General features: G+C 71.6%; 48 protein-coding genes (2 of these 48 cut by a window edge). 34 read left to right on the forward strand and 14 right to left on the reverse strand.

Going from position 1 to position 57,671, the window contains the following annotated elements; genetic code table 11:
- Together ACIRPU_RS35665 and ACIRPU_RS35670 are read right to left on the reverse strand one after the other, a co-directional pair.
- Window positions 1–1,419, reverse strand: the beginning of a protein-coding gene (locus ACIRPU_RS35665) for an amino acid adenylation domain-containing protein (RefSeq protein ID WP_403874837.1). Its footprint begins 4,728 nt before the window's first position; only the first 1,419 of its 6,147 coding nucleotides appear in the window; the start codon lies at window positions 1,417–1,419; its stop codon lies off the left edge, out of view.
- A complete protein-coding gene (locus tag ACIRPU_RS35670; protein ID WP_403874839.1) occupies window positions 1,416–7,865 on the reverse strand; it encodes an amino acid adenylation domain-containing protein in 6,450 nt (2,149 codons plus the stop codon). The genes ACIRPU_RS35665 and ACIRPU_RS35670 overlap by 4 nt, the downstream gene beginning before the upstream one ends.
- 558 nt (window positions 7,866–8,423) lie before the next feature.
- On the opposite strand from ACIRPU_RS35670, the gene ACIRPU_RS35675 reads away from it, so the two are divergent.
- The 7 genes from ACIRPU_RS35675 to ACIRPU_RS35705 all read left to right on the forward strand — a co-directional run bounded on the left by ACIRPU_RS35675 (window position 8,424) and on the right by ACIRPU_RS35705 (window position 14,709).
- Window positions 8,424–10,007: an ATP-binding protein gene (locus ACIRPU_RS35675; protein WP_403874841.1), complete on the forward strand. Its 1,584-nt coding sequence runs from the start codon at window positions 8,424–8,426 to the stop codon at window positions 10,005–10,007.
- Window positions 10,004–10,411, forward strand: a complete 408-nt coding sequence (locus ACIRPU_RS35680; protein WP_020126464.1) for a roadblock/LC7 domain-containing protein — start codon at window positions 10,004–10,006, stop codon at window positions 10,409–10,411. Before ACIRPU_RS35675 ends, ACIRPU_RS35680 begins: the two co-directional genes overlap by 4 nt.
- Window positions 10,408–10,755, forward strand: coding sequence for a DUF742 domain-containing protein (locus tag ACIRPU_RS35685; protein ID WP_314225445.1), 348 nt, complete (start codon window positions 10,408–10,410; stop codon window positions 10,753–10,755). The genes ACIRPU_RS35680 and ACIRPU_RS35685 overlap by 4 nt, the downstream gene beginning before the upstream one ends.
- On the forward strand, window positions 10,736–11,362 hold the full coding sequence (locus tag ACIRPU_RS35690; RefSeq protein WP_403874844.1) for a GTP-binding protein: 627 nt from the start codon (window positions 10,736–10,738) through the stop codon (window positions 11,360–11,362). The genes ACIRPU_RS35685 and ACIRPU_RS35690 overlap by 20 nt, the downstream gene beginning before the upstream one ends.
- Window positions 11,359–12,576: a cytochrome P450 gene (locus tag ACIRPU_RS35695; protein ID WP_403874846.1), complete on the forward strand. Its 1,218-nt coding sequence runs from the start codon at window positions 11,359–11,361 to the stop codon at window positions 12,574–12,576. The genes ACIRPU_RS35690 and ACIRPU_RS35695 overlap by 4 nt, the downstream gene beginning before the upstream one ends.
- A 2-nt stretch (window positions 12,577–12,578) precedes the next feature.
- On the forward strand, window positions 12,579–13,814 hold the full coding sequence (locus ACIRPU_RS35700; RefSeq protein ID WP_403874848.1) for a cytochrome P450: 1,236 nt from the start codon (window positions 12,579–12,581) through the stop codon (window positions 13,812–13,814).
- A 346-nt stretch (window positions 13,815–14,160) separates the two neighbouring features.
- The gene (locus tag ACIRPU_RS35705; RefSeq protein ID WP_403874850.1) at window positions 14,161–14,709 is read left to right on the forward strand and encodes a DUF1062 domain-containing protein; all 549 of its coding nucleotides are present in this window, start codon (window positions 14,161–14,163) and stop codon (window positions 14,707–14,709) included.
- Window positions 14,710–14,851: 142 nt separating this feature from the next.
- Here the strand turns inward: ACIRPU_RS35705 and ACIRPU_RS35710 are convergent, their stop codons facing one another.
- Window positions 14,852–15,346, reverse strand: a complete 495-nt coding sequence (locus ACIRPU_RS35710) for a lamin tail domain-containing protein (protein WP_403874852.1) — start codon at window positions 15,344–15,346, stop codon at window positions 14,852–14,854.
- 268 nt (window positions 15,347–15,614) lie between these two features.
- On the opposite strand from ACIRPU_RS35710, the gene ACIRPU_RS35715 reads away from it, so the two are divergent.
- A complete protein-coding gene (locus tag ACIRPU_RS35715) occupies window positions 15,615–16,193 on the forward strand; it encodes a dihydrofolate reductase family protein (protein ID WP_403874854.1) in 579 nt (192 codons plus the stop codon).
- A gap of 229 nt (window positions 16,194–16,422) precedes the next feature.
- Window positions 16,423–16,944, forward strand: a complete 522-nt coding sequence (locus ACIRPU_RS35720) for an ATP-binding protein (protein ID WP_403874856.1) — start codon at window positions 16,423–16,425, stop codon at window positions 16,942–16,944.
- A gap of 114 nt (window positions 16,945–17,058) precedes the next feature.
- Here the strand turns inward: ACIRPU_RS35720 and ACIRPU_RS35725 are convergent, their stop codons facing one another.
- The 4 genes from ACIRPU_RS35725 to ACIRPU_RS35740 form a co-directional block, all read right to left on the reverse strand.
- Window positions 17,059–18,339, reverse strand: a complete 1,281-nt coding sequence (locus ACIRPU_RS35725; protein ID WP_403874858.1) for a DUF3533 domain-containing protein — start codon at window positions 18,337–18,339, stop codon at window positions 17,059–17,061.
- Window positions 18,340–18,800: 461 nt separating this feature from the next.
- Entirely contained in the window at window positions 18,801–19,718 is a 918-nt protein-coding gene (locus ACIRPU_RS35730) for a TIGR03564 family F420-dependent LLM class oxidoreductase (RefSeq protein ID WP_403874860.1), read from the reverse strand.
- Window positions 19,719–19,866: 148 nt separating this feature from the next.
- The gene (locus ACIRPU_RS35735; RefSeq protein WP_355704318.1) at window positions 19,867–20,118 is read right to left on the reverse strand and encodes an acyl carrier protein; all 252 of its coding nucleotides are present in this window, start codon (window positions 20,116–20,118) and stop codon (window positions 19,867–19,869) included.
- A gap of 579 nt (window positions 20,119–20,697) precedes the next feature.
- Complete coding sequence (locus tag ACIRPU_RS35740) at window positions 20,698–21,828, reverse strand: BtrH N-terminal domain-containing protein (RefSeq protein ID WP_403874862.1); 1,131 nt, start codon at window positions 21,826–21,828, stop codon at window positions 20,698–20,700.
- Between the two features lie 213 nt (window positions 21,829–22,041).
- Between ACIRPU_RS35740 and ACIRPU_RS35745 the strand changes: the two genes are divergently transcribed.
- Window positions 22,042–22,422, forward strand: coding sequence for an S-adenosylmethionine decarboxylase (locus ACIRPU_RS35745; RefSeq protein WP_355704316.1), 381 nt, complete (start codon window positions 22,042–22,044; stop codon window positions 22,420–22,422).
- Between the two features lie 10 nt (window positions 22,423–22,432).
- Here ACIRPU_RS35745 and ACIRPU_RS35750 read toward each other — a convergent pair whose 3' ends face one another.
- Together ACIRPU_RS35750 and ACIRPU_RS35755 are read right to left on the reverse strand one after the other, a co-directional pair.
- Window positions 22,433–23,128: an alpha/beta fold hydrolase gene (locus ACIRPU_RS35750; protein ID WP_403874865.1), complete on the reverse strand. Its 696-nt coding sequence runs from the start codon at window positions 23,126–23,128 to the stop codon at window positions 22,433–22,435.
- A gap of 13 nt (window positions 23,129–23,141) precedes the next feature.
- Complete coding sequence (locus ACIRPU_RS35755) at window positions 23,142–24,218, reverse strand: PIG-L deacetylase family protein (protein WP_403874867.1); 1,077 nt, start codon at window positions 24,216–24,218, stop codon at window positions 23,142–23,144.
- A gap of 119 nt (window positions 24,219–24,337) precedes the next feature.
- On the opposite strand from ACIRPU_RS35755, the gene ACIRPU_RS35760 reads away from it, so the two are divergent.
- Genes ACIRPU_RS35760 through ACIRPU_RS35775 form a run of 4 tightly spaced genes read left to right on the forward strand, consistent with a single transcriptional unit; the run spans window position 24,338 to window position 28,467 of the window.
- Window positions 24,338–24,982 (forward strand): hypothetical protein, encoded by a 645-nt coding sequence (locus tag ACIRPU_RS35760; protein ID WP_403874869.1) that lies wholly within the window; start codon window positions 24,338–24,340, stop codon window positions 24,980–24,982.
- The gene (locus ACIRPU_RS35765) at window positions 24,979–25,725 is read left to right on the forward strand and encodes a 4'-phosphopantetheinyl transferase family protein (RefSeq protein WP_403874871.1); all 747 of its coding nucleotides are present in this window, start codon (window positions 24,979–24,981) and stop codon (window positions 25,723–25,725) included. Before ACIRPU_RS35760 ends, ACIRPU_RS35765 begins: the two co-directional genes overlap by 4 nt.
- A 55-nt stretch (window positions 25,726–25,780) precedes the next feature.
- Window positions 25,781–27,523, forward strand: a complete 1,743-nt coding sequence (locus ACIRPU_RS35770; RefSeq protein WP_403874873.1) for a B12-binding domain-containing radical SAM protein — start codon at window positions 25,781–25,783, stop codon at window positions 27,521–27,523.
- Window positions 27,520–28,467: a Gfo/Idh/MocA family protein gene (locus ACIRPU_RS35775; RefSeq protein ID WP_403874875.1), complete on the forward strand. Its 948-nt coding sequence runs from the start codon at window positions 27,520–27,522 to the stop codon at window positions 28,465–28,467. The genes ACIRPU_RS35770 and ACIRPU_RS35775 overlap by 4 nt, the downstream gene beginning before the upstream one ends.
- On the opposite strand, the gene ACIRPU_RS35780 is transcribed toward ACIRPU_RS35775, so the two are convergent.
- Window positions 28,449–29,546 (reverse strand): radical SAM protein, encoded by a 1,098-nt coding sequence (locus ACIRPU_RS35780; protein WP_355704309.1) that lies wholly within the window; start codon window positions 29,544–29,546, stop codon window positions 28,449–28,451. The two genes, ACIRPU_RS35775 and ACIRPU_RS35780, sit on opposite strands and share 19 nt — an antisense overlap.
- A gap of 305 nt (window positions 29,547–29,851) precedes the next feature.
- On the opposite strand from ACIRPU_RS35780, the gene ACIRPU_RS35785 reads away from it, so the two are divergent.
- The 16 genes from ACIRPU_RS35785 (at window position 29,852) to ACIRPU_RS35860 (ending at window position 47,517) form a co-directional block, all read left to right on the forward strand.
- Window positions 29,852–30,898, forward strand: a complete 1,047-nt coding sequence (locus tag ACIRPU_RS35785) for a 3-dehydroquinate synthase family protein (RefSeq protein WP_403874878.1) — start codon at window positions 29,852–29,854, stop codon at window positions 30,896–30,898.
- A gap of 8 nt (window positions 30,899–30,906) precedes the next feature.
- Complete coding sequence (locus tag ACIRPU_RS35790; RefSeq protein ID WP_403874880.1) at window positions 30,907–31,815, forward strand: shikimate dehydrogenase family protein; 909 nt, start codon at window positions 30,907–30,909, stop codon at window positions 31,813–31,815.
- A complete protein-coding gene (locus tag ACIRPU_RS35795; RefSeq protein WP_403874882.1) occupies window positions 31,812–32,963 on the forward strand; it encodes an aromatic ring-hydroxylating dioxygenase subunit alpha in 1,152 nt (383 codons plus the stop codon). The genes ACIRPU_RS35790 and ACIRPU_RS35795 overlap by 4 nt, the downstream gene beginning before the upstream one ends.
- A 94-nt stretch (window positions 32,964–33,057) precedes the next feature.
- On the forward strand, window positions 33,058–33,309 hold the full coding sequence (locus ACIRPU_RS35800) for a phosphopantetheine-binding protein (RefSeq protein WP_020129798.1): 252 nt from the start codon (window positions 33,058–33,060) through the stop codon (window positions 33,307–33,309).
- A gap of 61 nt (window positions 33,310–33,370) precedes the next feature.
- Complete coding sequence (locus ACIRPU_RS35805; RefSeq protein ID WP_403874885.1) at window positions 33,371–34,075, forward strand: FkbM family methyltransferase; 705 nt, start codon at window positions 33,371–33,373, stop codon at window positions 34,073–34,075.
- 40 nt (window positions 34,076–34,115) lie between these two features.
- The gene (locus ACIRPU_RS35810) at window positions 34,116–35,843 is read left to right on the forward strand and encodes a carbamoyltransferase (protein ID WP_403874887.1); all 1,728 of its coding nucleotides are present in this window, start codon (window positions 34,116–34,118) and stop codon (window positions 35,841–35,843) included.
- A gap of 22 nt (window positions 35,844–35,865) precedes the next feature.
- Window positions 35,866–37,074, forward strand: coding sequence for a DegT/DnrJ/EryC1/StrS family aminotransferase (locus ACIRPU_RS35815; protein ID WP_403874889.1), 1,209 nt, complete (start codon window positions 35,866–35,868; stop codon window positions 37,072–37,074).
- Window positions 37,074–38,144: a Gfo/Idh/MocA family protein gene (locus ACIRPU_RS35820; protein WP_403874891.1), complete on the forward strand. Its 1,071-nt coding sequence runs from the start codon at window positions 37,074–37,076 to the stop codon at window positions 38,142–38,144. The genes ACIRPU_RS35815 and ACIRPU_RS35820 overlap by 1 nt, the downstream gene beginning before the upstream one ends.
- Window positions 38,141–39,361, forward strand: coding sequence for a DegT/DnrJ/EryC1/StrS family aminotransferase (locus ACIRPU_RS35825; protein WP_384114131.1), 1,221 nt, complete (start codon window positions 38,141–38,143; stop codon window positions 39,359–39,361). Before ACIRPU_RS35820 ends, ACIRPU_RS35825 begins: the two co-directional genes overlap by 4 nt.
- Window positions 39,354–40,013, forward strand: coding sequence for an HAD-IA family hydrolase (locus tag ACIRPU_RS35830; protein ID WP_403874893.1), 660 nt, complete (start codon window positions 39,354–39,356; stop codon window positions 40,011–40,013). Before ACIRPU_RS35825 ends, ACIRPU_RS35830 begins: the two co-directional genes overlap by 8 nt.
- On the forward strand, window positions 40,010–40,483 hold the full coding sequence (locus ACIRPU_RS35835) for a type II 3-dehydroquinate dehydratase (protein ID WP_403874895.1): 474 nt from the start codon (window positions 40,010–40,012) through the stop codon (window positions 40,481–40,483). Before ACIRPU_RS35830 ends, ACIRPU_RS35835 begins: the two co-directional genes overlap by 4 nt.
- Window positions 40,480–42,627, forward strand: a complete 2,148-nt coding sequence (locus tag ACIRPU_RS35840) for a class I adenylate-forming enzyme family protein (protein ID WP_403874897.1) — start codon at window positions 40,480–40,482, stop codon at window positions 42,625–42,627. The genes ACIRPU_RS35835 and ACIRPU_RS35840 overlap by 4 nt, the downstream gene beginning before the upstream one ends.
- Window positions 42,624–43,589 carry an ROK family protein gene (locus ACIRPU_RS35845; RefSeq protein WP_403874899.1) on the forward strand — a complete coding sequence of 322 codons (966 nt, stop codon included), beginning with the start codon at window positions 42,624–42,626 and terminating at the stop codon, window positions 43,587–43,589. The genes ACIRPU_RS35840 and ACIRPU_RS35845 overlap by 4 nt, the downstream gene beginning before the upstream one ends.
- Window positions 43,586–44,458, forward strand: coding sequence for a glycosyltransferase family 2 protein (locus tag ACIRPU_RS35850; RefSeq protein ID WP_403874901.1), 873 nt, complete (start codon window positions 43,586–43,588; stop codon window positions 44,456–44,458). The genes ACIRPU_RS35845 and ACIRPU_RS35850 overlap by 4 nt, the downstream gene beginning before the upstream one ends.
- Window positions 44,455–45,858: a condensation domain-containing protein gene (locus tag ACIRPU_RS35855; protein ID WP_403874903.1), complete on the forward strand. Its 1,404-nt coding sequence runs from the start codon at window positions 44,455–44,457 to the stop codon at window positions 45,856–45,858. Before ACIRPU_RS35850 ends, ACIRPU_RS35855 begins: the two co-directional genes overlap by 4 nt.
- Before the next feature lie 354 nt (window positions 45,859–46,212).
- Window positions 46,213–47,517, forward strand: a complete 1,305-nt coding sequence (locus ACIRPU_RS35860) for a condensation domain-containing protein (protein ID WP_403874905.1) — start codon at window positions 46,213–46,215, stop codon at window positions 47,515–47,517.
- Between the two features lie 27 nt (window positions 47,518–47,544).
- Here the strand turns inward: ACIRPU_RS35860 and ACIRPU_RS35865 are convergent, their stop codons facing one another.
- Window positions 47,545–47,850, reverse strand: coding sequence for a phosphopantetheine-binding protein (locus ACIRPU_RS35865; RefSeq protein WP_403874907.1), 306 nt, complete (start codon window positions 47,848–47,850; stop codon window positions 47,545–47,547).
- Between the two features lie 135 nt (window positions 47,851–47,985).
- On the opposite strand from ACIRPU_RS35865, the gene ACIRPU_RS35870 reads away from it, so the two are divergent.
- The 3 genes from ACIRPU_RS35870 (at window position 47,986) to ACIRPU_RS35880 (ending at window position 54,289) form a co-directional block, all read left to right on the forward strand.
- Window positions 47,986–49,392 (forward strand): condensation domain-containing protein, encoded by a 1,407-nt coding sequence (locus tag ACIRPU_RS35870; RefSeq protein ID WP_403874909.1) that lies wholly within the window; start codon window positions 47,986–47,988, stop codon window positions 49,390–49,392.
- 310 nt (window positions 49,393–49,702) lie between these two features.
- Window positions 49,703–50,995, forward strand: a complete 1,293-nt coding sequence (locus ACIRPU_RS35875) for an MFS transporter (protein WP_355704291.1) — start codon at window positions 49,703–49,705, stop codon at window positions 50,993–50,995.
- Window positions 50,996–51,145: 150 nt separating this feature from the next.
- Window positions 51,146–54,289, forward strand: coding sequence for an AMP-binding protein (locus ACIRPU_RS35880; protein ID WP_403874911.1), 3,144 nt, complete (start codon window positions 51,146–51,148; stop codon window positions 54,287–54,289).
- A 192-nt stretch (window positions 54,290–54,481) separates the two neighbouring features.
- On the opposite strand, the gene ACIRPU_RS35885 is transcribed toward ACIRPU_RS35880, so the two are convergent.
- Both ACIRPU_RS35885 and ACIRPU_RS35890 read right to left on the reverse strand, forming a co-directional pair.
- Window positions 54,482–54,862 carry an ArsR/SmtB family transcription factor gene (locus ACIRPU_RS35885; RefSeq protein WP_403874913.1) on the reverse strand — a complete coding sequence of 127 codons (381 nt, stop codon included), beginning with the start codon at window positions 54,860–54,862 and terminating at the stop codon, window positions 54,482–54,484.
- Window positions 54,859–55,305 carry an SRPBCC domain-containing protein gene (locus tag ACIRPU_RS35890; RefSeq protein WP_355704288.1) on the reverse strand — a complete coding sequence of 149 codons (447 nt, stop codon included), beginning with the start codon at window positions 55,303–55,305 and terminating at the stop codon, window positions 54,859–54,861. The genes ACIRPU_RS35885 and ACIRPU_RS35890 overlap by 4 nt, the downstream gene beginning before the upstream one ends.
- A gap of 579 nt (window positions 55,306–55,884) precedes the next feature.
- Here ACIRPU_RS35890 and ACIRPU_RS35895 point away from each other — a divergent pair.
- A complete protein-coding gene (locus ACIRPU_RS35895) occupies window positions 55,885–57,003 on the forward strand; it encodes a ScyD/ScyE family protein (RefSeq protein WP_403874916.1) in 1,119 nt (372 codons plus the stop codon).
- A 214-nt stretch (window positions 57,004–57,217) separates the two neighbouring features.
- Here ACIRPU_RS35895 and ACIRPU_RS35900 read toward each other — a convergent pair whose 3' ends face one another.
- Window positions 57,218–57,671, reverse strand: the final stretch of a protein-coding gene (locus ACIRPU_RS35900; RefSeq protein WP_403874918.1) for an acyltransferase. Its footprint extends 1,277 nt past the window's final position; 454 of the gene's 1,731 nt are visible here — the last part of the coding sequence; the start codon falls outside the window, past its right edge; it ends in the stop codon at window positions 57,218–57,220.

Consider the following 57,671-nt stretch of genomic DNA (forward strand, 5'->3'; position numbering starts at 1 on the left):
GGCCGGGTGCGGGACGGCCGGTCCGGTGCCGGCGGCCGACAGTGCCGCCCACTCCTCCGCGTCGAGCGCGCCGACGCTGCCGCACGGCAGTTCGGGGGTGGCGGCCAGGGCGCCCAGGATCCGCACCAGACCGCGGACCAGCCGCCGCGCGGACGCCTCGTCGACGAGGTCGGCGCGATGGCTGAGGTCGAGGCGCAACCGCCGTCCGGGTACGGCCACCAGGCTGAGCGGGTAGTGCGTCGTGCCCGTGGCGGCCGTGTCCTCCAGGAGGGCGACGCGCACTCCGCCGAAGGTCCTGTCCAGCGCCTCCTGGTCGAAGGGGGCGTTCTCGAAGACGACCGCGGTGTCGAACAGGTCACCGAGACCGGCCGACCGCTGGATGTCGGCGAGACCGAGGTGATGGTGCGGGAGCAGAGCGGCCTGTTCCTCCTGGACGCGTTCCAGCAGGGCGTCGAACGGTTCGGCGGGGTCCAGGCGCACCCTGACCGGCACGGTGTTGATGAACAGACCCACGGTCTCCTCCACGCCCGGCAGTTCCGCCGGCCGGCCCGAGACCGTCGCCCCGAAGACCACGTCCTGGCGGCCGGTCGTCCGGGCCAGCGACAACGCCCAGGCGGCCTGCACCAGGGTGTTGACCGTGAGACCGCGCGATCGGGCGAACCGGGTCAGCTTCGCGGTCAGCGACTCCGTGAGCCGGGTGACCACGCGCCGAGGGAACGCGGACGGGCCGTCGCCCGCCCCGGCGGACGCCACGAGGGTGGGTTCGTCCAGGTCGCCGAGGGCCGTGCGCCACGCCTGCTCGGCGGCCTCCCGGTCCTGTCCGGCCAGCCAGGCGAGATGCCGGCGGAAGGAGGGCGCGGGCGGCATCCCGTCGGCGCTGCCACCCCGGTCGTACAGCTCGAACAGATCGCGCAGCACCAGCGGGAGCGACCAGCCGTCCAGCAGGATGTGGTGGTTGGTCAGGAGCAGGACATGCCGGTCGGCGGCCGTGCGCAGCAGCCGGAACCGCACGAGCGGCGGAGCGGCGAGGGAGAAGCGGCGCTCCCGGTCCTCGGCCGTGATCCGGTCGAGCGCGGCGGACCGCTCCGCCTCGGGCAGTGGGCTCAGGTCGTCCTCCGCCCAGGGCACCTCGACGGCGCGCGGCACGATCTGGACCGCCCGTCCCGTCCCGCGCTGGAGGAAGCCCGCCCGCAGCGCGGGGTGCCGTGTCAGCACGGTCTCGCAGGCCGTCCGCAGGGCGTCCCGGTCGAGCGGGCCGGTCAGCTCCATCGAGGTCTGGACGGTGTACACGTCGCTGCCCTCGTCGTCGTACAGGGCGTGGAAGAGCATGCCCTCCTGGAGGGGCGTCAGCGGCAGGATGTCGAGGTCGGGGCGGTTGCCGGTCGTCGACCGGGGCGCGGTGCTCGGCGTCGCGTTCACTGGGCGGACTCCCATTCGGCCATCAGCTCGGCCAGTTCGTCGTCGTGCAGGGCGATCGGCGGTAGTTCGGCTTCCTCGGCCCGGACGGGGGCCTGCGTGGCGGCGTCCTGGGCGACCAGGGCGAGCGCGGCGGCCGTCCGGTGCGTGAAGACGTCCCTGGCGGTGAGGACCAGTCCGGCCCTGCGGGCCCGCGCGACCAGCCGGACCGAGAGGATGGAGTCGCCGCCGAGGGTGAAGAAGCCGTCGTCGGGACCGACCCGGTCGAGGCCGAGGATCTCGCCGAACAGGGCGCAGAGGAGTTCCTCGCGGGGGCCGGCCGGGGCGCGTCCCGCCGCGTCGGCCGTGACGGCGGGGGCGGGGAGGGCACGCCGGTCGATCTTGCCGTTGCGGGTCAGCGGCAGGCCGGGCAGCGTCACGAACGCGGCGGGTACCTGGTAGTCGGCCAGCAACGGGGCCAGATGGGCGCGCAGTTCGGCGGCCGTCGGCGCCTGGACACCGGGCGGCGGCACGAGGTAGGCGGTCAGCCGTTTGACGCCGGGAGCGTCCTCGCGGGCCACCACACAGCACTGGGCCACCGCGGGGTGCCGGGCCAGAGCGGCCTCGATCTCACCCGGCTCGACGCGGAACCCGCGGATCTTGATCTGGTCGTCCGCGCGGCCGAGGAAGACCAGCTCACCCCGGTCGTTCCAGCGGACCAGGTCGCCGGTGCGGTACATGCGTCCGCCCGGAGCCCCGAAGGGGTCGGCGACGAAACGCTCGCCGGTCGCCGCCGGACGGTCCAGGTAGCCGCGGGCCAGTCCGGCGCCGGCCAGGTGCAGTTCACCGGCGACGCCGGGCGGTACGGGCCGCAGCGCGCTGTCCAGGACATAGGCGCGCATGCCGTCCAGCGGCCGCCCGATGGGCACCGTCGCCGGTACGTCCCGCTCGGCGCGCATCCGGTGGCGCGCGGCGAACACGGTGGTCTCGGTGGGGCCGTAGCCGTCGACGACGACCAGGTCCGGGTTGACGCTCATGACGGCACGGACGGCCTGACCGGGGACGACGTCGCCGCCCGCCCACACCTCCCGCAGCCCGCCGAAGCTGGTGGGCGACTCCTCGGCCAGCAGCCGGAACAGCCCCGCCGTCAGCCACAGCGCGGTCACGCCGTGCTCGGCGACCAGCCGCTCCAGGAGCGGCCCGTCGAGCTGGCCGGGCGGCGCGAGGACGATCCGGCCGCCACTGAGCAACGGCACCCACATCTCGTACGTCGCCGCGTCGAAGGCCTGGGTGGAGTGCTGGAGCACCGCCCGGTGGGCGTCGGCGGCGAACGCGCTGTCCCCGGCCAGGTCCCGTACGGCCCGGTGGGTCACGCCGACGCCCTTGGGCTCACCGGTCGAGCCCGAGGTGAACAGGACGTAGGCGAGCTGGTCGGCGCGGACCTCGGGGAGCGGGCCGGCGGCGTCGGACACGGGCGGGCCGGGTTCGTCGACGACCAGGAGCTGCCCGGCGGCGAGGTCCTGCGCCATGGCCCTCGACGCGCGGTCGGTCAGCAGGATGCGGGCCCGCGTGCCGCTGGTCATCGCGCGCAGCCGGTCGGCGGGGGAGCGGGCGTCGAGCGGCATGTACGCGCCGCCCGCCTTGAGCACGGCCAGCAGGGAGACGATCAGCTCGGGCGAGCGTTCCTGCAGGACGGCCACCCGCTCCTCGGGCCGCAGACCGAGAGCGAGCAGCCGGTGGGCCAACGCGTCGGCCCGGGAGTCGAGTTCGGCATAGGTGAGGGTGCCGACGGCGCCGGTGACCGCGACGGCGTCGGGTGTGCGCGCCGCCTGTTCGGCGAACCGCCGGTGGATCGCGCTGTCCGACGGGGGTGTGACGGCCGCGTTCCACTCGTGCAGTACGCGGGAGCGCTCCGCGGGAGAGAGCAGGTCGACGGCGGCGAGCGGGGCGTGCGGGGTGGCGGTGAACGCCTCCAGGAAGCGGGCCGTGCGTGCGACGACGGCCTGGGCGGTGGCGCGGTCGACGAGATCGGGGCGGTACGCGAGCCGCAGGGTCAGCCGCTCGCCCGGTTCGGCGATGAGCGTCAGGGGGTAGTGCGTGGCGCCGTAGCTGTCGGCGGTGCGCACCGTCAGCCCGGCCCGCTCCCGGACGGCCGCGCTGCCACCGGCGTGGTTCTCGAAGACCGTGGAGGTGTCGAAGAGCTGGTCGAGCCCGGTGTGCCGGCGCAGGGCGGCGAGGCCCACATGGTGGTGCGGCATGAGCGCGGACTGCTCGTCCTGGACACGGGCGAGCAGCCGCTCCAGCGGTTCGGCCGCGTCGAGCCGCACCCGGACCGGCACGGTATTGATCAGCAGACCGGCCAGCCGGTCGACGCCGGGGAGTTCGGCCGGGCGCAGGGAGACGGTGGTGCCGAAGACGACGTCGTCGCGGCCGGTCAGCTGCGCCAGGGTGACCGCCCACGCGGCCTGGACGACGGTGTGGGGCGTGAGGGAGTGGGCCCGGACGGTGGCGGTCAGCGCGGCGGTGCGCGCCGGATCGAGCGTCACCCGGACGTGCTCGGCGAGGACGGGAGCCCTGCCCTGGTCCGCGTCGGGCGCCGCCAGCGTCGGCTCCCCGACGCCGTCCAGCGCGGTGGCCCACGCCTCCCCGGCCGCCTGCTCGTCCTGCGCGGCGAGCCACTCCGCGTAGTCGCGCAGGGCGAGGGGGGCCGGTGCGCCGAGGTCCTCGCCCGTGTACTCGTCGAGCAGGTCGTCCAGCACCAGGGCGAGCGAGGCGCCGTCGAGCACGATGTGGTGGCCGGTGAAGACGAGGACGTGCCGCTCGGCGTCCAGACGCACGAGCAGGAAGCGCACGAGCGGCGCGGCGGCCATGTCGAAGGAGCGCGCGCGGTCGGCGGTCAGCTCGCGGGCGATCCGCTCCCGCTGACCGTCCGCCGGCAGGCCGGTCAGGTCCAGTTCGGTCCACGGCACGCTGTGCGCCCCGGTGATCACCTGGACGGCCCCACCGGACGCGGTCGGGATGAAGGCCGTTCGCAGGCACTCGTGCCGGGCCAGCAGCGCGTCGCAGGCGGCACGCAGCCGGTCCGGGCGCAGCGGGCCGGACAGTTCGTACGCGGTCTGCGCTATGTAGGGGTCGACGGCGGCCGTCTCGCCGTCCGCGCCTTCGTACTGGGCGTGGAAGAGCATGCCCTCCTGGAGCGGGGTGAGCGGCAGGACGCCCGTGTGCCCGGGGTGGGCGACGGCGAGGGCGGCGCGCTCGTCGTCGTCCAGGGCGACCAGCGGACGGCGGGAGCGGACGGGCGGCTGACGGCTCGGCTCGGGACCGCGCGCCACCTCGGCGAGCCCGGCGACCGTCTTGTGCCGGAACACGTCCCGGGGGTCGATGACGACCGAGCTCTCCCGGGCCCGCGCGGCCAGCCGAACGGCCAGTGGGGAGTCGCCGCCGAGGGCGAAGAAACTGTCGTCGATGCCGACCCGGCGCACGTCGAGGAGTTCGGCGAACAGGGCGCACAGCGTCTTCTCGACGGGGGTGCGGGGCGCGCGGCTGTCGGCCGCGGCGGTGATCTCCGGGGCGGGCAGGGCCGAGCGGTCGAGTTTTCCGTTGTGGGTCAGGGGCAGCGCGTCCAGGGCGACGAAGCCGGCCGGGACCATGTACTCCGGAAGGGACGCGGCCAGGTGCTCCCGCAGCGCTCCGGCCTCCGGCACGCCGGCACCGGGGGCGGGCACGACGTAGGCGACGAGCCTGCGTACCCCCGACCGGTCCTCGCGCACCACGACCCCGCACTGGGCGACGGACGGATGGGTGGCGAGGACGGACTCGATCTCCCCGGGCTCGACGCGGAAGCCGCGCAGCTTCACCTGGGTGTCGGCCCGGCCCACGTAGACCAGGAGACCGTCCGGGCCGCGGCGGACGAGGTCGCCCGTGCGGTACATCCGTTCGCCGGGAGAGCCGAACGGATCGGCGACGAACCGTTCCGCGGTGAGTGCGCCCCGGCCCAGATAGCCGCGGGCCAGTCCGGCGCCGGACAGGAAGAGTTCTCCCACGGCCCCGTCCGCGACGGGGCGCAGGGCGCTGTCGAGGACGCGGGCGCCCAGGTTGTCGACGGGGCGTCCGACGGTGGGGGAGGCCGCCGCGCGCAGGTCGCAGTACATCGAGTCGACGGTGCACTCGGTCGGCCCGTAGACGTTGCGGGCGGTCAGGCCCGGGGTGGCGCGCAGCTGGGTCCAGAGGTCGTCGGGGACGGCCTCGCCGCCGAGCACGAGCACACGGGGGCGGTTCGCGCCCTCCAGGAGCCCGGCGGTCAGGAGCTGACGGGCGTGGGTGGGCGTGGTGTCGAGCAGGTCGATGGCGTGCCGGTCGGCGTAGTCGGCGAGCGCCCCGGCGTCCCGGCGGGTCGCGTCGTCGACGACGTGCAGCTCGTGCCCGGCGACGAGCCACAGCAGCGCGGTCCAGGAGGCGTCGAACACGAACGCGTTGGTCAGCGCCACCCGGAAGCGCTCGACGTCCGCCTCCGCCACGGCGGGCTCGATGAAGACGCGCCGGTGGTGTTCGTAGAGATTGCTCAGGCTGCGGTGTTCGACGGCGACGCCCTTGGGCCGGCCGGTGGATCCGGAGGTGTGGATGACGTAGGCGAGGTGGCGGGGGAGCAGGGGCCGGGTGCGGTCGCCGTCCGTGGGGTCGGTGTCGGGCAGTCCGGGCAGGCCGAGCCCGGCGTCCTCGAGGAGCAGCACCCGGGCGTCGTCGCCCCGGGGGAGGGCGTCGCTGAGGTCGGCGGTGGTCAGGATCAGCGCCGGGTCGACCTCGGCGAGGATCTGCCGGGTGCGCTCGGCCGGGTGGTCCGGGTCCAGCGGGACGTAGGCGGCGCCGGCCTTGAGGACACCGAGCATCGCGACCACCGTGTCGGCGTCGCGCGGGAGAGCCAGCGCCACGCACTGCTCGGGTCCGACGCCGAGACCGGCCAGGAGATGGGCCAGCTGGTTGGCGGACGCGTTGAGCTCGTGGAAGGTGAGTGTGCGGCCGGGGGAGACCAGGGCGCGGGCGCCGGGGGTGCGGGCTGCCTGCGCGGCGAACAGGTCGGCGACGGTGGCGGGGGCGATCGAGCGCGGCGGCTCGCCGGTGCCGGACAGAGTCGCCTCGATCTCCGGGCCGGTCAGGGTGTCCAGACGGCCGAGGGGCAAGGCGGGGTCCGCCGTGGCCATGGCGGTGAGGAAGGTCAGGAAGCGCTCCTGGATCCGGGCCAGTTCACCCGCCTCGTAGAGCGCGGGGTTGGCGTCGAACGAGAACTGGAGCCCGTTGCCGTCGGAGCGCTCGTAGACGGAGAGGGTGAGGTCGCCGACCGGTCCGTTGGACATGTTGTGAACGGTGATGGGGTGCCCGGCGAACGTGACGTCGAAATCGAAGGGCATAATGTTGATCATGGGGCCGAAAAGATGCCGCCCCTCGTCGAGCAGACGCAGATCACGACGCAGATCCCCATACGGATAACGCTGGTGGCGCAGCAGCTTCCTGAGTTCCCCTGAGACATTGCGCAGTACGTCCCCGACCGTCATCTCCGGGGAAATGCTGACGCGCAACGGCAGTTCGTTGGACACCATTCCCGGCACGTTCCGGGCCTCGGCTCCATGGCGGGCGGAGACCGGAATTCCGAGAGTGATGTCACGTATTCCGGTGACCCGATGAAGATGCGCGGCGACAGCCGCGACGACGACCGCCGACCAGGTCGTGCGGGAGGCTCGGGCGGTGGCGCGCAGGCTGTCCAAAACCTCGGGCGAGAGGCGCGTGAGGTGGCGCAGGAACGTGTCCGAGGGCGGCGCGGCGCCTCCGGAGCCGGCGAAGGTGGCGATCTCGTCGGGCCGGTCGGCGAACCGCTCGGTCCAGTGCGCCCGGTCCTTGCCGTACTGCTCGGAGTGGCGGTAGGCGGTCTCTCCGTCCAGCAGTGCGGTGTACGGCGCGAAAGCGCCCTCGTCGGTCGGCTCGCCAACGGCCAGGGCGGTGTAGACGCGGGCCACGCGGGCGGTGACGGCCGCCGCCGCGAACGCGTCGACGACGAGGTGGTGGTAGCGCTGGTGCCAGAAGTAGCGGTCGTCCGCCAGCCTGATCAGGGCGTACGCGAACAGGTCCCCGTGGGCCAGGTCGACGGGGCGCGCCAGATCCGCGGCGATGTACGCGCGCGCCGCCGCCTCCGGTTCGTCCTCGCCGGACAGGTCCACCCGGGTCAGCCGGGGGCCTGACGCGGCGCCGAGCACCTGCCGAGGGCCGTCGCGTTCCTCCGTCGGCCGGATGTGCAACGTTTCGGCCTCGCGGACCACTTGCTCCAGGGCGGTCTCGAATATGTCCCCGTCGACGGGCCCGTGGATCTCCACGAATTCGCCGACGTTGTAGACGGGAGAATTCTGATTCAGCTGGTGCGCGAACCAGACCCCGCTCTGGGCTGCCGTCAACGGCAGCGAAGTGTGCTGGGCAGCAGACATGACTCCACCTCGGTCGGAGCTACGGCGGTCGGGAGCACCGCGGAATACCGTGAACGTGCCGCGTCGCGTGGGTCCTTGCGCAGGGAGCGGACGCTTTACAGATGATTTCCCCGAGGCGTTCTTCGCTCAAGTCACGGGATGGCGTTACAGAGGTGTTCATCGGCGTCCGGCTCGGCGGGGCGTCGAGCGCGGACTTCGCCACGATCGGGACGAGATCCGGGAGGGGGCGACATCGTCAGCCCGGCGAGCACAGGCGCGCCCCGGAACCCCGGAACAGCCCCGCACATCCCACGCAGCCCGCACATCCCACATAGCCCGCACAAAGAATGTCTGGTCAGCCGGGGGAGGCGTCCGTCGAGTGGTGTCGTTCGGCGCCGTCATGTGGCGTCCCTTGAAGGGCAGTTCTGTGAACTGTGCTGATCGAACACTGTTCGGGGTGATCGAAACTCTCGTATAGTGACGCCCGGTTGATCACCGACTACAAACTTCTGTGCACTATCTGCCCCTTAGGACAACACAAGGGTCGCGTTCCCGAGCGGCCACCCGAGGACCTGAGCGATGACCGCGCCCGCCCCTTCCGGCGACCGATCCACCATCCGTTCGCTGCTTCCCCTACCTCTGCTGACCGCTGCACTGTCCGCCCTTGCCGTCATATGGGCCGTCACGGTAGTACCCGAGTCGGCGCAGACGCTCGTGGGCTGCGGCGGCGCCACCGCCGCGGTGCTGTTGTGCGTGGCCGTCACCGTCGCCGTGCACGCGCGGCGCGCCGGGCGCTCCGTACGTGCCGCGCTGCTGACGGCGACCGCCGAGGCCGAGCGGGCCGCCCAGGAGCGCGACCTCCAGGCGGAGCGATGGCGCCGTGAACACCAACGGCACACCGACGCCACCGCACACGAACGAGCCCGGCTCGCCGAGGAGTTCACCAGGGAACGCGCCGTGCGCGCCCAGGAGGCCGAGGCCGAGCGGGTCCGGCTCGCGGCCGAGGTGCGCAGGCTCTCCGAGCAGCTCGACCGCGCCCTGGGCGACCGCGACACCGCGATCTCCGCGACGGCCAACGCGGCGGCGAGGATGCAGGCACTGGCCACCGGCACCCTGGCCGACCTGCGCGCCATGGAGGAACGGCACAGCGACGAGGACGTCCTCGCCGACCTGCTGCACCTGGACCACCGCACCGCCCAGGCCGGCCGTCTCGCCGACTCCGTCGCCGTCCTCACCGGCGCGCGTTCGGGACGCCGTTGGGCGCGCCCCATCTCCATGGAGTCCGTTCTGCGCGGCGCCATGGGCCGGATCAGCGGTTACCAGCGCATCCGCCTGCACTCCGTCAGCGACACCGCGGTGGCCGGACACGCGGCCGAGGGCGTGATGCACGCGCTCGCCGAAGTGCTGGACAACGCCGCCAACTTCTCGCCCCCCAACGCCGAGGTGCACGTCTACGTCGAGGAAGTGCCGGCCGGCGTCATCGTCTCGGTGGAGGACAGCGGGCTCGTCATGAGCGACGTCCAGCTGCGCCGTGCGGAACAGGCCGTCTCCGGCGACGCGGGCGGACTCGGCGGACTCACCGGCACCCGGCTCGGTCTCGCCGTGGTGGGACGTCTCTCCCGCAAGCACGGCATGAAGGTGTCCTTCCGGCCCTCCGCGCGGGGCGGCACCGGTGTGCTCATGCTCATCCCCCAGGACATCCTCACCGTGGCGTCGTCCCCCGTGCGACGTCCGGCGGACCCGCCGGCCCACAGCGCCCCGACGCGCGCCCCGCAGCCGGACCGCGGAGCGTCCGCTCCCGCCGAAGCCGCCACGCCCCCGGAGCACGTCCAGCCCCACGCGGAGACCGGCGCCGACGCCCCGCAGACGGGCGACGGGCTGCCCAAGCGCCGGCGCGGCCGCACCCTGGCCGCCGCCGAGGGCGCACGCGCCGCCGCCCAGAGCGCCGAGCGCCGCACGGACCCGCCCGAGGACATCCGCACCCGCGCCAACCGCTTCGGAGCCTTCCGCCAGGCGGTGCGCGCCGCCGGTCCGGCGGAACGCACGGGCGGGCACCCGCTGCCGGCCGCCCCCGACGACTCGCACGCCACGCCGTCCCCGCAGACCGAGACGGCTCCCGGCAGTCCCACCCCCTCGCACCCGGAAGGCGACACCACTTCATGACCGGCACGACCACCGCCGACGAGAAGCTCACCTGGCTCATAGAAGGACTCCTTGAGCGCACCCCGGGCGCACGGCACGCCCTCGTGCTCTCCCGCGACGGGTTGAAGCTGTGCCGTACCCCGGAACTGACGGTCGACCAGGCCGACCAGCTCGCCGCCATCGCCGCCGGCATCCAGTCGCTGTCGCACGGCGCCTCGGTCGAGTTCGGCGACGGCAGCGGAGGCGTGCGTTCCTCGATGACCGAGTTCTACGGCGGAACGCTGTTCATCGTGGAGGCCGGTGAAGGCGCGCACCTGGCCGTGGTCACCACCGAGGAGGCCGAACCCGGACTCGTCGGGCACAACATGAGCGAGCTGGTGGAACAGCTCGGCGAGCACCTGACGGCCCCGCCCCGCACGGCGTGAAGCGGCCGGGCAGGGACGACGCCCCCGACCGGCTCTACACCCTCACCGGGGGACGCAGCCGCTCGGGGCCCGACAGTCCCTTCGACCTGGTGACACTGGTCGTGGCCGAGAGCGACCCCACCGTCGGCATGCAGTCCGAGCACGCGGCAGTCCTCAGACTGACGCAGGCACCCACCGCCGTGGTGGAGGTCGCCGCCGAACTGGGGCTTCCCGTGAGCATCACCAAGATCCTGCTGTCCGACCTGCTCGCCGCCGGCCGGGTCAGCGCCCGTCACCCCCGCAACTCCGCCCTTCCCGATCCCGACGTCTTGGAGCAGGTGCTCGTTGGACTCCGCAACCTCTGACGTGCGCACCCCCCTGGGTGCCACCGCCGACAACGGTCTGAAGATCGTGGTCGTGGGCGGCTTCGGCGTCGGAAAGACGACCATGGTCCGTTCGGTCAGCGAGATCCGCCCCCTCAACACCGAGGAGACGATGACGAGGGCCGGCGAGACGGTCGACGACATCAGCGAGATCCGCGGGAAGACCGCGACCACCGTGGCCTTCGACTTCGGCCGGATCACCCTCGACGAGCGCAACGTGCTGTACCTCTTCGGCGCGCCCGGCCAGGAACGCTTCTGGTTCCTGTGGGACCGGCTGTTCTCCGGAACTCTCGGCGCCGTCGTCCTGGTCGACACCCGTCGCATCGACGATTCCTGGTACGCGATCGACCGCCTGGAGCGCCACGGCACGCCGTTCATCGTGGCCTGCAACGACTTCGGCGGCGCCCGCCACGCGCACAGCGACGTCCGTGAGGCCCTCGACCTCGATCCGCAGGTGCCCCTGATCGACTGCGACGCCCGTACCCGGGAGTCCAGCAAGCAGGTCCTCATCACGCTCGTCCAGCACATCCAGAGCCGGTACGCCGGGCAGCGGGCCCACGCCGCCGCTTCACCACGGGAGTTCGTGTGAGCACCGACGCCGTTCCGCTCAGCGGACCGCGCTTCCAGACCGACCCCGCCCGGCTGTACCGGGAGATGCGTGCGCGGCACGGCGCCGTCACCCCTGTCCTGCTGGACGGCGGCGTCCCCGCCTGGCTCATCCTCGGCTACCGCGAACTGCACCAGGTCACGGGCGACCCCGTCCTGTTCAGCCGCGACTCGGAGCTGTGGAACCAGTGGGACACGATCCCCGGCGACTGGCCCCTGCTGCCGATGATCGGCCGCAAGCAGCCGTCGATCCTCTACACGGTCGGTGAGCGGCACCGCGACCGGGCCGCCATGATCAGCAACGCGCTGGAGGCGAGCGACCCGACCCGGCTGCGCCGCCACGCCGAGCGGTTCGCCGACGAACTGATCGACGCGCTGTGCGCCGAGGGAACGGCCGATCTCATCGGCCAGTACGCCATGCTGCTGCCCGTACGCGTCCTGGCGCGACTGTACGGCTTCTCCGACGAGGACGGCCCGGGCCTGGTCACCGCGCTCAACGACATGATCGACGGCCGGGAGCGCGCCCTCGCCGGACAGTCCCATCTGGCCGCCTCCATGGGCGAGTTGCTCGCCGTGCGCCGGGCCGCGCCCGCCGACGACGTCGTCTCCCGCATGCTGTCCGACCCCGGCGGTTTCACCGACGAGGAGATCGCCCAGGACCTCATGGTGATGATGGCGGCCGGACACCAGCCCACCGCCGACTGGATCGGCAACTCGCTGCGGCTGATGCTCACCGACTCCCGTTTCGCCGCCTCGCTCTTCGGCGGCCGCAACAGCGTCGCGGAGGCGATGAACGAGGTGCTCTGGGAGGACACGCCCAGCCAGAACGTGGCAGGGCGCTGGGCCTCGCGGGACACCCACCTCGGCGGGCAGCACATCCGGGCCGGGGACCTGCTCATCCTCGGTCTGCAGGCGGCCAACTCCGACCCTCAGGTGCGCCCCGTCGGAGACGAGCTCACCGGCGGCAACAGCGCCCACTTCTCCTTCGGTCACGGGGAGCACCGCTGTCCGTTCCCGGCCCAGGAGGTCGCCGAGGTGATCGCCCGGACGGGGATCGAGGTCGTCCTGGACCGGCTGCCCGACATCGATCTCGACGTCCCGGCCGATGCGCTGACCCGCCGCCCCTCGCCCTGGCTGCGCGGGCTGACGGAACTGCCCGTGCGGTTCACACCCACCCCTGCCCTGGGAGGCAACTGATCATGACGTTCGGAACCGAAGAGCTGCGGATTCCCCTGGATCCGTTCGTCACCGACCTGGACGGGGAGAGCGCCAAGCTGCGGGCGGCGGGACCGCTGGCCGCGGTCGAACTGCCCGGCGGGGTCCCGGTGTGGGCGGTCACCCGGCACGCCGAGGCCAGGGCGCTGCTGACGGACCCCAGGCTGGTCAAGGACATCAACGTGTGGGGCGCCTGGCAGCGCGGCGAGATTCCGGCCGACTGGCCCCTGATCGGCCTGGCCAACCCGGGCCGCTCCATGCTGACCGTGGACGGCGCCGACCACCGCAGGATGCGCGGCCTCGTCGCCCAGGCCCTCACCCCGCGCCGGGTGGAGGCGATGCGTGAGCGGATTACGGAACTCACTGGACGACTGCTGGACCGGCTGCCCGCCGACGCCGAGGTCGTCGACCTGAAGGCGGAGTTCGCCTACCCCCTGCCGATGTACGTCATCGCCGACCTCATGGGCATCGAGGAGAGCCGGCTGCCGCGGCTGAAGGTGCTGTTCGAGAAGTTCTTCTCCACCCAGACCCCGCCCGCGGAGGTCGTCGCCACCCTCGTCGAACTGGCGGGGACCATGGCCGAGACCGTCGCCGCCAAGCGTGCCGAGCCCGGTGACGATCTGACCAGCGCGCTCGTCCTGGCCTCGGAGGACGGCGACCGTCTCACCGACGAGGAGATCGTCTCCACGCTCCAGCTCATGGTCGCCGCCGGCCACGAGACGACCATCTCCCTCATCGTCAACGCCGTCGTCAACCTCTCCACCCACCCCGACCAGCGGGCACTGGTCCTGTCGGGCGCGGCGGACTGGTCCGCGGTGATCGAGGAGACCCTGCGCTGGTCGACGCCGACGTCGCACGTGCTGATCCGGTTCGCGACCGAGGACGTGCCGGTCGGCGACCGTGTCATTCCCGCGGGCGACGCGCTCATCGTCTCCTACGGCGCGATAGGCCGCGACGAGGAGGCGCACGGCCCCTCGGCCGGCGACTTCGACATCACCCGTGAGACACGCACCCGCCACATATCCTTCGGCCACGGCCCGCACGTCTGCCCCGGCGCCGCGCTGTCCCGTCTGGAGGCGGGCGTGGCACTGCCCGCGCTGTACGCCCGTTTCCCCGGACTGGACCTGGCGGTGGCGCCGTCGGTCCTGCGCAACAAGCCGGTGGTGACCCAGAACGACCTCTTCGAGCTCCCCGTACGGCTCACCTCCCCGACCGTCTGACGCGCTTTCGAGCACGACTTCACCACCCGTGCATCCGTACGGCCGTGCCGCGAAGAAGAGACAGGTGACGAGCTCCCGTCCCGTGACCCCCGAGCCGGGACGGGAGCTCGTCCCGCCTCTGCGGGCCGAGCGGGATCCTCGAACAGAACCTGCGCGGTGAGGCGCTCGAAAACCAGTGGAACAGCGCCGCTGTGCGCCACTACCGTGCTGCCGAACCAAGTAGTCCAGGCAAGGACGTGCCGTTGTACACCGTGTGAGACCTCCCGAGCGCTGAATCGTCGCGCGTCGCGCATCTGCGCCGCGCTCCTTTTTGCTGCGGACTTCTCACTGAAACCGGTGTACTTCTGTGCTCGAAAACTGGGTGGTCGTGCCCACCTGCCTCCCGCTCGTCATCCGCCGCTGCCACGCGTGCGCGTCCGAGCGCTTCCGGGCAAGCGGAAAATTCCGCGTCAACGCACACCACAAGCTCATCGACGCCTGGCTCCTCGTGCTCTGTACCGCCTGCGGGGAAACAGCGAAGCTCACGATCCTGGAGCGGATGAACGTGCGCTCCGTACGACCTGAGCTGCTGGACCGGCTGCATGGCAACGACCCTGGCCTGACAGCCGAGTTGCTCCAGGATCCGGTCGTGCGGCGCCGTAGTCGCATCGCCCTCGACTGGGACGACGCCTGGCGCCTCGACACCGGCGGTTCGGATCACCTGGACCGCGAGGTGATCGACGTCTCGGTCCGCTTCGCGGCGCGGATCCCTGTCCGGCCGGTGCGACTGATCGCCGAGGGGTGCGGCCTTTCACGGGCCGAGGTCGAGAGACTGATCACGGAGGGGAACCTCGTTTCGGCGGTCCGGCTGAGCGGCAAACTCTCCGGCGACTTCACCTTCACGCTCAAACGCTGAGCCTTCCTCGGTACCAGGGACCGGCAGCCAGGGACCAGCAGCCAGGGGCCCGCAGGGGCAGGAGCGGTGGCTCGGCTGGCCCACCAGCACGCGGCTGGGGCCCGTGACAGGCCCCAGCCGCGTGAGGGGGCGCGGCGGGGTGTCAGCCGTGGTAGTTGATGTAGCCGTTGCCGTCCGCGTCGTCGGCCCGCTTGGTGTACGAGTGGACGTCCGCCTTGGCGCCGGTGGGCTTGAGCAGGTAGATGGTGTCCTTGTCGTTGTTCCAGATGAAGTTGCAGTTCTGGCGGTAGACGACGTTGCCGGCGTCGGAATCGGTGCCTTTGCCGCCGCGCAGCTTCACGTAGTCGCCGGGCTCGAGCCTGTGGCCGGCGGCGAAGGTGAACTTGTTGCCCGTGGCGTCCTTGACGACGTAGCCCTTGAGGTCGACGGTCGCGGTGCGGGAGTAGTTCTTGATCGTCAGGTACTCGTCCTTGGTGTTACCGCCGGAGCACCGGTTGGAGTCGCTGCCGGGGGCGTCGTACTGAACGCCCTTGAACTTCAGCGCGGATGTGTACTCGGTGGCCTGGGCCGGTCCGGCGGCTATCACGGCGATCGTGCCCGCAGCGGCGACTGCGGCCAGGGTGTGGCGCATACGCATGAGGAATCCCCCCTCTGTGGTGCGAATGGAGCGCCTGGAGTCTAGGGCCTGTCGTTTGGATCATGCCGCGCGTCGCGGGGTGTGGCACGCTCGGGCCCGCCGACAGGGCACCGTGGGTCAGGCCGACCTGATCCAAACGACAGACCCTGGCGGACCGCTCGACCACTCCCGCCCACGTCCGAAACCCGGAGCCCAGGGGCGATGAGTCTCGCCGTGGTCGCCGGTCTGTATCTACGACACGCGATCAACCGCAGTCGAGGAGAGCACCATGACCGCCACCTACACATTCGACGTCTTTTCCAGCCTCGACGGCTTCGGTGCCGCCGGCGGCGACTGGACCGGCTACTGGGGTAAGCAGGGCCCTGAGCTGCTCGACCACCGTCTGGGCCTGTACGACGAGGAGCAGCGGATGGTCTTCGGGGCCAACACGTACCGGGCGTTCGCGCGGATGCTGGCCTCGAGCACCGAGGAGTCCGAGGTGCGTGACCCGTGGGTCACACGGATGAGGAGCTTGCCGGCGACGGTGGTGTCGAACACGTTGGAAGGATCCCTCGACTGGCCGGACGCGGGCATCGTGCGCGGTGATGCCGTCGACGTCGTCGCTCGGCTCAAGGAGGAGTCCGAGGTGCCGTTGCGCTCGCACGGCAGCCTGTCGATGAACCGGGCGCTGATGGCCGCCGGCCTGGTCGATCGCGTCCAGGTGACGCTCTTCCCCGTGATCACCGGGCAGACCGGGCTGGACCCGATCTTCCGGGGTGCGGCCGATTTCGACCTCGAGCTGATCGAGCACCGGACGCTCGACGGCCACGTCCAAGAGCTCGTCTACCGGCCCACCCTGCATGTCTGAGGCCGTCCCTCGAGGACCGCCCGCGACGCGCCGACCACCGGTCAACCGCGTGTAGTCGTCGGCGGGCAACGGCCCTACAACGCGGACGCCCACTACACCCACGGCCGCACGTGTCACGCCCTCGGCGTCAAGGGCCACCCCGTGCACACCGACGGGCCCGCCGACCGCGGGAGAACGGCGACCGGAGGTCCACCCTGTCCGAACCCGCACGGCGCTAGCGTGGGGTCGCATGATCGTATGGCTCAACGGAACCCACGGCGCAGGCAAGACGACGACCAGTGCACTCGTGCAGCAACTGGTGCCGGATTCACGGGTGTTCGACGCCGAGAAAGTCGGTGAGACGCTCATGGACATCACGCCGGGGCTGCCCGCGACGGACAACTTCCAGCACTGGCCGCCGTGGCGGCCGCTCGTCGTCGAGACCGCCCGCCGCGTACTCGACTACACCGGCGGCACTCTGGTGATGCCCATGACTGTTCTGGTCGAGCAGTACTGGCGTGAGATCAGCACGGGCCTCGCCCGACATGCCATCCCGGTGCGGCACTTCGTCCTCCACGCCGACCAGGACACCCTCCGCGGGCGGATCGAAAGGGACACCGTTCTCGGCCCCTCCCCGTTCCGGCTCAGCTACCTCGAGCCCTACGCCGAGGCGGCCCGCACCTGGCTGCACGGCGAGGCCGAGGTCGTCGACACCACGCACCTCACGCCCGACCAGGCCGCTCTGCGGATCGCGGAGGCCGTCAGGAGCTGAGGCGCCCCACGCTCGCGAGTCGGCCAGCGGGGGTGACGTCCCCATGGGTATCAGCGCCTCCGCCGCCTCCGGCCTGAACGACAGGCGGCGGAGGACGGCAGTCGGGCCGTGCGCTCAGGTGGGCTGCGGGGTGAGGCGCTTGTGGCCCTTGCGGTCGTAGTAGGCGGCCATCGCGAAGCCGAAGAGGAGACCGAGGGCCGCGCCGATCGCGATCATGATCCAGGCCCGGGTCAGCCCGGCGTCGCCGCGTGCGTCGAAGTAGAGGATCGCCCGGACGCCGTCGCTGAGCTGGCGCATGGGCTCGAAGTGGGACAGGAAACGGTAGAAGTCGGGGACCGCCTGGAGGGGGACGGTGGCGCCCGAGGAGGGCAGGCCGAGCACGATGAACACGAACATGGACACCAGCTGGCCGATCCCGCCGAAGGCCGCGTTGATGGCCTGGACGCCGAGACCGACCGCGAGGGTCGCGCAGTACGAGTAGACCCACAGCAGCGGGATGTGGGTCGCGTCCATACCGAGGGCGCTCACGCAGGCGAGCAGTACGAGGGAGACGCTGAGGACCGAGATACCGGCCGTCATGGCCATCTTCAGCAGCAGTGTCTGGGTGCGGTTGATCGGCACCGTGGGCAGCCGGGTGTGCCAGGGGCCGATCTCGTTGTCCGCGTATCCGAGGGCGGTGTCCACGCCGTTGCTGATGACGTTGCCGCCCATGAAGCCGGCCAGCACGAGCAGCAGGGTGTAGTAGAAGGCGCTCAGACCGAGGCCGCTGTGATTGCCCAGGGGGTGACCGACCTGGGTGACGACGTTCACCGGGTCGGCGAGCAGCAGCTTGGTCGTGGAGTTCGCTTCCGAGGCGGCGGCCGTGAGCTGTTTTCCGATGCTCTGGGAGGCCTGCTGGGCCGCCGTAGTGGTGATCTTGCTCGCGAGGGAGGAGCCGAGGCTGCCCTTGGCGGGGTTGGTCAGCACGGTCATGGTGGGTCGCGCGGTCGCCTTCGCGCTGGTGAGTGCGGCGACGGAGTCGGTGAAGTCCGCGGGGATGACCAGGGCGCCGTAGACCTTGCCCGAGTCCAGCTCGTCCTGGGCCTGGGCCCGGGTCAGTTGCCGCCAGTCGGCCGTGTCGCTGGTGGAGTCCGAGGTGATGGCCGCGGCCACCTGGGTGCCGAGGTTCTGTTTCTGCCCGGTCGGCGGCGTGCCGGTGTCGCCGTTGACGAGCGCGATCGGCAGGTCGTGCAGGTCGCTCTGCGGGCTGACGACGCCGCCCATGTAGAGCAGCGACAGCAGCAGGGCGAGCAGTCCGGTGAGGATCGTGGGCACCAGCCACAGCTTGGGGCGGCGCAGGAGCGTGGTGGCGCGTGCTTGCGGGCCGGTGCCGGGGGTCGAGCCGTCGGCGGTCATGGTTCTCCGTCGTGTCTGGGGCGTGTCTGGGGTCAGGCGGGTGGGTGCCCGCGCCGGGACCGGCCGCCGTGGGCTGCCGGCCGGGATGAGGAGGTACGGCGAGTCGCCCCAAGTCTCCTCGCACCTCGGTCCGCCGGAGTGCAGACAGTCTGTCGAGAGACGCGGCACCAGCCGGATGGGGCCACCCCTGCCTCACCCTGCCGAGTCGGCACCCGCTCTCGACGCGGACACGTGCCGGGGCGGACATGCCGATGGCCGCCCGTACCTCGCGCCGCCGCGTCCGGCCAGGGCCTCCAGGCGCAGGATCGTCCGTGCGTCCGTGCGTCCGTGCGTCCGTGCGTCTGCGCCTCCGTGCGTCGACGCGGCCGAGGCGTTCCTCGACCGGCAGGCGTCCGGCAGGACTCGGGAGCTGGCACGCGGCCGGTGGCCCTGACCGGATCGCCCGGCTGGTCCGAGGCGCGTCAGCCGTTCGCCAGTTCTCCGAGCAGTTTCCAGGTGCGGCGCCGGTCGTCCTCGCCGCCGAGATCCGTCGCGGTGAACACCACTTCGGTGGCCCCGGCCTCGCGGTAACGCCGTACCTCGGCGGCGACGGTCTCCTCGTCGCCGATGACGGCCAGGTCGGCGGCGCGGGTGGCGCCGGAGAGGCCGATGACCCGCTGGTAGGAGGGGAACTGTTCGTAGAACGCGAGCGTCTCGGTCGCGGTCCGGCGCACGCCCTCGACGTCGGCGGTGACCACGCCGGGAACGAAGGCCACGATCCGGGGCGCCGGGCGGCCCGCCGCCCGGGCCGCGGCGGTGACGGCCGGGACGATGTGCTCGGCGAGGGCGCGCGGGCCGGCCAGCAACGGCAGAATGCCGTCGGCGAGTTCACCGGAGACGCGCAGCGCCTGCGGTGCCATGGCCGCGACCAGGATCGGCACCGGTGGTTCGGCGCCCGGTACCGTCGCCGGCAGCGGGGTGGTGGCGGTGAGCAGCTCGCCGTGGAAGTCGGCGCCGCCCGTCTCGACCAACTGACGCAGGGCGGTGAGGAACTCGCGGAGCCGGGCGATCGGACGCTCGTAGGGGATGCCGAAGCCCGTCTCGGTGAGGTGTTTGGTGCCGAGCGCGAGTCCGAGGTGGTAGCAGCCGCCGGTGGCGGCCTGGGCGGTCTGGGCCTGACTGGCGACGAGCAGCGGATGGCGGCCGAAGACGGGGATCGCGGCGGTGCCGACCTGTAGTCCCGGCACCTCGCGGCCGACGATCGCGGCCAGCGAGGGCGAGTCGTACCCGAAGGTCTGCCCGAACCACGCGGAACGCAGTCCGGCCTCGTGGGCCTCCCGCGCGAGACGCACCGTGGGGTCGATCCGGTTCTGGAGTGAAAGCGCTACACCGATGGTCATACCCCGGTCAACTACGCTGCGCGTGACGGCAATTCCTCACCGCACATGACAAGCTCATGGCGACCTCGTGAACCCGCGGCCACCCGAACCGCCGCTGCCGTCCGGCGGCAACAGGCCCTGGGTGACGGCGGGTTCGCCGCGCGGATCCTCAGACGCGGGGGAGCCTCGACAGACTGCTCCACAGGGTCGACGGTGTCTCGAAGGTCTCCATGACCAGCATCTCGTCCGGCAGTTCCACTGAGAACCTGTCCTCCAGCTCCGCCACCAGGTTGAGCAATGTCAGCGAATCCAGGCCCAGTTCCGTCAGACTCGCGTGCGCGTCGACGGGGGTGTCCTCGTCGAGGAAGGGGAGTGACTGCCGGAGCGCGGATTCGAAGTCGCTGTAGGAAAGGTCGTTCACTGGCTGCTCCTCGAAGCTGTGGGGTGTGCGGGTGACGGCTGTGCTCCCGTACCGGCCAGGGTAGTCCGTACGCGATCAAGAAGGGGGCCCCTTCCAAACAATCCGTTCATGTCTGGCCAACGATTTCCCCGAGCGAGTACGCCGGTGTGACGAGTCGTCAGAGAAATGCCGCCCGATGCGCATTTGCTTTCCCTCGCTTTGGGATCCCTGCAACCGTTGGAATTCCTGAACCGGCTGGAGGAGCGATTCCGGATCTCCATTTTCGCCGGGACGGAGCGCTGCGCGTCGACCCCGACGGCACGGTCCAGCCCACCGCCGGGATCCCGGCCGCCCGGGACGACGGCGCGCCGGGCCTGGTCGACCTCACGCTCGCCGACGGGCTCGTGGACCGGGACGTGCCGGCCGAGGTCCTGAACCGGCGCGCCTACGCAGCTCAGGCCCATCTCGCTCGCCCGCATCGAGACCGGCCCGGCGAGCAGGCGGCGGCGAGCGGTCCGCAGGGACTCATTCCTTGCCGACGCCGGTCACCGGGTGAGCGTGGAATCCGCGGTGGCGGCCGACGGCGTCGAGGCGCGTCTTTCACAAGGCGACTCCGGGCGGACCGAGGGAATCAGGACCGTTCGACGCGGGATCGGCGGATTGCGGTCCCGGCTCGGCTAGGGATTCCCGCAGTCTCTCGTTCCACTCCTTTTCCAGGGTCACCGTCTCGGTGATGAGATCGGCGATGCGCTGTACCGCGACAGACCCCTTCCGGAAGCGCAGGAAGAAATAGTTCCGGGTCATTTCCCAGCGCCGGGAGAGGGAATCCGCGTCGGCGGCCCGATCGTGCAGCAGCGGGAGCGCACAGGTCTCGGCGGCGGCCCGCAGGAAGCGCGCGTTGAGGGCGCGCTGGCTTGCCAACTCGCCGAACCAGGCGCTGACCTCGATCGTGCCCACGGGGCTGAGCGAGGCGAAGGCGTCCGGGGCGGCACGCAGTTCGTCGGCGCACGCGGCCACCAGATCCGCGCCCGCGGCGAAGTGCGCGTTCCCCGCGACGACGGAGCGGAACCGCTCCTGTCGCGTCTCCTCGTGTGCCTCCTCCCGCACCGCCTCCCGCGCCTGCTCGGAGGCGAGCGGACCGGCCTTCACGACCACCGTGCGGTTCCGCCAGTCGGGGTCGCCCCTGCGGGCCTCTCCGAGCGCGTCCGAGGACATGGCGGTGAACAGCGTGCCGCTCTCCATCAAGCCGTCGAAGAGGGACCCCTGATAGCGGTCGACGATCCGCAACGAACCGGCCTTCTCACCTTCGTTGCCGTCCCCGGGATGGATCACTATCCGGTGTGAATGGTGCTGCTGGAGGTGGAACGAGCTGTGGGGGACGTGGAAGGTGTCCACCCATGCGATCACCGGATTCCCGTCCGACAACTGGGCCCGAATGTATTCCTCGGCTCGTCGCGAGTCGGCGTGGTGAAGGTGGTCGGCGGTCAGCCCGTACCACTCGCTGAGAACCTCCTCGGGTGTCCGACGCTGGATGCCGATCCGTTCCACGGGCCATTCGGAGTCGACGGCGTCCGTCCTGCGGTGGTATCCCCAGTGATCTCCCAGAACGCTCGGGTCGTGACCGAGCCAGGCCGTCGTGATGCCGAAGGTCGCCGAAATACAGTCAAGTGCCAGGAAATCCCGGTTCGATGCGCCCTGCCGCTCCAAGAACTCCGCTCCTTCGTTGTCCATCGCCGTCCGCACTGTTCCGGCCAATCCGACGTGACCTCCCGTGATCCCCTTGACGCAGGGCACACGCGAGCCCTAGAGCGCGTCGGATGCTACGCTGCGCCCCGCCGGACCCTCGGTGAACCGGCCTCGCCGACTCTCCACTTCGGCCGTCGGACCAGCACATACCTATCTGAAAGGAGACGGGGGCGAGCGATCAGCGGCCTCCGGTTCCCCATGACCAACTCCAGCAATCCCGCCACCGACGGAATAAACGTCGATGATCTGTGCTCGTACGCAGTCGACGTATGGGTGAGCGACCACAGCATCCTGACCGATGAACAGCGCCTCCTCAAGATCCTGCGCACGGCCGCCGAAAAGGGAAACGCCACGGTACTCGGTGAGTCCTCGCACATCTTCCCGAACGGCGCCGTCACCGCCATCCTCCTTCTCTCCGCCTCGCACCTGAGCATCCACACCTGGCCGGAATTCAGCCTCGCCAACATCGACCTGCTCGCGTACGGCCGCCTGAACGGCGAACGGATGATGCAGAGCGTCGAGTTGGGTCTCTCGCCCACGCGGATCAACGTGACGCGCATGCTGCGCGCGGTGCACTGACCCGCCCCGTTCACAGCCACCCCGTCAGCGACGTGAGGAACGCGTCGAAGCTGTCCCGGTGGATCGCGTGCGTGGCGTCCGGCACGGTCCGCACCTCGAACCCCCGCCGTGTCAGCTCCGCCCGCATCTCCCCGCTCACCAGCGTGCTGGGCTCCGCCGCCTGGACGAGGGAGCGCACGAGCGGCTTCTCCGGCGTGTGATCGGCGGTGCGGTACGCGGAGAGGGCGAGCGCCGACCTCTCGTCCCAGGCGTCCAGCGCCGCCAACTCGGCCGCGACCTCGCGCTCTCCCCACTCCGGGCGCAGACTCCTGATCAGCAGCCGAGGCGCGCGCTTGAACAGGGTGAAGACGGCCGGGTCGAGGGTGCCGTCCGGGCCGCCGAGCCGCCAGGCGGGCTCCGAGTAGACGGCACGCTCCGGGGCCAGCTCCGCCACGGCGAGCGCCAGGGCCAGGGCGCCGAGCGAATGGCCCAGCGCCAGCTCCGGACCGCGGGGCAGCGTCTCCAGCAGGTCCTGTGCGAACAGGTGCGGCGCGTAGGCGCCCCGGCCGCTGCCGCCGTGACCGCGCAGGTCCACGGCGAGGACGCGATAGCCCCGCCCGGTCAGGACCGGGACCAGCTCGTGCCAGGTGCGGTGGTCGGCCATGAGGCCGTGGACGAGGACCGCGACGCGGTCACCGGCGCCCCACTCCCGTGTGTGCAGTCGCATGCCGAGGCCGCCCTCACCCGACCGTGGCGGCTTCCTCCGCCGCCGCGGACGCCAACTCGCCGAAGATGTCGGCGGATTCCGGCAGCACCCAGAGGCGCTCCGCCCACCCCGGCGCGCCGAGCCGGCCGCCATGGCGCACGATCCGTTTCGAGACCGCTTCCAGCACCTGGAGCCGATACGGCCACAGCGCCTCCTGCTTGACGCGTACCGCCGCCTCCGACGCCGGGAGCAGCACCGGGACCGGCGCGGCCTGCTCGGGGCCGACCGCCAGCCGGCCGGCTTCGGCCGTGGCGTCCGCGAACAGCGAGTACGGCATGTCCTCGTAGAACGCGACCCGTTCGGGCTCCAGCGTCTTGCGGGCGATCAGCTCCAACGCGGCCTGCCGGGTCAGGACGTGGTCGACATGGCCGCCCACGGCCAGCGGGACGAGCACCAGGCCACCGCCCGCCACCTCGGCGGCCAGATCGGCGCTGACGCGCTCGAACAGCTCCGGCTCCGTCGCACGGGCCGCGTCCACGGCCTGCGGCCCGATGAAGTAGCCGTCCCGCCAGGCGGCGCGGTCGGCAGCGTCCACATGGCCGAGCACGGTCAGCTCCGCGCCCAGCACCGCGCACGCCACCCGCTCCTCCTCCAGCAGCAGGCGTGAGGCCAGCGAGGGACGGCCCCGATAGTGGGGGCGGCGCGTCCACGTCTCATGCGAGAACACGTCCACCACCCGGCCGCCGAACCGGGCGAGCAGTCCGCCCAGGGCGAGTTGGGCGTCGTCCGGATGGGGAGACAGCAGGGTCAGGGCGCGTGACGGCTGTGAGCGGGGCGGCGGAGCGGCGACCACCAGGCCCGCCGCGTGCCAGCCGGCGATCAACTCCCGTTCCTGGGGCGGCCAGGAGCGGTACGGACGGGTGCCGTCGCACGCGTGCCACAGTTCCGCGGCCGACGAGGGGAAGACGGCCGGATCGACCGGCTCGCCGAGGAACCGCACCACCTCGGAACCGTCGAAATCGGTGTGCGGCAGCCGAATCGGCCGGTCGTCCGCCAAGAGTGCGTGCGTGGTGCGCCGGACCAAGGGGGCGGGAGAGGGGCGCTCTGGCATGCGCAGGAGTGTAGACCAAGGGCCGATCATGGAACTATGGGAAGGAGAACGACAGTTAGAGCACGCGACAGGTCTGTGATCCACTCCGTGATCCGCACGCGACGAGAGGCTCGAACAGTATGTACGTACTCACCCGGGGACTTGCTGCGCCGGAGGCCGCCCGCCTGCGAGAGGCCTGTGAGCGCACCGGACTCCCGCTGAAGGAGCCGGCGGCGCAGGACCCACAGGGGATGGCCGCGCACGTCGCCGACGATCTCCTCGTCGCCTTCATGGCCGCCGAGGCGGACGGCTCGGCTCCGCCCGAACTGCGCGAGGTCACCCGCGAAGGCGCCTACGCCGTCCTCGTGCAGCCGGCGCCGACCGCCAAGGGCACGCTGACGGCGCTCCGTTCGGGTGCGGGCTTCGTCATGGCCGCGCCGCTCGGCGTCGAACGCCTCGTGTCCTTCCTGACCTATCTGCGGGACGTCGCCGCCCCCGCGTCCGCCCAGGTCCTCGACCTGGACGAGAGCGGCGCTCTCAGCACTGCGTCCGCGTCCGTGCGGCTGTCGGACGCCGAGGCCAAGGCGCTGCGCGCGCTCGCCGAACGCCGGGCCGTCATCGTGCCCCGGCCCGACCTGCTGCGGCTGACCGGCGAGGACCCGCGGGACGTCATCGAGGCGCTGCGGGCCCGGTTCCGGGAGGTCGGCTCGGGCGCCCAGATCCTCAAGGTGCCGCACATGGGGTTCCGGCTCGTCGGGGAAGTGCGGCTGAAGGCCGGCGCGTGACAGCGGCGGACCGCCCGCCGCGCCCGGTGCAGGTGTGGTGGGCCCGCCTGGCCGACGCGCGCCCGGACCTGGTGGGACTGCTCGATCCCGTGGAACTCGGCCGCTACGAGGCCACGGCCGATCCCGGCAACAGGCGCCGCTTCCTGGCGGGTTGTGCGGTCAGCCGGGTGGTGCTCGGCGAACTGCTGGGCCTGCCGCCCGCCGACGTGCCCCTGCGGCGCGTGTGTCCGCGCTGCGGCGGACCGCACGGCAAGGTCACCCTCGACGTACCGGCCGGGAGCGCCCACGCGGACGTCCGCTTCTCCGTCTCGCACAGCGGGGACGTGATCGGGCTCGCCGTCTGCCGTGGCGCGGACGTCGGGCTCGACGTCGAGGACGGCGCCGGCACCGATGTGGAGAAGGTGGCCCCCCGTGTCCTCGCCGACACGGAACTGGCCGCTCTGCACGCCCGCCCGCCCGCCGAACGGCCGGCGGCATTTCTGCGCTACTGGACGCGTAAGGAGTCCGTGCTGAAAGCGATCGGCGTCGGCCTGCGTGTTCCGCTGCGCCGACTGGAGGTGTCGGATCCCAGGCTTGCTCCGGCCGTGTTGAGTTGGCCTGAAAAGATGGATGCCCGCCATGAAGTGCGCATGGCCGATACGGTGGTTGATACGACGCATCCCGCGTCGGTCTCGGTGACGGGAACGACCGAAGTGACACTGGTACGGCACGACACGTCGGCGATGCTCCGGGCGTGGCGGTAACTCCGTTTATTCTACATCGACTTCTTTACGGACCACGGGGAAGGGTTAGGGTCAGATGTCGGACGTCGTGCTGTTGACCCCGCGTGAGATAGCCACGGGGGCGCTCAGCCTGAACAACCAGAACGTGACCGTCACCGACGAGGAGTACGTCCAACTCGACCCGGCGCTGAGGATTTTCTACGAGAAGGTCCGGGAGAATCTGGGTCTGGCCTGCATTACCGGATATCTGCGCAACGCCGGACACTCCGTCACATCACTGAATCTGCACGGACGTACGCCCAGCGACGAGGCCATCATCGAGCTGATCCGTCGAGAGCGGCCCCGCTTCGTCGGCATCAGCATCATGTACGACCTGCACATCATCGATGCCATCCGGCTCATCCGATGCGTGCGGATCGCCGACCCGGCCGTCTTCATCGCCATCGGCGGCGCCTTCTGCACCTACAACGCGAAACTCATCGCCGAGCAGGTACCCGAGGCCGACTGCGTCACCTTCGGCGAGGGCGAGTTGACGGTCGTGGGGATCATGGACCGGCTGACCGCCGGGACCGACTGGCGGGAGACGCCCGGGCTGTTCTACCGCGACGGCGACCGGGTGCGCAGCAGCGGCATGCCCGTCCTGCCGGACCTCGGCAACCTCGTCTGGCCGGCCCGCGACGTGCTGGAATACCACAGGGCGGCGGGCATCGCGACGCCCGTGGCCTCCACGTTCACCAGCCGAGGGTGCCACGCCAAGTGCACCTTCTGCTACGCGCCCCGCCAGCCCGGAGTGGTGGACGGCTTCTGGCGGATGCGACCGCCCGGCGACGTCGTCGACGAGATCGAGTACCTGCAAAGGGAGTTCGGGACCCGTTTCATCTGGTTCAACGACGACAACTTCGGCGGGGCGTTCGGCGACGGCTTCGCGCACGCCGTCGAGTTCGCCGAGACCGTCCTCAGCCGTGGTCTGAAGTTCCAGTTCCACTGCGAGTTCCGGGTCGACTCCGGGCTGATCGACCACGAGGCTCTCGATCTGCTGCACCGGGCGGGACTGTCGTCCGCGCTGCTGGGCATCGAGTCCGGGTCGCCCGGCATGCTGCGGCGGTTCAAGAAGGGCACCACGGTGGCCTACAACCTGGACGCGGCCCGCATGTTCAAGCGCAAGGGCCTCGGCCTCGACCCGGGCTGGATCATGATCGAGCCGAAGACGACCGTCGACGAACTCTGGGAGAACCTCGAGTTCATCGTGGCCGCTCGGATCCATGAGGCGGACAACCCGTTCTTCCTGATCAACCGTGCCATCGCGCTGCGCGGCACCGAGATGTACGACAAGATCGAGGAGCCGCTGCCGCTGGCCGACATCGAGGGTCTGGAGGGCGACGCCTACGAGATCCTGCGCACCGCCCGCCGTGACTACCGGGTGCCGGACCCCCGTGTCGAGGCTCTGTGGAGCGCGTGGAGCGAGGTCGGCGAGGAGATCAGCGATCGCAAGGAGAACGTCCTGCCTTTCATCGCCCAGAAGATCGCCCTGGGCGCCCGTCGGCTACGCGGGACGGAGCACAATCCGCGCGCCTTCCTCAGCCGGCTGCGGGCCTGGCGCAACGGGCTGCCGGAGCTGTTCCTCGCCTTCATGAACCACGGACTCGTCCTCGCCGAGACCGATCCGCCCGACCTCGTCACCCGGCTCACCGCCGATCTGCGGGCGCTGGTGGCCGACTACGACGCCGAGCACCTCGGCGAGTCCTTCAAGGAGTTCGGCGAGCGGGTGGAGCGCGTCTGCGGCGCCGAGGCCCTCGTCGCGGCGGGAGTGGGCCGATGACCCTGCGCTACGGAGTGGTCGGCTGTGGTCGCGTCTTCCAGCGCTATCACCTGCCCGTCGTCACCGACCACGAGGACTACACCCTCGTCGCGGCCTGCGACACCGACGCCGACAGCGCCCGCTCGGTGCTCGGCGCGGCGGCCGACGGCGTCCTGGTCACCACCAGCCTGGAGGAGTTCCTCACGGTCGGCAGGCCGGACGTGGTGGCCGTGTGCACCCCCAACGACGCCCATACCGAGCCCGTTCTCGCGGCACTCGCGGCCGGGGCGCACGTCCTGTGCGAAAAGCCGCTGGCCGCCGACGTGGCCGAGGCGCGCCGGCTGGTCCGGACGGACGGCGCCGACCGGCTCGCGGTCAACCTGCCCTACCGCTTCCACGAGCTGGTGCCGGCGTTCCTCAAGGCGCTGCCCGAGGGCCCCTGCGAGATCACCCTGACCTTCACCACGGCCGGCCAGCGGCTGTGGCGGCCGGTGACGAACTGGTACGGCGACGCGGCGCGGGCCGGCGGCGGGGCGCTGGTCGACCTCGGCGCGCACGCCCTGGACCTGCTGATCACCGTCTTCGGACGGCCCCGCCCGGTCTCCTGCCGGGTCGACGCGGCAGGCGTGGAGGAGCGGGTGGTCGCCGACCTGGAGTTTCCGGCGGGTCAGGCGAAGCTGCGCATCGATCGCCGCAGCCGGGTCATGGGCCTCACCCTGGAGGCCACCGCCGCCGGTGGCGAGAGCACCGTGCTGGACCTGCGACGCGGCGAGGTGCGCAGCGCCGCGGGCACGGTCACGGCCGAGGATCGCCGACCCGAACTGGCGGCGATCCGCGGCTTCCTCGACACGGTGGCGGGCCGGGCCCGGGGCCGCACGGTGGCCCCGGCGCAGGCGCTGGAGGTGCAGGAACTCATCGCGGCGCTCTACGCCGACGCCGAGTGCGATCAGGAGCTGACGCTCTGAGCGACGCCCTGTCCGGTCGCGGGGGCGTCGGAGATGACCGGCCGGAAAGTCTCCTTCAGCTCCCGCAGCCGGGCGCGTGAGCGCTCCCCCGAGTACAGGTGCGTCGCGCCGATCTCCTCTTCCGTGATCCGGTCCAGGAAGAACAGGTTGATGACGTCGGACGGCGTGGCGCAGGTCTTGCAGAAGCTGAACCGCGGCCGGTCGTGCATGAACAGGTCGTAGTGCTGGTGCGAGCCGTACTGGTCGAGCAGCAACTTCCGGTCCTGCGCCAGGTTGCCCATCGGCTTGACCCAGGCGTGCGGGCATGCGGAGACGTCGCCCTGGCCGAAGAGCTGGGCCATGGTCGCCGTGACGAAACAGCCGAGGGTGCGCACGTTCGTCTTCAGCTGTTCGGCCATGTGCTCGACGTAGGCGCGCGGCGGCAGGACGTCCGCGAACTCGTCGTAGCGCTCCACCAGCGGCATCAGGTGGTCGCCGGGCGGCGGGCCCATGCGTTCGGCGGTGTCGCCGCGCACGGGGAAGAAGTACAGCGTGGTGCTGCCCGCGACCTCGTCGCGCAGATACTGGGCGAACTCCAGCTGGCCGGTGTAGTTGGCGTCGGTGAGCACCGACTGGATGTCGATGCGCAGCCCGGCCTCGGCCGCCGCGTGGAGACTGCGCATGATGACGTCGTGCAGCTTGGCCTGTTTCGGGGGCAGGCGGTGCCGGTTCAGCTCCAGCGTGTGTCCGTCCAGGGAGATGTTCAGCTGGACGTTGCCCATCGCGGCGAGGGCCTCGATGCGCCGCTCGTTGAGGAACACGCCGTTGGTGATGACCTGCACGGTCTCGTAGCGGCGGCTGGCCTCCTGGACGAACTCGGTGGACCCTTTCAGCCAGAAGAACTCACCGCCGGACAGCCGCAGAATGGGCGCGTCCACGTGCTCGTGGTACATGTCCAGAATCTCGTGCCAGTCCTGACGCCGATCGGTGGTGAGCCGCAGCCGTGCGTCGGGCACGTTCATGAGGAGGTTGTACTCCTCCGTGAGGCAGTAGGAACAGCGCATTTGGCAGAGCTGTTCCTCGATGACCATGTCGTTCATCAGGAACGGGAGTCGACCGCCTTCCGCCGCCGAGGCGGTGAGTGCGGCACGAAACTTTTCCTTAAGGCGCATGAAAGTCCCCGTTTTGCGGTCGGCTTGGGATTTACGGCCAGGTCGCTCGACCCGTCAACCCTAACTGTTCGTCAACCGTGCTGCCATAGCACCTAGTTGTGGCTCCACGAGCATGAAACATTCTGTACACGTACGGAAGTGACGGTCTACCCGATCGGGGGGTGGACCTTGATCCGCACCGTTGGTTAGCATGCCGTCGGTGAAGGCCGGACAGCCACGGGGGCACTGAAGGCATGAGCGCAATCCGCCGTATCGACGTCACGCTGAAAGACCACGACTACGCCGTCCACGTCGGATCCGGCGCTCGCCGACTGCTGCCGGCCGTCCTGAAGGAACTGGGCGTCGGCCGCGTCGCCCTGGTGAGCGCCGTACCGGAGCGGGAACTCCCCGATCCCGGTGTGCCGTTCACGGTCGTGCCGGTTGCCGACGGCGAGCGGCACAAGACGCTCGCGTCGGTCGAGTCGTACTGCCGCGCCTTCGTCGCTGCGGGGCTGACCCGGTCCGACGCCGTGATCGCCTGCGGTGGCGGCACGACGACGGACACCGTGGGCCTGGCCGCCGCCCTCTACCACCGCGGCATCAAGGTCGTGCACCTGCCGACCACCCTGCTCGCCCAGGTCGACGCGAGCGTCGGCGGCAAGACCGCCGTCAACCTGCCCGAGGGCAAGAACCTGATCGGCGCCTACTGGCAGCCCAGCGCGGTGCTGTGCGACACGGACTTCCTGGACACCCTGCCCCGCCGCGAACTGCTCAGCGGCTTCGGGGAGATAGCCCGCTGCGCGTTCATCGGCGCCGGCGATCTGCGCGGGCTCGACCTGACCGAGCAAATCGTGGCGAGCGTGACGCTGAAGGCGTCGGTCGTCGCCCGCGACGAACGCGATCAGGGGCCGCGCCACATCCTCAACTACGGCCACACCCTCGGACACGCCATCGAGCGTGCCACCGACTACGCCTGGCGACACGGCGAGGCGGTCGCCGTCGGCACCGTGTTCGCCGGGCTGCTCGCGGGCCGGCTGGGCCGCGTCGACCAGGACCGGGTGGCCGAGCACCGGGAGATGGTGGAGAGCTTCGGTCTGCCCACCTGGCTGCCGTCCGATGTGCCCGTGACGACCCTCGTGGAGCTGATGCGGCGCGACAAGAAGGGGCAGGACGCCGAAGCCGGGCTGACGTTCGTCCTGGACGGCCCGCGTGGGGTCGAGCTGGTGTCCCGGGTCGACGAGCGCCTGGTCTCCTCCGTTCTGGCGGACCTGCCTTCGGGCCCCGCCCCCACCACGGCTTGAGGAGCGCCATGCCCGACGCCCCGTCCGGCCCGAGCGCCGGCCCGAGCGCCATCTCGGGCACGACCCGTCTCTACGTGGTCCTGGGCGACCCGGTGGCCCAGGTGCGCGCCCCCGGCCTGCTGAACGACCTGTTCGCCCGTACCGCGCGGGACGCGGTGCTGGTCCCCGTGCATGTCGGCCCCGACGGCCTCGCGGACGTGATGCGCGGACTGCGCCGGATGCGCAACCTCGACGGCATCCTCGTCACCGTGCCGCACAAGATCGAGGTGTGCCGGTACGCCGACCTGCTGGGCCCGGCCGCCGAAGTGGCCGGCAGCGCCAACGCCCTGCGACGGAACCCCGACGGGACCTGGCTCGCCGACAACTTCGACGGCGCCGGCTTCGTCCACGGACTGCGCGACAACGGCCACGACCCCGCGGGCGCGACCGTCGCCCTGGCCGGGGCCGGCGGCGCCGGACGGGCCGTCGCCGCGGCCCTGCTCACCGCCGGCGTCGCCCGGCTGCGGCTGTACGACCCGGACTCCACCCGCCGGGAAGACGTGCGCGCCCGGCTGGACGCGCGCTGGCCGGGTCGCGTCACGGTCGGCGCGGAGGGCGACTTCGACGGCGACGGCGTCGACATCGCGGTGAACGCGACCCCGCTTGGCATGCGTCCCGGTGACCCGCTGCCCTTCGACCCAGCACGCCTGCCGGGTGCCTGCGCGGTCGCCGACATCATCATGAAGCCGGCCGAGACCGCCCTGCTCAGGGCCGCCCGGGAGAGCGGACGGCCCGGGGTGCCCGGCCGCCACATGCTCGACAGCCAGGTGCTCCTCTACGAGAAGTTCTTCGCACTGGACGCACTGGACGCACCGGAAGCACCGAACCCACCGGACGCACCTGACGCACCGCAACGAAACGGGAGGTTGGAGCCGTGATCGACCATGCCCAGGCCGTGGCCCTCGCGCAGCGGGCCTTGGCGCACCTGGAGGCCGGCACGACGGACCAGGCCGAGGACGTGCTGCGGGTCCCCGTCACGGAGTACCTCGACCCCGACCGGTGGCGGCGGGAGATCGACGTCATCTTCAAACGGGTCCCGCTCGCGCTCGCGCTCTCCGTCGAACTCCCGGGCGCCGGCTCCTACAAGGCCCTGGACGCCCTGGGCACCCCGGTCCTGCTCACCCGTGGACAGGACGGCGTCGTACGGGCGTTCCTGAACGTCTGCCGTCACCGCGGCGCCCAGCTGTGCCCGGCCGGCACCGGCACCCGGCACCGCTTCCGCTGTCCCTACCACGCCTGGGTGTACGACGACCAGGGCGGCCTCGTCGCCGTGCACAAGCCCGGCACCTTCGGGGACGTCGACACCGCCGAACTGGGGCTGCGCCCCCTGCCCGTCGTGGAGAGCCTCGGCTTCGTATGGGTGTGTCTCACCCCGGGCGCCACGATCGACCTGGACGCCTGGCTCGGGGAGTACGCGCGGGAGCTGGAGCGGCTCGAACTCGACAAGTGGCACGTCTACGAGCAGCGCGAACTGGCCGGACCCGGCTGGAAAGTCGCCTTCGACGGCTATCTGGAGAGCTACCACATCCAGGCCCTGCACCGCACCACGTTCGCCCCGACGTCCACCTCCAACCTGATGGTGGTGGACTCCTTCGGGCCGCACCAGCGGATCCTGTACCCGGTCAAGTCGCTCCGGACGCTGCGGGACGTCCCGGTCGAGGACTGGGACCCCGCTCCGCACTGCGGCACCGTCTACACCGTCTTCCCCAACGTGTCGATCGCAGGCACCTGGGAAGGGCACGGAGTCGTCTCCCAGATCATGCCCGGCCCGGGTGTGGACCGGAGCAGCACCGTGCAGACCATCCTGACGCGGGTGCCCCCGGTCACCGAGGAGGACCGGCGCTACACGGCGGAGTTCAGCGAACTCGTCGAAAGGGGTGTGGCGGACGAGGACTATCGCACCGGATTTGACGTACAGGCAGCTTTGTCCTCCGGGGCGAATACGCACTTTGTGTTCGGGCGCAACGAGTTGGCGTTGCAGCATCACCACCGCTGGCTGGGCCGACTGCTTGCGGGAGGCAACTAGACGTTCAACTAGGTATTTTGAGGCTTAGTCAGGATGGACAGCCTCTGACCCACCGGATAGATTGTCAGTCGTCCGAACGAATGAAAGGCTGTCTGTGAACCGCGACGAAGTGCTCCAGGAGATCCACCAAATCGCCAAGGAGTTTGCCGCCTCCAGTGGTCGCACGGTGAATGAGAACAGCAGCAACTTCCTCGAAGCCTATGGATTCACCTCGTTGGACGCGCTGGAGTTCCTGCTTCTCCTCGAGGAGCGCTTCGGCGTCACGTTCGAGGACGAGGATCTCACGGAGGACACGCTCACCTCCGAGGACCGGCTGGCCGACTACGTCGTCGAACGTCTCGGCTGAGTACCGGGGGCCCCGCCATATGACACCCCCCAAGCTGACGGAAGTCGCTGAGGGATTCTCCGTGCACGCCGTCAGCGCGCTGGACGCGCGCTTTCTGTACCGCGAGATGTTCGAAGGCGGAACCTACGCCGGCATTGCCCTTCCTGACGAGCCGTTCGTCATCGACGTCGGGGCGAACATCGGGCTCTTCACGCTCTTCGTGAAGCAGCGGCGGCCCAAGGCGCGCATCGTGGCTTTCGAGCCGCTGCCCGAACTCGTCGCGGCCCTGCACGCCAACGTGGCGGAGTTCGGCCTCGAAGACGTGTCGGTGCACGAGACGGCCCTGGGGAGCGAGGAGGCGGCCGGTGTGTCCTTCCGCTACTACCCGCTGCTCCCGAGCAGTTCGACGCTGTACCCGCAGGACCAGGGTCAGCTGAGGGACCTGCTCTGCCAGAGTTTTCCGCCGCGGGTCGTGGAGCGGATGTTCCAGGGACGCGAGACCACCGTCACCGTCGAACGGCTCTCCCGCCACATCGGCACCGACCGACCCGTCGATCTGTTGAAGATCGACGCGGTGGGCTCCGAACTGGAGATCCTGCGGGGTGTCGACGCGGGACTGCGGTCCCTGCTGCGCAATGTGTTCATCGACGTCCAGGACGTGCACGGCCGGGTCGCCGAACTCTGTCTGTATCTGCGGGAGATGGGCCTGGAGCCCAGCGTTCTGAAACCGCCGATGGCGGACGGAGAGGACACACTGAACCACCTGATCCACGCCGTGCGGCCGTGACACAAGGAATCCTGCGAGCTCTACGAGGGGAAACACAGGGATGCTGACGCTCGGCCTGGGCGGGTCCAACCACGACTTCGCCGCCTGTCTCGTCTCCGACGGCGTCATCGCCGCCGGAATCGAGGAGGAGCGGGTACGCCGGGTCAAGTACTCGGTCGGAGTCAACTCGCTGTTCAACCAGTCGTGGCGATACTGCCTCGACATGGCGCAGGCACGCCTCGCGGACGTCGACGTCATCGTCGCCGACGACACGCTGCTGGCGCCCGCGTACTTTCCCTTCCGTAAGCGCATCCACCTGATACGCCATCACATGGCGCACGCGGCCAGCACCTTCTTCCCCTCGCCGTTCGAGCGGGCCGCCATTCTCGTGGTCGACGGAGCGGGCAGTCTGATCGACGACCGGGGCGTGGAGACCCTCACCACCGCCGTCGGCGAGGGCACCACCATCACCGAGGTGTCCAAGGTGCTCGGCACCAACTGGTCCACCGACGGCCTCAGCGCCCTTCGGGTCTACCAGGCCGGCGACAGCGACCACTCTCTCGGCTACATGTACAAGGCGGTCAGCAAGGCAATCGGCTTCGTCCTGTACGAGAACGAGTACGAAGGCCGCCACTGGTACCTGTCCGAGGACGGCAAGACGATGGGCCTCGCGCCCTACGGAACCCCGCGCTACCGCAAGGAGTTCCGCGAATACCTCACGCTGCTGCCCGACGGCCGCTACGAACTGCACCTCAAGAACGGCGGACTGCTCGACTTCATCGAGCACGCTCTCGACGGCTACGAGGGCGACGAGCGCTTCGCCCGCGCCGCCGACCTGGCCTACGCGGCCCAGGACACACTGGAGGAGACCCTCCTGCACGTGGCCAGGCGGCTCCACGCGGACACCGGGCTCACCGACCTGTGCCTGGCCGGCGGCGTCGCGCTGAACTGCGTGGCCAACGGCCGGCTGCTGCGCGAGACCCCCTTCGAGAACGTCTTCGTGCAGCCCGCCGCGGGCGACGGCGGCTGCGCCGTCGGCAACGCCTACTACGGCTACCACGTCATCGCCGGACAGCCCCGCGAAAAACCCGCCCGCACCGCCCAGCGCCACGCCTACCTGGGCCGCACCTACGACGACTCCGAGGTACGGGCCGCGCTCGACGCCTGCGGACTGCCCTACCGCGCGGTGGACGAGCCGTCCCGGATCGGAGCCGAACTGCTCGCGCAGGGCAAGCTGCTGGGCTGGTTCACCGGCGGGGCGGAGTTCGGGCCGCGCGCCCTGGGCCACCGCAGCATCCTGGCCGACCCCCGGCGCGCCGAGATGAAGGACATCATCAACGCCCGCGTCAAGCACCGCGAGCCCTTCCGGCCCTTCGCCCCGGCGGTGCTGCGCGAGCACGCGGCCGACTACTTCGACCTGGACATCGAGTCGCCGTACATGCTCATCGTGGCCCCGGTCCGGCCCGAGAAGCAGGGCGAGGTCCCGGCCATCGTGCACGTCGACGGCACCGCCCGGGTGCAGACCGTGACAGCCGAGGACAACGGCGCGTACCACCGGCTGATCGCGCACTTCCACCGGTTGACCGGAGTTCCGGTGGTGCTCAACACGTCCTTCAACGACAACGGCCAGCCGATCGTCGAGACCCCGCAGCAGGCCCTCGAGTTCTACGGCGGCAGCCGGCTGGACTGGATGATCATCGAAAATTACGTGGTGGCGCACTCGGCCGACGACCTGGACGCCCTGACGTCCTTCCTGTCGTCGGCGACCGGCAGCCCCGCCACCGACTGACACCGACTGAGAGGGACGCACTGTGGCTCTGGCACTCGACGGTGGGAATCCGGTCCGCCGCCACGACTTTCCGGCCTGGCCGTACCACGACGACACCGAACGCGCGGCGCTCGTCCGCGCGGTCGACCAGGGCCAGTGGTGGCGAGTCGGCGGCTCCGAGATCACCTCGTTCGAGGCGGAGTTCGGCGCGTACCACGGCGGCACGACGCTCGCCGTCACCAACGGCACCCACGCCCTGGAACTCGGCCTGGAACTGCTGGGCCTGAAGCCGGGCGACGAGGTGATCGTGCCCGCCTTCACGTTCATCTCCACCTCCATCGCGGTACAGCGCGCGGGCGGCGTCCCGGTCCCGGTCGACGTGGACCCCGTGACGTACTGCCTCGACCCGCAGACCCTGGAGGCGGTCCGCACACCGCGGACGCGCGTCGTCATCCCCGTGCACATGGCCGGGCACGTCGCCGACATGGACGCCATCGGCGCCTGGGCCGCCCGGCACGACGTCGTCGTCTTCCAGGACGCCGCCCACGCGCACGGCGCCGTCTGGTCCGGCCGGCGCATCGGCGACTTCGGCACGCTCGCCGCGTTCAGCTTCCAGAACGGCAAGCTGATGACGGCGGGCGAGGGCGGGGCACTGCTCCTGCCGTCGGAGGAGTGGTTCGACGAGGCGTTCGCCCGGCACAGCTGCGGCCGGCCCCTCGGCGACACGAACTACGAACACCGCACCCCGTCCTCCAACTACCGCATGACCGAGTTCGCCGGCGCGGTCCTGCGCGCCCAGCTCGGACGGCTCGCCGAACAGAATGCGCGCCGCGAGAGCCGCTGGAAGACACTGTCCGCGGCGCTGCGCGAGATACCCGGTGTGGTCCCACAGGGCCGCGACCCGCGCTGTGACCTCAACCCGCACTACATGGCCATGGCCGCCCTCGACCCCGCGACGCACCCCGGGACCGACCGTGACCTGGTGGTCAGGGCGCTGGTCGCCGAGGGCATCCCCGCCTTCGTCAACTACCCGCCGGTCTACCGCACACAGGCCCACGAGGCGCTGCGCGGCAACGGACTGCCGGACACCGCCGAACTCGCCGAGCGCAACCCGGTCAGCGAACACCTGGGCGCGCACGGCTTCTGGCTGCACCACCGGGTGCTGCTCGGCACGGACGCCGACTGCGCCGACGTCGCGGAGGCCGTGGCCAAGGTGCTCGCCGAGCTGGCGGGGAAGAAGCGTTCGGCTTGATGAGGGTCGCCGTCGTCGGGCTGGGCTGGGTGGCCCGCGAGGTATGGCTGCCCCGGCTGGGCAAACACCCGGACTTCGACGTCGTCGCCGTGGTGGAGCCGCGGCCCGAGGCCGTCGAGCGGGCCGCCGCCCTGGTGGGCGGGGCGCGGGTGTACGGCGGGTACCAGGAGCTGGGGCCGGGCGAGGCCGACCTCGTGTTCGTCCTCACCCCGAACCACACCCACGGCGCCCTCGCGGGCCACTTCCTGCGCCGGGGCCTCGCCGTCTTTCTGGAGAAGCCCACCGGCACCGACTTCGGCCATCTGCGACTCCTCGAAGACGCGGCCCGCGCCGGCGGGGGACGGCTGCTGCTGTCCACCGCGGCTCGCCATCGCGCGGACGTGGGGGAGCTGGCGCGTCTCGTCGCCGACGGGGCGCTCGGCACGCCCCGCCACGCCGAGCTGAGCTGGGTCCGCTCCCGGGGCATTCCTGGCAGCGACTGGTTCGCCCGCCGGGAGACGGCCGGCGGCGGGGTCCTGGTCGACCTGGGCTGGCACGTCATCGACGTCCTGCACCACCTGTGGGGCGCCTCGGGCGTGCGCCACGCGACCGCCCTCGCCACCAGCGACTTCCTCACCCGGGCAGGCTGGGGCGCGGACTGGCACGCCGGCACGGCCGGCCTCCAGAACGCCGACGTGGAGGACCAGCTCACCGCCCTGGTGGCCACCGAGCGATACGCGATGCAGCTGCGCTTCGCCTGGGCGTCGCACGAGGCGGTCGACCGCACCCGGCTGGTGCTGCACGGCACCGCGGGCACCGCCGAACTGACCACCACGTTCGGCTTCAGCCCCCGACGCGTCAGGGAACCGACGCTCACGCTCCGCCAGGAAGGCCGAGAGCGCCGAGTGCCGCTGCCCCCGGCCGGCGTCGGCGACGAGTACGACCAGCAACTCGACGCGCTGGCCGGCGAACTCGCCCGGCCCGACGCCACCGACCGCGCCCTGCGCGAGGCCCGCGAAGCCCTGGCCGTCGTCGAGGCCTGTTACCGCGCCACGTCCGCCCGCTGGACAGCACCGGAGACGAATTCATGACTGCATCCCCGTCCGAGCCCACGGCGCTGCGCTACGAGCCGCTGCGCGGCCTTGCCCTGTGGGGCCAGGAGGAGAAGGCCGCCGCACTGGACGTGCTGGAGAGCCGCTCCCTCTTCCGCTACTACGGTCCCGCGCTCCAGCGCCGCGTCGAGCGGTTCGAGGAGCGGTTCGCCGCCCTGCACCAGGCACCCCACGCGGTCGGCGTGTCCTCCGGCACCGCCGCCCTGACCTGCGCGCTGATCGGCCTGGGGATCCCCGAGGGCGGCGAGGTCATCGTGCCGTCGGCCACCTTCATCGGCTGCGTCAACGCCGTCGTGGCCGCCCGTGGCGTCCCCGTCTTCGCCGACATCGACGAGTCACTCACCCTCGACCCGACGGCGTGGGAGAAGCTCGTCACGGAGCGGACCTTCGCGGTCATGCCCGTCCATCTCAACAACGCCGCCGCCGACATGGACCCCATCCTGGCCGTCGCACGTGAGCACGGCATCCGGGTCCTGGAGGACGCCGCCCAGGCCTGCGGTGTCAGCTACCGGGGGCGCCCGGTGGGTTCGATCGGCGACGCGGGGGCCTTCAGCTTCCAGCTGGAGAAGAACATCACCGCCGGCGAGGGCGGCGCCGTCGTCACGACGGACCCCGACGTCCACGACCGCGTGGTCCGCTACCAGGACCAGGGCGGGCAGTTCACCACCTCGCGCAGCGGCGAGCGCGGCGGTGCCGCCGGCGAGGCCTTCCTCGGCGCCAACCTGCGGATGACCGAGATCGCCGGAGCCCTGCTGTCCGTACAGTTGGAACGGCTCACGCCGATGCTGCGACGGCTGCGCGACATCGCCCGTACCGTCCGCGCGGACCTCGCCGACCTGGAGCTGGAGTGGCGGCGGCTGCCCGACGAGGAGGGCAGCGGCGGCGATCTCACGGTCCTGCTGGACAACCGCATGGCCGCCCGCCGCTTCGTCACCGCGCTCACCGCGGCCGGCATCCCCGCGGCCACGCTCTACTCCGGCCGCCTGGTCCAGCAGAACCCCGCCGTCCGCGCCGGCCGCACCCCCTGGGGCGTCGCCTGGGACGCCACCGAGCGGCTGCGCGCCAGCGAGGCCGTCCTGGGCCGGTCCGTCACCGTCGGACTCGGCGCGACCATGACGGACGAGGACGTCGCCCATCTGGTGGCGAGCCTGCGGACGGCGTCCGAGGCCGTCCGAAAGGGAGCGAACGGTGAGTGACCTCTGGCCGCGGGCCGTCGTCCTGGATCTGGACGGCGTTCTCATCGACAGCATCCACGTGATGCGCAGGGCCTTCCAGCGGGCGTACGCCCTCACGGTCGGCGACGGCGAGGCACCCTTCGAGGAGTACCTGACCCACCTCGGGCGGCACATGCCCGACACCTTGGAGATCATGGGCCTGCCCGCCGGAATGTACGAGCCGTTCGTGGTCGAGAGCCGCAAGCTGGTCCACGAGATCGAGCCGTGCCCCGGCGCCGCGGAACTGCTCGCCGGACTGCGAGAGGCCGGCGTTCCGACCGCCGTCGCCACCGGCAAGACCCATGGCCGTGCCGTGGAGGCACTGGCGGCCACCGGCCTGCTGGACCTGGTGGACGCGGTGTGCGGCAGCGACGAGGTGGCGCACGGCAAACCGGCTCCCGACATCGTGCTGCTCGCCCTGGAGAAGATCGGCGCCTCCGCCGAGGGCGCCGTCATGGTCGGCGACTCCGCGCTGGACCTGCGGGCCGGCCGCGCGGCCGGCACCCGTACGGCCGCCGGCCTCTGGGGCCAGGGCGACCGGGAGGAACTGCTCGCCCACCGGCCCGAGCTGGTGGCCGGCTCGTGCGCCGAACTGGCCGACCTGCTGCACCGCCGTGAAGGGACCCCCGCGTGACCATCGCCTCGACCTCCCGTGACCTGCTGCTGCTCAACGGCCCCAACCTGGGCACGCTCGGCACGCGCGAACCCGGGATCTACGGCACCACCACCCTCGCCGAGGTGGCGGAGTCGGTGGCCGAGCTGCTGGCCCGCGCCGGGTACGGACTGCGCAGCGAACAGCACGACGGCGAGGGTGAGTTGATCCGTGCCCTGCACAAGCACCGGGACACCGCCGCCGCGATCGTCAATCCCGGTGCGCTGATGATCGCCGGCTGGAGCCTGCGCGACGCCCTCGCCGACTACCCGGCGCCCTGGGCCGAGGTGCACATCTCCAACGTCTGGGCCCGCGAGTCCTTCCGGCACAACTCCGTCGTCTCCCCGCTCGCCGTGGGCGTCATCGCGGGCTTCGGCACACACGGGTACGAACTCGCCGCCGAGGCACTGGTGCGGCGGCTGGAGACGGCGGCGCAGGGTACGGCGAAGTGACCGCCGCGGACCTGTGGAAGGCGTTCTCCCGGGCGGACCTGGACCCGGACGCGCTCGCGCTGGGCGGCCTGACCCGCCGGGAGGCCGTCGTGCGGGTGACGGAGCTGGCCGAACGGCTGCGCGCAGAGGGCGTACGGCCCGCGGAGACCGTCGGACTCCAGGGGCCCAACCAGCCCGAATGGGTGCTGGGCCTGCTCGCCCTGACCGCGGCGGGCGCCTGCCCGCTGCTGCTGCCCGCGGACTCGCCGCCGGCGGAGACCCGCAGACTGCTGAGGACCGCCGGGGCCCGCCGGACGCTGGTGGCGGACCCCGGCGAGGCGGACCGGGCGGTGCTGCGGGCGGAGGACGCCGGCGCGGAGGAGGAGCTCGTCGCGGACGGGATCACCGCGGCCGAGGCGGACTCCGGAGCGGCCGTCCACGCCCCGGGGACGGTGGTGCTGGTCTCCTCCGGGTCGACCGGGACGCCCAAGCTCGTGGCGAGGTCGCCGCGTTCCGTGCTCGACGAGGGCGTCCGCTACCACCACGCCGGTCTGGCGCGGCCCGACGACTCCGTCCTGCTGCCGTTGCCGCTGAGCCACGCCTACGCGCTCGGCTGGCTGGCCGGCGCGCTGGTGGCCGGGGCGCACGTGGACCCGGTGCCGCCGCGTGCCGTCGGCGCCGTGCACAGCCGCCTGCGCGAGCGGGCGACGGTCCTGGTCACCGTGCCCGGCCTGGCCCGTGTCCTGGCGCGCCGCCGAGCCCTGGCCGAAGACGCGCCGTTCCCCGCGCTGCGCCGGGTGATGGCCGGCGCCGGATACGTGGACGCCGAGCTGGACGCGCTGTGGACCCGCACCATCGGGGTGGGCGTCTCCCGCAACTACGGCTCCAGCGAGACGGGCTCCGTGCTGTGGGGAGACCCGGGACTGGCGTCGGGAGCCGTCGGCCGTCCGATGCCCGGCGTCCGGGTCGACCTGCTGGACCCCGACGGCACGCCCCTGCCCGGCCAGGAGGCGGCCCAGGGAGAACTCGCCGTCGTCCTCGAGGACGGCTCGGCCCACCGCCTGCACGACCTCGCCGATCGCGACGAGCACGGCGTGCACCGCATCCTGGGCCGAGCCCGGATCGGAGTGGTCCGCCGGGGGGCCCGCTGGGTCTCCACGATGGAGGTCGAGTCGGTGCTCCGGGCGGCCCCCGGCGTCGCCGACGTCTCGGTCACGGCGACGGGTCCGGACGACTCGGACGACCAGGGCCTCACCGTCGAGTACGTGCCCGCCGACGCCGCACTGGCGGCCCCGTCACGGGTGCAGGCGTACGCCCGCGCCGAACTGGCCGCGTACAAGGTGCCCGACAGCTTCCAGCCGCGCTACCGGCTGCGCCGCTCCGCCGTCGGCAAGGCGCAGGCGGCCCCCGTGTACCGCCTCGCACGCGCCGCCCGCCCCAGCAGCACGGTCGAGCAGGTCCTGGCGGCGGCCCTCACCGAACTCGGCCTGCCCCCGCACCTGGCCGACGGCGGCACCGCCGCCGACCTGGCCCGGACGACGGGGCTGCGCGCGGACGTGCTGTCGCCCGTGCTGGACACCGCCGGCGCGCTGGGGCTGCTGGTCACGGATACCGCCTCGGCGGGTGCGCCGGACGCCTGGGCACCTTCCCCGGACGTCGTGTCGGCCGGCCGGGCACTGGCGGCCCGGGTGCGCGGCGAAGCGGCGGGCGACCCACCGACGCCGCCGGAGCTGCCGGCCGGACCCCCGGCACCGGAGAAGGCCCTGCGCGCGAGCGTCGAGGGGCTGCTCGCCGAGGCCGCCGTCGACGGTGCGCTCCTGGAGATCGGCGACGGCGGTGCCCCACCGGCGGCCGACGCCGAGTACGGGGCCTGTGTGGTCCTCGGCGGTGTCCACGGCCCGGCCGCCCAACTCGGCCCGCTCGCCGCACTGCTGAGGCCGAAGGGACTGCTCGTGGTGGCCGACGCGTTCGTTCCCGACCCGCTGGCCCTCACCGACGACCTGAGCCGTACGACGGTCGTCCGCTGGCTCGTCGACGGACACCTCCACTGGTGGACGACGCAGGAGCTGCGGGCAGGGCTGGAGGCCGTGGGGCTGCGGGTGGAGGAGAGCCGCGGTGCCGAGCAGGCGCCGTACGCGATCCTCGTCGCCCGGAAGCCGTCGTGACCGGCACTCGCCCGCGTACGGACCCCGGCTCGCCGGGCGGCGTCCTCGCCGTGGACATCGGAGGCACCAAGCTCGCCCTGCGTGCGGTCGTCGCCGGTGCGGCCGTGTACGAGCGCACCGTCCTGTGGCCCGTCGGCGGCGACGCGGGAGGCGAGTCGAAGCTGCTGGAGGCGTCCGTGGCCGAGGCGGTCGGCGCGCTGGGGGGAGCCCCCGTCCGGATCGGCGTGGCGGCGGCGCCCAACGTCGGCGCCGACGGATCCGTGGTGAGCTGGCCCAATCGGCCCGCCTGGGTGGGCCGTTCGCTGAGCGCCCCCTTCGCGGGCAGCGGCGCCGAGGTTCTGTTCGGCGACGACGCGACGCTCGCCGGGCTGGCCGAGGCCCGCTCCACGGGCAGTCGTGACCTGGTCTACCTGGGCATCGGCACGGGCGTCGGCGGCGGGCTGGTCAGCGGTGGCCGACTGCTGACCGGAGCCTGGGGCACGGCGGGCGAGCTGGGCCACCTGGTGGTCGATCCGGCGGGCCCGCGCTGCCGGTGCGGCATGCGCGGCTGCCTTCAGGCCGTGGTCTCGGCCGAGGCGCTGGCCGCGCACGCGGCTGAGGCACGCGGACTTCCCACGACGACGGCGGAGTGGGTGGCGGGCGTGGACCGCGCCGAACCCTGGGCGGAGCGCACGCTCGACCACGCGGCCGACTCGATCGCCCACGCGCTGCGGGTCCTCGTGGAGCTCGTCCAGCCCGCGCACATACGCATCGGAGGCGGCCTCGGAGCCGCGCTCGCGCCCCTGCCCCGCCGGGTTGCGCGGCGCCTGTCCGCGACGGCCCGCCCGGGCCGGCCCCTCCCCGAGGTCGGTCCGGCCGTCCATGGTCCGCACTCCTCCCTCGCCGGCGCCGCCCTCCTCGCCGCCCACGGCACGAGCCTGCTCGGCGGGGCGGACCTGTTCCACGAGGGGAGCCCGGCATGACCCGGCCCACGGTCAGCGTGGTCATCCCCACCCGTGACAAGGCGGACAGTCTGCGGCTCGTCCTGGCCTGTCTGGCCCGTCAGAAGTGTGCGGAGCCCCACGAGATCGTGGTCGTCGACGACGGCTGCACCGACGGCACCGCCGACGTCGTGGCGGCCGCCGCCGCACACCTGCCCCTGACCACCGTGCCGGGACCACGGGCGGGCCGCGCCGCCGCACGCAACGCCGGGGCGGCCGCGGCCCGCGGCGGTCTGCTGATCTTCCTGGACGACGACATCCTGCTCCCGCCGTCGGCCCTGGCGGCCCATGTCGCAGAGCACACCGGTCGAACGCCCGGCTGCGTCCACGGACCGGTCCGCGAACTTCCCGCCGCCCGACGTCTGTTGGCCACCGAACGGGACGAAATCCTCCCCGATCCCCATGCGGCGGCGACGAGCGGCCGGTTCGGGCGCACGGTGACCAACGCCCTGGAAACCCTGGTGACCGGCATGGCCACGGGCGAACTGGAGCCGGTGGCACCATGGTTGACCTGCATCGGAGCCAACACCTCCATGCCGTACGGGCTCTGGGAGCGATCCGGCGGCTACGACGAGACGTTCGGCACGACATGGGGGTGCGAGGACCTCGAACTCGGCCTGCGCCTGTGGTCGTCGGGGGCCGGGATGCGCCTCGCTACCGCCGCCCCGGGCGTGCACCTCACCCACGAACGCGCCGACCGCTGGGAACAGCACACGGTGAACCTCACCCGGTTCACCGAGAAGCACCCCGTGGCCGCCGTACGCGCCCTGCCGGAGCTGCTCGGCCCCTCGGGAAGCAGCCGCCGGTACGTCGCGGCTGTACGCACCCTGGAAGAGAGCGCCAGCCCATGAGCCACCCCGCCACGACCCACCCTCCCTCGGCCGGCCTCACCCCGCTGCCCCTGTACTCCCGCCAGGACTGGTGCTGGGAGTGGACCCGCAGCTACACCGGTGACTCCACGCCGATCGAGTCGTCCGAGACCCTGCTGTTCCAGGGGCCGCTCGACACGGGAGCGCTGCGGGACACGCTGGCCGAGATCGGCACCCGGCACGAGGCGCTGCGCCTGCACCTCGTGGCCGGCGTCGGACCGGACCCGTCCGCGGCCTGGCCAGGACAGGCGCTGCGGCCCGAGCCGGCGCCGCTGGACATCGTACGGGCCGCACCGCAGGAGCGGGCGGCTGAGGTGACGCGGGTCCTCTCGCGGCCCCTCGACCTGACGGACCGCATGACGCGCACCACCCTGGTGCGCACGGCCGAGGACGAGCACGTCCTCGTCGCGCAGTTCCACCACCTGATCTTCGACAGCACGTCCCACCGCCTCTTCCGGGACCTGCTCGCCCACGGCTACCACCAGCGCGTCGCGCCGGGCGAAGGCGCGGCCAAGCGCCGTACGGAGCCCGCGAGTTACACCGGGCTGATCGACGCGGAGCACACACCCGAGGTGCGCTCCGCCGTGCACGGGCGGGCAGCCGCTCTCGCCGGGGAGTTGCGGGCGTACGGGGCGACGGAGCCGCTGCCGGGCGACGCCGGGGCGGTCGTCGCCGAGACGGAGTTCGACTCTCTGCCGCTGACGCTGACGGCCGAGCGGACCCGGCTGCTGCTGCGGCGCTCGCGCGCCGAGCGCGTCACGCTCCACACCGTGCTGCTGGCGGCCCTCGGTCACGCCGTCGCCACGGCGTACGAACGGGACCGCCTGGTGTGCTCCGTGTACACGCACGGGCGGACGTCCGCGAGTGCCCGTGAGACGCTCGGCCTGTTCAGCACCGTGGTCCCGGTGCCGGTCGACACGCAGTACTGGTCCCGGTCGGAGTTGCTCAAGGCTGTCCACGGCAGCGTCCAGCGGGCCTCGGACTCCGCCGACCTGCCGTTCAGCGAGACCGCCTCCCACGTCCTGGACCGCCCGCCGGGCGGCGGGGCCTACTACCGCAGCGCCCTGGCCCACCTGGAACTGCGGCTGAGCGGAGTGACCGGCTGGCTGCCGGAGGAGTCGAACCCTTCGCCGACGTTGCCGCCGGGGCTCGCCGTGACCCCGCAGGCTCTGTACCCCGACCACCCGTTCCCGGTCTTCGCCGGCCCCGAGCAGGCGTTGGCGTGCGCCAGCACTCTCTTCGCCGACCTGGAGATGGCGGACGGGGCCCTCACCGGCTCGCTGTGGTACGAGAAGCGCTATCACGACCCCACCAGGACGGCACGGATGGGCGAGATATTCCTGCACTTCATCGAGCGATTGAGCGAGGGGAGTGGACAGTGATGTGTCGTCAGAAACCGATGCTCTGCAGGACATTGAGGAAACCTGACGGATATGCGGCACGACACGGCCCTGTGGCAAGCCTTATTGACGGGAGATCACTTGGCCTGGAAGCATTCCCTTGCCACCGACCGGTGGTAGAGGAACCCTCCTATAAAGATGGGAAGTTGACATGATCAAGGTCAACTCTGTAAGCCTCGCCCTCATCAATCTCGAGCAGCTCCGCCGTCAGGCCGCTGCCGAGGCGAAGTAGGACCACCGACAAGTGCCGCACGGGCAGTCACGACTTCCCGTGCGGCACTCGTCGCACCTTCGGGCGAGGGAGTCATGGACCGGGCAAGCGGAAGTGCGTACGCCATGGAATTGAGCCGTCAGCAGCAACGGCTCTGGGAAGTGGAATGCGTGGTTCGAGGAAGCGCGCTGCTGCACACCGGCATTGCGCTGCGCCTCGAAGGAATGCTCGACGAGAAAAGGCTTTCCCACGCCGTCACGGCCGTATTCCGGCGCCATGAACTGCTCAACACGGGCTTCCACGCGGACGGCGAGAAGCTGACCCTCGGCCCGGCCACGCACCACGAGCCGCGCGTCCTGCACCGCCCGGACCTGCGTGCCGACCAGGCAGGTCACCTCGCCGAGGTACGCCGAGCGGCGGTCGCGGCCCATGCGGAGATCTTCCCCCTCGCCGGCGAGCCCCTGGCACGCGCCCAGCTGACCCTTCTCGGCGACGGCAGCGGCGTCCTGCTCCTCACCTTCCACCGGCTCGTGATGGACCTGTTCTCCCTGCACCAGGTGGTGACGGACCTTCAGGAGGCCTACCGGCGCGGGCCGGACGAGCCACTCGCGCCGGCGGACCCGTACTCCGCACTCCTGACGGCGCGCGAACACCGCAGGTCCGCCGACTGGGAGTTCTGGCGTACGGAGCTGTCCGGCTTCCCCACACCGTGGATCGGCGAGCGGCGGCCGGAGCCGGGCTGGCTGCCCGACGGTGCCGAACTGCGCGTTCCCCTCGACCCCGCCCTGTCCGGCCTCCTCCAGGCGAACGCCCGCGCCGCGCGCTGCACGCCCACGGTGTACGTCACCGCCGCGGCGGCCCACCGGGTGCTGGAGCGCTCCGGGGCCGCCGACCTGGTCCTCGGCACCATGTCCGCGAACCGCATGAACTCCGACGCGGTGGGCCCGCTCGCCCAGGCCGTCCTCGTCCGCGTCGGCCCCTCGGCCCCGCACGGCGACCAGGGGGTGCTCGCCCAGGTGCGGCGCGGGCTGCGCGAGGGAATGGCGCACCAGGGAGTGGAGTTCGAGGAGATCGTCGATCTGCTCACGGACGGGATGGGCGTCGCCCGCGACGACCTGGCCCCGCTGAGCGTGAGCGTGACCGCGGACTCCTGGCAGAGTTCCGTGGCGGGGCTCGCCTTCACCCTCTTCGACCTGGACGACGACCAAAGTGAAGCCGAAGGGCAAGGCGAAGGCGAAGGGGAGGGTGAAAGGGCGGAAGAGGGCACCGCCGGGCCGGTGGTCCGCCCGTCCCAGCTGGACCTGGAGTTCAACCTGTCCGCAGCGCGACCGCAGTTGGTCCTCACCTACGACCGCCGGTGCTTCGGCACGGAGTGGTGCGCACGGTTCGCGGCGGACCTGCTGGCCGACCTGGCGACCGGCCGCGGCTGACCCGACGGCCGGCCCGCCGTCGCTCGGTCAGGCCGACCCGCCACGTGCGCGGTCGATCGACTCCAGCCCCAGCCGTCGTACGTCCCCGAAGCGCGCCTCGTCGAGAAGCGCGCTCATCAGCGTGACGTCCAAGTCCTCGACGTCCGGGGCGCATACGGCGGCCTGCGAGGCGATCCGGGCCGCGTCGATCGAGGTGCCTCCGGCCTCGTAGAAGTCCGAGTCCTCCGCCGGGAGGGAGCCGAGCACGCCCTGCCATGCCTGCGCGAGGGCCGCCGCGAGACCGTCGAGTCCCTGCGAACCCTGCCGCGCTGCCGAGGTGTCCACATCCGCCATGGCAGGAACATAACGCACCCCGCCCACCGCCATCCGGAGTTTTACAGTTGTGTGGCATGACCGCTCTGACGAGGGGCTATGCCCTGCGCCGAGGGTAGCGTCGACAGCGTTCGAGCGTCTTCTCCAAGGCAGGTCATGACGGCGACATCCCATGAACCAGATCAAGGACTTCCCCTCTCCTCGCGTCAGGAGTGGTGCTGGGAGTGGGAGAGGTGTTACGACGAGCTCTACCCCAAGGCCGTCTCCCTCGACTGCTCGACCAGCCTGCGCATGCGAGGAGCCCTGGACGTCGGCGCGTTACGCGACGCGCTCGCCGAAGTGGCCCTGAGACATGACGCGTTGCGGCTGCGGCTGCTCGACACAGGGACGCCGATCGAGCAGGTCGTCCGACCGCGGCAGGCCTTGCGTCCGGAGCCGTTCCCCCTGGAGACCATGGACCTGGGCGACGCACTGCGCCGACGGGAACTGCACGAGATCCTCCTCGACCTGACCACACGGCCCTTCGAGGTCACCGACTGGCTGGCCCGGGCCACCCTGCTGCGGCTGGCCGTCGACGACCACGTCCTGCTGACCAGCTTCCATCACCTGGTCTTCGACGAGCCGAGCCATCAGGTCTATCTGCGCGACCTCGCCGCCTGCTACAACCGCCGCGTGGCCGCCCCCGTCGCCGACGGTGGCCGAGCACCCTTCTCCTACGTGGACTTCGTCCGCGCCGAGAACGCACCTCAAGTCCGTCTCGACACCGCGTCCCGCCTGACGGGCTGGGCGGACCGGCTGCGCGCCCACGGCTCCGGGAACCTCCTGCCCGGCCGCGCCACCGGCTTCCTCCCGCTCCAGCACCACTACGACACCGTCCCCCTGGACCTGTCGGCCGAAGAGTCCCGGCGGCTGCTGCGCGCGGCCCGCAGCGAGCGGGTTTCCCTGTACGCGCTGCTCGCGGCGGCGCTGGCCCGCACACTCGGCGGGTTCTACAACCGCGAGCGGCTGATTCTCTCCACGCCCTCGCACGGCCGCGTGCGCCCCGAGACCCGCTCCGCCCTGGGCCTGTTCTCCAACATGATCCAGGTGCCGGTGGACCTGGGTCAGGCCTCGCCGAGCGGACTGTTCCGCCAGGTCGACGGCGTCCTCAGGGACGCCTCGGCGGTCGTCGATCTGCCGTTCGGCCGGCTCGCCGAGGCCGTGCTCGGCCGTCAGGGCGACGCGGCCTTCTACCGCCACGCCCTGGCGCACGCGGAGTTGCGCCTGTACGGGGTGACCGGCTGGATCGTCGACCGACGGGAACACGAGGTGCCGATGCACGGACTGCGCACCGGCCTCGCCCCCTACCAACAGGATTTCTCCCTGCTCAAATATGCGACACCGCAGTCCTCCCTGGCCGCCGCGGCCACTCTCTCGGTCGGCCTGACCATGGAGACGGGCCGGCTGACCGGCGCGCTGCGCTACGAGACGACATATCACGGACGCCGCACGGCCGAGGCCCTGGCGAACGGCTTCCGGGGACGTCTGACGGACCTGGCGCGGGTCGGGGCCAGAAGGTCGTGAATCCCGTCGCTCCGGGTCGGGTCCGGGTCGTGCCGGGTGGGGGACTCCCGGCCCGGCCCCTCCGCGAGGACCGCGTACCGGCGTCACTCCTCCTGCGTCGCGCCAACTGCGTTACCAGGGAGGTTGAAAGACAGTGGTGTGAAGATTCCCGAGGACTGGTGATCACCCGATCGCACTCACATATTCTGTCCGGCGTCGCGTTCGGATGCACGGGGCTTTGCGTGGCGCGGTCGCGCCGGGCAGGCCGAGAGAGGAGCGGACGGGTGAGTCACGCAAGCGGTCCGGAAACGGACCCGACGGGGGACATGCGATGACCAACGGACTGGCGGCTCGACTACCCCTGGACCTCCTGCGCGAGCGCAACCTGCGACGGCTGTTCTGCGCGCAGGCCGCCTCGGTCCTGGGCAGCAGCATGATGCCCATCGCGCTGTCCTTCGCCGTGCTGGAGCACGGCGGCGGGGCGAGCGGGGTCGGCCTGGTGCTGGGCGCGCAGACCGCGCCCCTCATCGTGTTCTTGCTGGCGGGCGGTGTACTGGCGGACCGGTGGGGCCGCCGAGTCACCATGATCGGGAGCGATCTCGTCCGCGCGGCCATCGAAATCGCCGTCGTGGTCATCCTGTTGACCGTCGGCATGCCGCTCGGCGGTTTCGTCGCCTTCGCCGCGGCGCTCTCCGTGGCAGCCGCGTTCTTCCACCCCGCCTTCCACGGGTTCGTCCCGGAGGTCGTCTCCGGCAAACGCCTCCAGGAGGCCAACGCCCTCGGCTCCACCTTCTATTCGATCGGCTCGCTGCTCGGACCCGCCGTCGCCGGTGCGCTGGTGGCCTGGACCGAGCCGGCCTGGGTCATCGCCATCGACGCGGCCACCTTCCTGGTCAGCGCGCTGTTCCTGGCCGGAGTGCGCACCTCGGCGTCCGCCACGGACGCCGCTCGCGAGGACGAGAGCTTCTTCCAGCAACTGCGGCACGGGTGGAGGGAGTTCAGCTCACGCACCTGGCTGTGGTCCCTGCTCGCCTACACGTCGTTGGCGTCCACTTTCGTCCTGGGGCCCGTGATGGTGCTGGGCATCGCCTTCGTCGGCGGCAAGGAGAACGGCGCCGCCCAGTGGGGCACCGTCATGGCCGCGCAGGGAGTCGGCTCACTCCTCGGCGGATTCGTGGGCATGCGGTTGCGCTTCCGCAGGCCCCTGCTGGCGTCCGTCTTCTGCACCTTCGGCCTGGGGGCCTTCGCCGGCCTCCTCGCCCTGCGCGCGCCCGTCTACGTCCTGGTCCTGGGCTCGCTGCTGTCCGGCGCGGGATTCGCGCTGCTGCACATCCTCTGGACGAGCAGCCTCCAGGCCGATGTGCCCTCCGATGCGATGTCCCGCGTCAGCGCGTACGACGGCGTGGCGACCGTGCTCTCCATGACCGTGGGCTACTGGTGGGCGGCACCGACGGCGGACCGGGTCGGGGCCACGCCGTTGCTGTGGTTCGGCGTGGTGTGGACCGTGGCGAGCGCCGCCGTGATGGTCACGCTGCCGCAGATCCGCCGGTCCGCGCCGGGTGCGGAGAAGGGCGGGGACGGCGAGGTCACCCCGGAGGCTCGGGAGCCCTCCACGACGCGCTGAGAAGCGTCCCGGGCGATCAGGGACGACGCGTCGATCTCCGCTGCCTCTGGGGAGTGCGCCGCCGTCGCCCTCCCGGGTGACCGGCCCGTCCAACGGTGAGCAACGAAAGGGAAGTCGATGCAGCCCGGTCCGTCGATCATCTCCGGAGCCGTGAGCCCCGTCCCTGAGGACGTGTACGCCATGTTCCGCGCGCAGGCCGAACGCCATCCCGGGCGGACGGCGGTCCGGCACGGCGCCGAAACCCGCACCTATCGCGAACTGTGTTCCGCTGCTGAGGAGTTGGCCGCCCGACTGTACCGTCGAGGGGTGCGCCCAGGTACGCCGGTCGCCGTGTACACGGAGCGCGGCGTCCACGCGGTCGGCGCCCTGTTGGCCGTCCTGCGGCTCGGAGCCACCTATGTGCCGATCGACGTGCACCACCCACTGGAGCGTTCCCGGGCCGCTCTGCGTGCCGTCGGCGCGACCTGCTTACTCGCCTGCGGGTACGTGCCGTTCGACGGCGTCGAGGCCGTCGATCTGCTCCGTCCCGAACCGGGGGAGGAGGTTCCCGCCACCGCACCGCTGCCCGCCCCCGACGATCCCGCCTACATCCTCTTCACGTCGGGGTCGACCGGCGTGCCCAAGGGGGCCCGGCTTCCCTACCGTGCCCTGTCGAATCTCGTCTGCTGGCTGCGTCGTACGGCGAGCGTGGGCGTGGGGGCCCGTACGGTCCAGTTCTCCCGGGTGAGCTTCGACGTGTTCCTCACGGAGGTGCTCGGCACTCTGACCACCGGCGGTGAGCTGCTGGTGTTCGACGAGTCCCGCCGGGCGGACGTCGAACACCTCCTGCGGTTCTGCGAGGACCGCCATGTCCAGCGGCTCCACCTGCCGTTCGCGGCACTCCGTCCGTTCGCCGAGTGGGCGCAGTACAAGAAGGCCTCGCTGCCGAGTCTCGTCGAGATCTGCACGGCCGGTGAACAGCCCTATGTGACAGCCGCGGTGGAGCGACTCCTGAGTGCCGGCACCCGGTCGATCCGGCTCACCAACCAGTACGGACCCACGGAGACCCACGTGGTCACGGAGGCGATCCTCACCGGCGATCCGGCCGGCTGGCCGCGTGCGCCCTCGGCCGGAGTCGCCCTCGACAACACCGTCGTCGCCCTGCTGGACTCCGCGGGCGACGTCGTACCGCTGGGCGACGAGGGCGAGGTGAGCGTCGTCGGCGCGCCGGTCGGGCTCGGCTATCTGGGTCCGGCGTCCACGGAGCCCGGGGCGGGTTTCGGGCCTGTCGAAGCGCTGGGTGGACGGTGGGGGTACCGCACCGGCGATCTGGGCCGGATCGAGGGCCGCGAACTGGTCCTGCGCGGCCGGATCGACGACCAGGTGAAGATCAGCGGCCACCGGGTGGAGCCCGGCGAGATCGAGATCCTCGCCGACCGTGCCGCGAGTCTCGCCGAAGTCGCCGCCGTGGCCGTGGACACGCCCGGCGGTACGCGGACCATGGCGCTCTTCGCGGTACCGGCACCCGGGGCCACCGTGGACCCGGAGGCCCTGCGCGACGCACTGGCCCGCCGTCTGCCGGAGGCCGTGGTACCCGGGCGTATCGTCCTGTGCGATGCGCTGCCCCGCACCAGCACGGGCAAGATCGACCGCAGGAGCCTCGCCGAGCGCCCCGCCGACCGCCTCGCCGACCGCCTCGCCGATCGGACCGGCCCGGCCGTCCTGTCGGTCCCGGGCCCCGAACTCCCCGCTGACGAGGGGCGGATCGCCGGACGCCTGGCCGCGGTGCTGGGACTGGACCGGGTCCTCGCGTCGGATTCCTTGCTCTCCCTGGGCGGCAGCTCGTTGCAGGCGATGACTCTGATGACCGAGCTGGCGGCCGAGTTCGGCAGCACACCCGCCATCGACCGGCTGCTGGGCGGCGCCACCGTGTCCGACCTGGCCGGTCAGCTGCGGGCGGGCGGCTGGGAGGGGCCCGACGAGGACCGCCCGCCCCACGAGGCGAATCCCTCCGTCCCGCCCGTCCCAGCCGTTCCCTCGGTCCCGTCCGTGCCCGCCGGTGCCGCCGGGGAGCGACCGACGCCGTTGCTCCCCGCGTCGACCGTGCAGTCCGAGATCTGGCTGGCCGGCCGGCTCGGCGACCCGGCGGCGTACAACGTGACGATCGCCCTCGACGTCGCCGGCACGCTGGACCGGGCACGACTGCGACACGCCCTGCGGCGCACCATCGCCCGGCACCCGGCACTGCGTTCACTCCTCAAGCGCAAGCGCGACCGTATCCTCGTCCACCACCCGGAGGACTGGCCCACCCCGTTCGAGTGCGAAGTCGTCGGCACGGCGGAGACGCGGACCGGCCCGGAGACGAGTGAACGGGCCTTCGCCGACCGGCCGTTCGACGTGGCGACGGACCTGCCGATCCGCCTGGCCCTGCTGCGCGGCCCGAGCCGGGACCGGCTGGTGGTCACCTTCCACCAGCACGCGGTGGACGCCGCAGCCATACAGACGGTCATCGACGATCTGGCCCACTGGTACCGCACCCCGGACGAGTCCCGGGAAGGGGCGACGGATGAGGCCCCGGGCGCAGCGGCACTCGGTCCGCGACCCGGTCCAGGCCCGGCGGACGCCGCCACACTGGCGTACTGGAGATCAGCCCTCGCGGGCGTCGCCCCGGCCCATACGACCTGGCTGCGGCGCGAGGACGCGTCCCCCTCCGGACGGCCGGTTCACCGGCGCCTGGAGCTTCCGTACGACGTGCTGCGCCCACACCGGAGCGCACCCGAGGGCGGCACGGTCACCCGGTTCGCGAGGATCATCGGCACCTTCGCACAGGCCGCGCACGCCGTCGGGGCGCCCGAGGAGTTCCTCACCGGCGTCGTCGCGACGCGCCGCGTCCCGGGCGTCTCTCCCGCCGTGGGCTGCCACTTGGGCCTCCTGCCGATCCTGCTGCGGCCGGCGGCCGAGCTCTCGGACACGGTGACCGCCGTACACGCCGCCATGGCGACGGCGCTGTCCCACCGGCAGATCTCCCTCGGTGAGCTGGTCTCCGTCCTGCCGAAGGGCTCGGTTGTGAACACGACGTTCGGACTCGACGACGCGGAGACGCGCGAGATCGACTTCGGGGGCACCCGCGCCACGACCCGCTACGTCCACGCGCGCACTCTCCAGTTCCCCCTCGCCCTCACCCCGTGGACGAGCCCGCTGGGCACCGCCGGCCTGGACGCGGTCTTCGACGACGGCCTCTACCAGCCGCACACCGTCGACGCCCTGCTCGGGGAATGGACCCGCCTCCTGCGCCACTCCGCACGGCCACTCTGACCTGTACGTCCTTTCAGCCCTCGACCCCCGTCGGCGACCGCCGCGATCGAGGCGTCGACGCTGAGAGGATGCGGAGGTGCGGAGGTGCGGAGGTGAGCCAGTATCTGGCCGGCGTTCCATCCTCCATCCTCCGTCGTCCCCGTATCCGTTCCCGTCCCCGTCCGACGTCCCCGTCCCCCTGGAGTGCTCCGCTCAGTCGGAGCGTGCCGAACCCGGGTCCTGCTCCTGCTCCTGCTCCGCTGTCTCGGCGACGCGTTTGATGTTCGCCAACCGCCGGTCCCAGTCGGCCGCGAGCGAGGCCATCCACCGCGCCGTCGTGTCCAACGCCGCGGGCCGCACGGCGTAGCGAACCTCGCGTCCGACCCGGCCGCCGGAAACCAGTCCGGCGGCGTCCAGGACGGCGAGGTGCTTCACCACTGCCTGCCGCGAGACGGGCAGTCGTTCGGCGAGGGTCGTGGCAGTGGCCTCACCCTGTGCGGCGAGCAGATCGAGCAGTTGGCGTCGCGTCGGATCGGCCAGCGCGCCGAGGACGCTGTCGACGACCTCGGCGGCTCCGGGGCGTTCCTCCCTCACGTCGCGGACTGTTCGGCGCGCGTCTTGAGCGCGTCGAGCTCCAGGGGCCAGCCCGCGCTGTGATCTTTCAGGTTCTGACCGCGCAGCTCCTCGGAACCGGCCAGCGCCGCGAACCCGCTCTCGACGACGCGCAGTCGCGTCCGGTCGCCCTCCTGGGTCAACGTGAACTCCACGAGGGTGCTGTTGTCCTCGCGCAGCTCCTCGCCGGGGAACGCGCTGGTCCAGCGGTACGACAGGTATGTCGGGGGCTCGACCTTCTCCACGCGCACCGGGAAGTCGCCGTGCTCGGCGTTCTTCGCCACCATCGACTCGCCCTCCCTGGCCACGGTCCCGGGCAGACTCGCCTTGTCGGCCACCCAGAATCCGGGTTGGGCCACCAGCGACCAGACCCGCTCCAGGGGCGCCGCGATCAGGGTTTCGCGTTCGATCCGGTCCTCGCTCATGAGGGACTCCTTCGTCGTCACTGTCGGATGCAACTCAAGGGTTGCACGTCGACTCGCAAGGTGCAACTCCAGGGTTGCGTCTTGCGGTGCCGTTTCGGCCAGTCGGTGCGTCGGCCGCCACCCGTATCCGGCCCGCCCGGTCGTCCGAGCGCTGTAGGCAGACCGTCGAGGTACCGTCCATGTCCGCTGGACAACTGCTGGTGTCCGGGCGGAATCCGACGGGCTTGGAATTCACCGGTCTGCGCCGGGGAAATCGGGCTGGAGGGTTGCTAGAGAATTACTTCCGAAGCGAATTGCGGAATCCCTCCGTCCGGACTGTGCTCCCACCTGCGGGTCATTCCGGGGATCGCCGATTCCGTGCCCCGTCACTGGTGAGGGGCCGCATGAATTGCAGAAGAAGACACCGTGCCGGGACCGGAACCGGCTAATCGGAGGCCGCTTTCCGAGGTGGGGCAGCGGCGGGGCGGATAAGGCTGTGTGCGTCTATGGTGACGCCGGTTGGATTCGCTCCCGATGGCGGGGCGTGCCGGGTTGAGGAGAGTTATGTCAATAACAAGCAGGTCTTGGGCGGGAGCTTTTGTGGCGGCGGCGGTCGTGGGGAGCCTCACGGCGACCGTGATGCCGAGCCAGGCCGCGCCCCGGGTCGCGTCCGCGGCGAACACGCCCACGGTTGCCTCGACCCCCGAGGTCGTGGCGAGCGCTCTGCACAACCCGCGTGCGGTGCGTATCCAGTCCGACGGCTCGATTCTGGTCACGGAGGCGGGCAGCGTCCCGGCGGCGCCGTGCACGGTGCCGGGTTCGCAGTGCCTGGCCCTCAACGGCTCGATCTACCGGATCAAGGGCTCCACCCAGGGCCGTGTCGTCACCGGTCTGCCCTCCGTGCAGATCGTGCGCGCCGACGGCTCCAGTGTCATCGGCGGAGCGATCGAGGCGGAGGCTGCCCCGGGCGGCACCTACCGTGTGGTCAGTGGCCTGAGCGGCACCCCCACCACCCGTACGGCGCTGGGTTCGGGCAGTGGAGCACTGGGGACGCTGAGCATCGCCCAGGGCCAGGTGCTGGGTGATCTGGCCGCGCACGAGGTCGCGCACGACCCCGACTCCGCCCTGGGCAACAACGAGGTCTTCTCCAACCCGTGGAACTTCGCCCGGGACGGCAGCGACTTCCTGGTGACCGACGCGGGCGCCAACGACCTGGTCCGCGTCCACTCCGACGGGACGACCAGCACCGAGGCCGTCTTCCCCAACAACGTGGTGCCGGCCGCCGCCTCGGGCGGCGCGGCGGTGGCTCCGGCGGGTCAGGCGGAGGCGGTGCCGACCGGCATCGTGCGCGGCTGGGACGGCGCGTTCTACATCGCGGACATGTCCGGGATCCGTACGGGTCTCAGCCGTATCTGGCGCTATGTGCCGGGCGGTCAGCCGACCGTCTTCGCCTCGGGCCTGACGGGCCTCATCGACCTCGCCGTGGCCCCGGGCGGTGACCTCATCGCCCTGTCCTACACCGGTGGCGCGACCTCCAGCGGGCTGCTGCCGGGGGCGCTGACCCGGATCAACAAGAAGACGGGTGCTGCCGCCACGATCGACACCGGCGGCAGCCTGAACACGCCCACGGGCCTGGCGGTCAGTTCGAAGGGCGACATCTACGTCACCAGCAAGACCCAGGGCGACAGCGGCGAACTGCTGAAGTTCCCCGCCTCGTAGACCCGCTTCGTGGATCTGCTGTGTGGGATCCGCTTCGTAGATCCGCTTCGTCCGTCCCGTTCCTGCCCCCAGGGGTGTCCGCTGTCCTGACCGGCGGGCGTCTCGCCGGGGCTTGCGGCAGCGGCGTGCACCCCGGCCGACTGCGGCCCGGTGCGCGCCGCTTGCCGCGTATCCGGGCGCGGTCGACTTCGCCCGCCCCCCGGGGTGCGAGCCCTCAGGACAGACCCTGGTGGGGCATCGTGAACATCGGGGTGTGGACCGGCTCGGGGCGGTGCACGCCCCGTGGCCGGTATCCCAGCCGATCCGCCACCCCCACCAGATCGGCCAGCAGCCAGATGATGGCCAACCACATCTCGGTGCCTTGCAGCCCCGGCTCCCGGCCGGGACCTGAGCCGCCCTCGCCCGCCGGACCGAAGCCGAAACCCGCCCCGTCACGCCAGAGCGCCGGCGCCGCCGCCAACTGCTCCTTCGCCCACGCCCGCACCTCGTCCTCTCGATGACGGGTCTGGCGTCCCGCGAGCCACAGCGGATGCGCCACGTCCAGGACGTTGCACGCGTTCTGACGGCCCGCCGCGAACCAGCGCGGATCGCGCCCATGGGCCAGCGCGGTGTCCACCACCCGCTCGGCATACGGCACAGGAAGGCCGAACTGGGCGAACGAGCCACGG

This window comes from Streptomyces sp. NPDC102259 (genome assembly GCF_044766465.1).
Lineage (GTDB): Bacteria > Actinomycetota > Actinomycetes > Streptomycetales > Streptomycetaceae > Streptomyces.

Excerpts from the sequence above, each read along its gene's own strand:
- ACIRPU_RS35670 (WP_403874839.1), bottom strand. The coding sequence starts at position 7,865 with ATGTCTGCTGCCCAGCACACTTCGCTGCCGTTGACGGCAGCCCAGAGC.
- ACIRPU_RS35675 (WP_403874841.1), top strand. The coding sequence starts at position 8,424 with ATGACCGCGCCCGCCCCTTCCGGCGACCGATCCACCATCCGTTCGCTG.
- ACIRPU_RS35680 (WP_020126464.1), top strand. The coding sequence starts at position 10,004 with ATGACCGGCACGACCACCGCCGACGAGAAGCTCACCTGGCTCATAGAA.
- ACIRPU_RS35700 (WP_403874848.1), top strand. The coding sequence starts at position 12,579 with ATGACGTTCGGAACCGAAGAGCTGCGGATTCCCCTGGATCCGTTCGTC.
- ACIRPU_RS35710 (WP_403874852.1), bottom strand. The coding sequence starts at position 15,346 with ATGCGTATGCGCCACACCCTGGCCGCAGTCGCCGCTGCGGGCACGATC.
- ACIRPU_RS35715 (WP_403874854.1), top strand. The coding sequence starts at position 15,615 with ATGACCGCCACCTACACATTCGACGTCTTTTCCAGCCTCGACGGCTTC.
- ACIRPU_RS35720 (WP_403874856.1), top strand. The coding sequence starts at position 16,423 with ATGATCGTATGGCTCAACGGAACCCACGGCGCAGGCAAGACGACGACC.
- ACIRPU_RS35725 (WP_403874858.1), bottom strand. The coding sequence starts at position 18,339 with ATGACCGCCGACGGCTCGACCCCCGGCACCGGCCCGCAAGCACGCGCC.
- ACIRPU_RS35730 (WP_403874860.1), bottom strand. The coding sequence starts at position 19,718 with ATGACCATCGGTGTAGCGCTTTCACTCCAGAACCGGATCGACCCCACG.
- ACIRPU_RS35740 (WP_403874862.1), bottom strand. The coding sequence starts at position 21,828 with ATGGACAACGAAGGAGCGGAGTTCTTGGAGCGGCAGGGCGCATCGAAC.
- ACIRPU_RS35745 (WP_355704316.1), top strand. The coding sequence starts at position 22,042 with ATGACCAACTCCAGCAATCCCGCCACCGACGGAATAAACGTCGATGAT.
- ACIRPU_RS35750 (WP_403874865.1), bottom strand. The coding sequence starts at position 23,128 with ATGCGACTGCACACACGGGAGTGGGGCGCCGGTGACCGCGTCGCGGTC.
- ACIRPU_RS35755 (WP_403874867.1), bottom strand. The coding sequence starts at position 24,218 with ATGCCAGAGCGCCCCTCTCCCGCCCCCTTGGTCCGGCGCACCACGCAC.
- ACIRPU_RS35760 (WP_403874869.1), top strand. The coding sequence starts at position 24,338 with ATGTACGTACTCACCCGGGGACTTGCTGCGCCGGAGGCCGCCCGCCTG.
- ACIRPU_RS35770 (WP_403874873.1), top strand. The coding sequence starts at position 25,781 with ATGTCGGACGTCGTGCTGTTGACCCCGCGTGAGATAGCCACGGGGGCG.
- ACIRPU_RS35775 (WP_403874875.1), top strand. The coding sequence starts at position 27,520 with ATGACCCTGCGCTACGGAGTGGTCGGCTGTGGTCGCGTCTTCCAGCGC.
- ACIRPU_RS35780 (WP_355704309.1), bottom strand. The coding sequence starts at position 29,546 with ATGAACGACATGGTCATCGAGGAACAGCTCTGCCAAATGCGCTGTTCC.
- ACIRPU_RS35785 (WP_403874878.1), top strand. The coding sequence starts at position 29,852 with ATGAGCGCAATCCGCCGTATCGACGTCACGCTGAAAGACCACGACTAC.
- ACIRPU_RS35790 (WP_403874880.1), top strand. The coding sequence starts at position 30,907 with ATGCCCGACGCCCCGTCCGGCCCGAGCGCCGGCCCGAGCGCCATCTCG.
- ACIRPU_RS35810 (WP_403874887.1), top strand. The coding sequence starts at position 34,116 with ATGCTGACGCTCGGCCTGGGCGGGTCCAACCACGACTTCGCCGCCTGT.
- ACIRPU_RS35820 (WP_403874891.1), top strand. The coding sequence starts at position 37,074 with ATGAGGGTCGCCGTCGTCGGGCTGGGCTGGGTGGCCCGCGAGGTATGG.
- ACIRPU_RS35825 (WP_384114131.1), top strand. The coding sequence starts at position 38,141 with ATGACTGCATCCCCGTCCGAGCCCACGGCGCTGCGCTACGAGCCGCTG.
- ACIRPU_RS35850 (WP_403874901.1), top strand. The coding sequence starts at position 43,586 with ATGACCCGGCCCACGGTCAGCGTGGTCATCCCCACCCGTGACAAGGCG.
- ACIRPU_RS35855 (WP_403874903.1), top strand. The coding sequence starts at position 44,455 with ATGAGCCACCCCGCCACGACCCACCCTCCCTCGGCCGGCCTCACCCCG.
- ACIRPU_RS35860 (WP_403874905.1), top strand. The coding sequence starts at position 46,213 with ATGGAATTGAGCCGTCAGCAGCAACGGCTCTGGGAAGTGGAATGCGTG.
- ACIRPU_RS35865 (WP_403874907.1), bottom strand. The coding sequence starts at position 47,850 with ATGGCGGATGTGGACACCTCGGCAGCGCGGCAGGGTTCGCAGGGACTC.
- ACIRPU_RS35870 (WP_403874909.1), top strand. The coding sequence starts at position 47,986 with ATGACGGCGACATCCCATGAACCAGATCAAGGACTTCCCCTCTCCTCG.
- ACIRPU_RS35875 (WP_355704291.1), top strand. The coding sequence starts at position 49,703 with ATGACCAACGGACTGGCGGCTCGACTACCCCTGGACCTCCTGCGCGAG.
- ACIRPU_RS35890 (WP_355704288.1), bottom strand. The coding sequence starts at position 55,305 with ATGAGCGAGGACCGGATCGAACGCGAAACCCTGATCGCGGCGCCCCTG.